At 63.3% G+C, this 56,892-nt stretch carries 53 protein-coding genes (2 of these 53 only partly in view); 20 read left to right on the top strand and 33 right to left on the bottom strand.

Going from position 1 to position 56,892, the window contains the following annotated elements:
* On the top strand, positions 1–514 hold the 3' portion of the coding sequence (locus tag D906_RS21745) for a DUF3182 family protein (protein ID WP_027609689.1). Its footprint begins 602 nt before the window's first position; only the last 514 of its 1,116 coding nucleotides appear in the window; the start codon falls outside the window, past its left edge; the stop codon is at positions 512–514.
* Complete coding sequence (locus D906_RS21740; protein ID WP_025754418.1) at positions 498–1,268, top strand: S9 family peptidase; 771 nt, start codon at positions 498–500, stop codon at positions 1,266–1,268. Before D906_RS21745 ends, D906_RS21740 begins: the two co-directional genes overlap by 17 nt.
* Here the strand turns inward: D906_RS21740 and D906_RS21735 are convergent.
* Together D906_RS21735 and D906_RS21730 are read right to left on the bottom strand one after the other, a co-directional pair.
* Complete coding sequence (locus D906_RS21735; protein WP_025754419.1) at positions 1,247–1,627, bottom strand: antibiotic biosynthesis monooxygenase; 381 nt, start codon at positions 1,625–1,627, stop codon at positions 1,247–1,249. The genes D906_RS21740 and D906_RS21735 overlap by 22 nt on opposite strands.
* Before the next feature lie 54 nt (positions 1,628–1,681).
* Complete coding sequence (locus tag D906_RS21730) at positions 1,682–2,701, bottom strand: GlxA family transcriptional regulator (RefSeq protein ID WP_025754420.1); 1,020 nt, start codon at positions 2,699–2,701, stop codon at positions 1,682–1,684.
* A gap of 82 nt (positions 2,702–2,783) precedes the next feature.
* On the opposite strand from D906_RS21730, the gene D906_RS21725 reads away from it, so the two are divergent.
* A complete protein-coding gene (locus D906_RS21725) occupies positions 2,784–3,332 on the top strand; it encodes a cysteine hydrolase family protein (protein ID WP_019098779.1) in 549 nt (182 codons plus the stop codon).
* Between the two features lie 48 nt (positions 3,333–3,380).
* Here the strand turns inward: D906_RS21725 and D906_RS21720 are convergent, their stop codons facing one another.
* Positions 3,381–3,944, bottom strand: a complete 564-nt coding sequence (locus D906_RS21720) for a helix-turn-helix domain-containing protein (RefSeq protein ID WP_019098778.1) — start codon at positions 3,942–3,944, stop codon at positions 3,381–3,383.
* An 83-nt stretch (positions 3,945–4,027) separates the two neighbouring features.
* On the opposite strand from D906_RS21720, the gene D906_RS21715 reads away from it, so the two are divergent.
* The 7 genes from D906_RS21715 to D906_RS21685 all read left to right on the top strand — a co-directional run bounded on the left by D906_RS21715 (position 4,028) and on the right by D906_RS21685 (position 11,185).
* A complete protein-coding gene (locus D906_RS21715) occupies positions 4,028–4,978 on the top strand; it encodes a DMT family transporter (RefSeq protein WP_019098777.1) in 951 nt (316 codons plus the stop codon).
* Between the two features lie 149 nt (positions 4,979–5,127).
* Positions 5,128–8,043, top strand: coding sequence for a monovalent cation/H+ antiporter subunit A (locus D906_RS21710; RefSeq protein ID WP_019098776.1), 2,916 nt, complete (start codon positions 5,128–5,130; stop codon positions 8,041–8,043).
* Positions 8,043–8,387, top strand: a complete 345-nt coding sequence (locus tag D906_RS21705) for a Na+/H+ antiporter subunit C (RefSeq protein ID WP_019098775.1) — start codon at positions 8,043–8,045, stop codon at positions 8,385–8,387. The genes D906_RS21710 and D906_RS21705 overlap by 1 nt, the downstream gene beginning before the upstream one ends.
* On the top strand, positions 8,384–10,063 hold the full coding sequence (locus tag D906_RS21700; protein WP_019098774.1) for a monovalent cation/H+ antiporter subunit D: 1,680 nt from the start codon (positions 8,384–8,386) through the stop codon (positions 10,061–10,063). The genes D906_RS21705 and D906_RS21700 overlap by 4 nt, the downstream gene beginning before the upstream one ends.
* The gene (locus D906_RS21695) at positions 10,060–10,548 is read left to right on the top strand and encodes a Na+/H+ antiporter subunit E (RefSeq protein WP_019098773.1); all 489 of its coding nucleotides are present in this window, start codon (positions 10,060–10,062) and stop codon (positions 10,546–10,548) included. The genes D906_RS21700 and D906_RS21695 overlap by 4 nt, the downstream gene beginning before the upstream one ends.
* Positions 10,545–10,823 (top strand): K+/H+ antiporter subunit F, encoded by a 279-nt coding sequence (locus D906_RS21690; RefSeq protein WP_003250109.1) that lies wholly within the window; start codon positions 10,545–10,547, stop codon positions 10,821–10,823. The genes D906_RS21695 and D906_RS21690 overlap by 4 nt, the downstream gene beginning before the upstream one ends.
* Positions 10,820–11,185, top strand: a complete 366-nt coding sequence (locus D906_RS21685) for a Na+/H+ antiporter subunit G (protein ID WP_016714985.1) — start codon at positions 10,820–10,822, stop codon at positions 11,183–11,185. The genes D906_RS21690 and D906_RS21685 overlap by 4 nt, the downstream gene beginning before the upstream one ends.
* 10 nt (positions 11,186–11,195) lie before the next feature.
* Here D906_RS21685 and D906_RS21680 read toward each other — a convergent pair whose 3' ends face one another.
* The 13 genes from D906_RS21680 to D906_RS21620 all read right to left on the bottom strand — a co-directional run bounded on the left by D906_RS21680 (position 11,196) and on the right by D906_RS21620 (position 30,021).
* Positions 11,196–11,408, bottom strand: a complete 213-nt coding sequence (locus D906_RS21680; RefSeq protein ID WP_016714984.1) for a hypothetical protein — start codon at positions 11,406–11,408, stop codon at positions 11,196–11,198.
* Positions 11,405–11,875, bottom strand: a complete 471-nt coding sequence (locus tag D906_RS21675) for a hypothetical protein (protein WP_025754423.1) — start codon at positions 11,873–11,875, stop codon at positions 11,405–11,407. Before D906_RS21675 ends, D906_RS21680 begins: the two co-directional genes overlap by 4 nt.
* Before the next feature lie 345 nt (positions 11,876–12,220).
* Positions 12,221–12,415 carry a hypothetical protein gene (locus tag D906_RS21670; RefSeq protein ID WP_012271507.1) on the bottom strand — a complete coding sequence of 65 codons (195 nt, stop codon included), beginning with the start codon at positions 12,413–12,415 and terminating at the stop codon, positions 12,221–12,223.
* A 178-nt stretch (positions 12,416–12,593) separates the two neighbouring features.
* Positions 12,594–12,998: a TraR/DksA family transcriptional regulator gene (locus D906_RS21665; RefSeq protein ID WP_003250099.1), complete on the bottom strand. Its 405-nt coding sequence runs from the start codon at positions 12,996–12,998 to the stop codon at positions 12,594–12,596.
* 284 nt (positions 12,999–13,282) lie between these two features.
* Positions 13,283–14,056 carry an enoyl-CoA hydratase gene (locus tag D906_RS21660; protein WP_003250095.1) on the bottom strand — a complete coding sequence of 258 codons (774 nt, stop codon included), beginning with the start codon at positions 14,054–14,056 and terminating at the stop codon, positions 13,283–13,285.
* 13 nt (positions 14,057–14,069) lie between these two features.
* Positions 14,070–15,197 (bottom strand): acyl-CoA dehydrogenase, encoded by a 1,128-nt coding sequence (locus D906_RS21655; RefSeq protein WP_019098772.1) that lies wholly within the window; start codon positions 15,195–15,197, stop codon positions 14,070–14,072.
* An 8-nt stretch (positions 15,198–15,205) separates the two neighbouring features.
* A complete protein-coding gene (locus D906_RS21650) occupies positions 15,206–16,399 on the bottom strand; it encodes an acetyl-CoA C-acyltransferase (protein ID WP_027615704.1) in 1,194 nt (397 codons plus the stop codon).
* Positions 16,400–16,410: 11 nt separating this feature from the next.
* Complete coding sequence (locus D906_RS21645) at positions 16,411–17,178, bottom strand: SDR family NAD(P)-dependent oxidoreductase (protein ID WP_019097505.1); 768 nt, start codon at positions 17,176–17,178, stop codon at positions 16,411–16,413.
* A 13-nt stretch (positions 17,179–17,191) separates the two neighbouring features.
* Positions 17,192–18,838, bottom strand: coding sequence for an acyl-CoA synthetase (locus D906_RS21640; RefSeq protein WP_027609684.1), 1,647 nt, complete (start codon positions 18,836–18,838; stop codon positions 17,192–17,194).
* A 122-nt stretch (positions 18,839–18,960) separates the two neighbouring features.
* Entirely contained in the window at positions 18,961–23,406 is a 4,446-nt protein-coding gene (locus D906_RS21635) for an NEL-type E3 ubiquitin ligase domain-containing protein (protein ID WP_027615703.1), read from the bottom strand.
* Between the two features lie 83 nt (positions 23,407–23,489).
* Entirely contained in the window at positions 23,490–27,998 is a 4,509-nt protein-coding gene (locus D906_RS21630) for an NEL-type E3 ubiquitin ligase domain-containing protein (RefSeq protein ID WP_027615702.1), read from the bottom strand.
* 79 nt (positions 27,999–28,077) lie between these two features.
* On the bottom strand, positions 28,078–29,100 hold the full coding sequence (locus D906_RS21625) for an AraC family transcriptional regulator (protein WP_019097509.1): 1,023 nt from the start codon (positions 29,098–29,100) through the stop codon (positions 28,078–28,080).
* 57 nt (positions 29,101–29,157) lie between these two features.
* Positions 29,158–30,021, bottom strand: a complete 864-nt coding sequence (locus tag D906_RS21620; RefSeq protein WP_019097510.1) for a LysR substrate-binding domain-containing protein — start codon at positions 30,019–30,021, stop codon at positions 29,158–29,160.
* Between the two features lie 112 nt (positions 30,022–30,133).
* Between D906_RS21620 and D906_RS21615 the strand changes: the two genes are divergently transcribed.
* Together D906_RS21615 and phnX are read left to right on the top strand one after the other, a co-directional pair.
* A complete protein-coding gene (locus tag D906_RS21615) occupies positions 30,134–31,240 on the top strand; it encodes a 2-aminoethylphosphonate--pyruvate transaminase (RefSeq protein ID WP_027609681.1) in 1,107 nt (368 codons plus the stop codon).
* A 34-nt stretch (positions 31,241–31,274) separates the two neighbouring features.
* A complete protein-coding gene (gene phnX / locus D906_RS21610) occupies positions 31,275–32,102 on the top strand; it encodes a phosphonoacetaldehyde hydrolase (protein WP_016714972.1) in 828 nt (275 codons plus the stop codon).
* Between the two features lie 39 nt (positions 32,103–32,141).
* Here phnX and D906_RS21605 read toward each other — a convergent pair whose 3' ends face one another.
* Complete coding sequence (locus tag D906_RS21605; protein ID WP_016714971.1) at positions 32,142–33,206, bottom strand: AI-2E family transporter; 1,065 nt, start codon at positions 33,204–33,206, stop codon at positions 32,142–32,144.
* A 133-nt stretch (positions 33,207–33,339) separates the two neighbouring features.
* Here D906_RS21605 and yegQ point away from each other — a divergent pair, with 133 nt between their 5' ends.
* The 4 genes from yegQ to D906_RS21585 all read left to right on the top strand — a co-directional run bounded on the left by yegQ (position 33,340) and on the right by D906_RS21585 (position 36,691).
* A complete protein-coding gene (gene yegQ, locus D906_RS21600; RefSeq protein ID WP_025754429.1) occupies positions 33,340–34,674 on the top strand; it encodes a tRNA 5-hydroxyuridine modification protein YegQ in 1,335 nt (444 codons plus the stop codon).
* Between the two features lie 77 nt (positions 34,675–34,751).
* A complete protein-coding gene (locus D906_RS21595) occupies positions 34,752–35,180 on the top strand; it encodes a DUF411 domain-containing protein (protein WP_016714969.1) in 429 nt (142 codons plus the stop codon).
* Positions 35,180–35,617: a YqaA family protein gene (locus tag D906_RS21590; protein ID WP_019097512.1), complete on the top strand. Its 438-nt coding sequence runs from the start codon at positions 35,180–35,182 to the stop codon at positions 35,615–35,617. Before D906_RS21595 ends, D906_RS21590 begins: the two co-directional genes overlap by 1 nt.
* A gap of 75 nt (positions 35,618–35,692) precedes the next feature.
* Positions 35,693–36,691 carry an alpha/beta fold hydrolase gene (locus tag D906_RS21585; RefSeq protein WP_019097513.1) on the top strand — a complete coding sequence of 333 codons (999 nt, stop codon included), beginning with the start codon at positions 35,693–35,695 and terminating at the stop codon, positions 36,689–36,691.
* Positions 36,692–36,720: 29 nt separating this feature from the next.
* Here the strand turns inward: D906_RS21585 and zapE are convergent, their stop codons facing one another.
* From zapE to D906_RS21560, 5 genes are all read right to left on the bottom strand, one after another.
* Positions 36,721–37,827: a cell division protein ZapE gene (gene zapE / locus D906_RS21580; RefSeq protein ID WP_027615701.1), complete on the bottom strand. Its 1,107-nt coding sequence runs from the start codon at positions 37,825–37,827 to the stop codon at positions 36,721–36,723.
* Between the two features lie 41 nt (positions 37,828–37,868).
* Entirely contained in the window at positions 37,869–39,014 is a 1,146-nt protein-coding gene (locus tag D906_RS21575; RefSeq protein ID WP_027615700.1) for a PQQ-dependent sugar dehydrogenase, read from the bottom strand.
* A gap of 22 nt (positions 39,015–39,036) precedes the next feature.
* A complete protein-coding gene (locus D906_RS21570) occupies positions 39,037–39,351 on the bottom strand; it encodes a hypothetical protein (RefSeq protein WP_027609680.1) in 315 nt (104 codons plus the stop codon).
* Positions 39,352–39,542: 191 nt separating this feature from the next.
* Positions 39,543–40,508, bottom strand: coding sequence for an agmatinase (gene speB / locus D906_RS21565; RefSeq protein WP_027609679.1), 966 nt, complete (start codon positions 40,506–40,508; stop codon positions 39,543–39,545).
* Positions 40,509–40,533: 25 nt separating this feature from the next.
* Positions 40,534–41,613 (bottom strand): polyamine ABC transporter substrate-binding protein, encoded by a 1,080-nt coding sequence (locus tag D906_RS21560; protein WP_019098748.1) that lies wholly within the window; start codon positions 41,611–41,613, stop codon positions 40,534–40,536.
* A gap of 102 nt (positions 41,614–41,715) precedes the next feature.
* On the opposite strand from D906_RS21560, the gene D906_RS21555 reads away from it, so the two are divergent.
* Positions 41,716–42,606, top strand: coding sequence for a LysR family transcriptional regulator (locus D906_RS21555; RefSeq protein ID WP_016714960.1), 891 nt, complete (start codon positions 41,716–41,718; stop codon positions 42,604–42,606).
* Positions 42,607–42,658: 52 nt separating this feature from the next.
* Here D906_RS21555 and D906_RS21550 read toward each other — a convergent pair whose 3' ends face one another.
* Complete coding sequence (locus D906_RS21550) at positions 42,659–45,085, bottom strand: TonB-dependent receptor (RefSeq protein ID WP_027609678.1); 2,427 nt, start codon at positions 45,083–45,085, stop codon at positions 42,659–42,661.
* 168 nt (positions 45,086–45,253) lie between these two features.
* On the bottom strand, positions 45,254–46,378 hold the full coding sequence (locus D906_RS21545) for a sigma-70 family RNA polymerase sigma factor (RefSeq protein ID WP_027615699.1): 1,125 nt from the start codon (positions 46,376–46,378) through the stop codon (positions 45,254–45,256).
* Positions 46,379–46,512: 134 nt separating this feature from the next.
* Between D906_RS21545 and D906_RS21540 the strand changes: the two genes are divergently transcribed.
* Positions 46,513–46,995: an LEA type 2 family protein gene (locus D906_RS21540; protein WP_027615698.1), complete on the top strand. Its 483-nt coding sequence runs from the start codon at positions 46,513–46,515 to the stop codon at positions 46,993–46,995.
* Positions 46,996–47,012: 17 nt separating this feature from the next.
* On the opposite strand, the gene D906_RS21535 is transcribed toward D906_RS21540, so the two are convergent.
* Positions 47,013–47,276 carry a hypothetical protein gene (locus D906_RS21535; protein ID WP_027615697.1) on the bottom strand — a complete coding sequence of 88 codons (264 nt, stop codon included), beginning with the start codon at positions 47,274–47,276 and terminating at the stop codon, positions 47,013–47,015.
* 129 nt (positions 47,277–47,405) lie between these two features.
* Here D906_RS21535 and D906_RS21530 point away from each other — a divergent pair, with 129 nt between their 5' ends.
* Complete coding sequence (locus D906_RS21530; protein WP_019098743.1) at positions 47,406–47,726, top strand: YqjD family protein; 321 nt, start codon at positions 47,406–47,408, stop codon at positions 47,724–47,726.
* 22 nt (positions 47,727–47,748) lie between these two features.
* Here the strand turns inward: D906_RS21530 and D906_RS21525 are convergent, their stop codons facing one another.
* Positions 47,749–48,366, bottom strand: coding sequence for a tRNA-(ms[2]io[6]A)-hydroxylase (locus D906_RS21525; RefSeq protein ID WP_027615696.1), 618 nt, complete (start codon positions 48,364–48,366; stop codon positions 47,749–47,751).
* Between the two features lie 157 nt (positions 48,367–48,523).
* Here D906_RS21525 and D906_RS21520 point away from each other — a divergent pair, with 157 nt between their 5' ends.
* The gene (locus tag D906_RS21520) at positions 48,524–49,387 is read left to right on the top strand and encodes a universal stress protein (RefSeq protein ID WP_019098742.1); all 864 of its coding nucleotides are present in this window, start codon (positions 48,524–48,526) and stop codon (positions 49,385–49,387) included.
* Between the two features lie 105 nt (positions 49,388–49,492).
* Here the strand turns inward: D906_RS21520 and D906_RS21515 are convergent, their stop codons facing one another.
* The 7 genes from D906_RS21515 to D906_RS21485 all read right to left on the bottom strand — a co-directional run.
* Complete coding sequence (locus D906_RS21515) at positions 49,493–49,696, bottom strand: formate dehydrogenase subunit delta (RefSeq protein ID WP_027615695.1); 204 nt, start codon at positions 49,694–49,696, stop codon at positions 49,493–49,495.
* Complete coding sequence (gene fdhF / locus D906_RS21510; RefSeq protein WP_027615694.1) at positions 49,693–52,575, bottom strand: formate dehydrogenase subunit alpha; 2,883 nt, start codon at positions 52,573–52,575, stop codon at positions 49,693–49,695. Before fdhF ends, D906_RS21515 begins: the two co-directional genes overlap by 4 nt.
* Positions 52,572–54,131 (bottom strand): NADH-quinone oxidoreductase subunit NuoF, encoded by a 1,560-nt coding sequence (locus D906_RS21505; RefSeq protein ID WP_019098739.1) that lies wholly within the window; start codon positions 54,129–54,131, stop codon positions 52,572–52,574. The genes fdhF and D906_RS21505 overlap by 4 nt, the downstream gene beginning before the upstream one ends.
* The gene (locus D906_RS21500) at positions 54,125–54,607 is read right to left on the bottom strand and encodes a formate dehydrogenase subunit gamma (protein ID WP_019098738.1); all 483 of its coding nucleotides are present in this window, start codon (positions 54,605–54,607) and stop codon (positions 54,125–54,127) included. The genes D906_RS21505 and D906_RS21500 overlap by 7 nt, the downstream gene beginning before the upstream one ends.
* A gap of 234 nt (positions 54,608–54,841) precedes the next feature.
* Entirely contained in the window at positions 54,842–55,999 is a 1,158-nt protein-coding gene (locus D906_RS21495; RefSeq protein WP_027615693.1) for a glutathionylspermidine synthase family protein, read from the bottom strand.
* Between the two features lie 2 nt (positions 56,000–56,001).
* Positions 56,002–56,727, bottom strand: a complete 726-nt coding sequence (locus D906_RS21490) for a DUF1190 domain-containing protein (RefSeq protein WP_016714947.1) — start codon at positions 56,725–56,727, stop codon at positions 56,002–56,004.
* 16 nt (positions 56,728–56,743) lie between these two features.
* Positions 56,744–56,892 carry the end of a DUF350 domain-containing protein gene (locus D906_RS21485; RefSeq protein WP_019098736.1) on the bottom strand. The gene runs 277 nt beyond the window's last position, so only the last 149 of its 426 coding nucleotides appear in the window; its start codon lies off the right edge, out of view — the gene reads right to left on this strand; the stop codon is at positions 56,744–56,746.

The following is a 56,892-nucleotide window of genomic DNA, read 5'->3' as shown; positions in this document are numbered from 1 at the left end:
CGGCCAAGTGCGCGTCGCGGGGCTGACATGCAGCTATCACGGTACCCAACAGCTGACCCATGACCACCAGGGCATCGAGGTGTATGGCGGCTCCGACCTTGTGGTGGTACGTGGCGACTATCAGGCGCTGCTGCAACTCCCCCTGGAAGACCACCTGCGTCTGGCGATCAACCAGGCCATCACCTACGAGCAGGCTGCCGAGCAGCACTTCCCTGGCTTCATCGCCTCACGGCGCAACTACGACATCGCTCGCGGCCTGAGCCCTCAAGGGCACCTACGTAGCGGTGTGCTCGAGCAATCCTGGCGCCTGGGCGGTGCCAGCAGTGCCGAGCTGCTGGCCCTGCAGGCATTTGCCGATGACCCGGCATTGCAGCAGGTGCGTGCCTCCACCCACGAAGTGTTCGGCACGCCCGACCTGCCCGCTGATGCCACCCTCTTCTACCAAGGAAACGACAGTGAACTCGGACAATTCAGCAAATTTGCACGGATTCGCGAACATGGCCGTTCAGAGTGAAACCGTTGAACTGCAAGTCGACAACGACAGCATTGTCGGCACCCTGGTCAGCCCCGGCAGCAAGATGCCGGGCATCCTCTTCGTGCACGGTTGGGGCGGAAGCCAGCAGCGTGATCTGGCCCGGGCCCGGCACATCACCGGACTGGGCTGCGTGTGCATGACCTTCGACCTTCGCGGGCACGAAAAGACCGAAAGCCAACGCCTGACAGTCACGCGTGAACAAAACCTGCATGACCTGATGGTGGCCTACGACCGGCTGCTGAGCCATCCAGCCGTGGACAGTAGCGCCATCGCCCTCATCGGCAGCAGTTATGGCGGCTACCTGGCAACGCTGCTGACCCGCGAACGGTCCGTCAAATGGCTGGCCCTGCGGGTACCCGCCATGTATTGGGACGACGAATGGAACACCCCCAAGCAAACCCTCGACCGCCAACGCCTGAACGCCTACCGGCAGCAATCGCTTGGCCCGGCTGACAACCGTGCACTGGCAGCGTGCGCCGAGTTCGGAGGGGACGTCTTGCTGGTAGAGTCCGAACAGGACGACTATGTACCGCACAGCACACTGATGAGCTACCGCTCGGCATTCGTCAGCGCCCATTCGCTCACCCATCGCATCGTCGACGGGGCCGATCACGCGCTGTCCAGCGAAGAGAGCCAGAAAGCCTACAGCTCGATCCTGGCAGCATGGATCAGCGAAATGGTCATCGGTGCCCGACTGGACCGCTACCCGCATTACGCGCCTTGGTATGCCTGAAGCTCGCCCACCTGACAATGCAGGCCGCCATCGGCGCCGCGAACCAGACTGCGCAGCGTCTGGTAGGCTGCAAAGTGCACCCCGCGCGCCTGATGCTGCCCCAGCAGCTCAAGGAAGGGCTCCTCGACGAAGTGCACGGCCGCCACCGACCAGGCCTGGCGTGATTGCCATTGCAGGTATTGCAGCACCCGGCTGCCATCGTCACTGGCCTGGACACTGACCCCCTGCAGCCCTTCACAGCGCGCAGCAAGCTCTTCGCTTCGCGCCACCAAGGCCTGAGCCAATGCTTGCTGGCACATGCTGGGCACTTCGTATTCGATCATCTGGGTGAACCAAAGGGCATTAGGGTTGGCCGACATCGGCGGTCTCCTGGTAACGGACGCATGCAGCGGGATGCCGAGCAGGGTAAAACCTCAAGTAAAGTCAAGGTCAAGGGGTTTATGCGCACCCTGGCCTGATACCGCAAAACGCCGCCGGTAGTCACTTGGGGTCAGGCCGGTAATGCGCTGAAACACCTTGCGAAACGCTCCCGGGTCCTGGTACCCGACACCCCAGGCAATCTGTTCGACGTTGCGCCGTGTGAACTCCAGCAAACGGCAGGCTCGCCCGACCCTCACCTGCTGGCAATACTCGGTCGGGCGCATCCCGGTGGCGGCACGAAAGCGCCGCAGGAACGTACGCGCTTCCAGCCCCGCGCACGCAGCCATCGCCGCAAGGTCAGCCTCCTGCCCGCCATTGCCCTGCAACCAATGTTGCACCTTCAACACGGCCTCGTCGCCGTGGTCCAGGCGCGGACTGAACAGCGCCCCGGGCAAGGGGGCTGTCGTCGGCTCAACGGCCAGGTAGCGAGCGGTCTCTCGCGCCACCGTCGCCCCAAGAAATCGCTCCAGCAGGCGCAAGCCCAGGTCAGTCCAGGCCATCAACCCTGCCGAGGTCACGATATCGCCGTCGTCCAGCAACGGCTGCCGCGCCTCTACCCGCACCTTGGGGAAGCGCTGGGCCAGGGCATGCACATAGTTCCAGTGGGTGCAGGCCGGGCGCCCGTCGAGTAGCCCACTGGCGGCAATGAAAAACACCCCGATGCAAACCGACGCCAGCACCGTACCGCGCCCGTGCAACTGGCACAGGGACGCACGGTGACGGTCAAGCAGCTCGGCTTGCGGGGCCGACTCCAGGCTGGGTGGAATGATCAATACACCCAGGCCCGGAGCAGCCGCCGCGGAGCTATCCGGGGCTGGCAGCAACTGCCCTGCCTCGTCGGCCTGCCAGAAGCTGACACGAATGTGCGGCAGCTCGACAGCCCCCAGTTCGGCTGCAACCCGGTTGGCCACCAGGAACAGGTCGGCCAGGCCATATACGGCCGCGCGCTGCACGCCGGGGTACAGCAGCAGGCCGATGTCCAGGCTGGCGGGGATGTCAGTTTTTGCCCGCATAGTGTCGTTCGCGCCAATCCTCAGGTTCTTGCACACAGCCTATAACTAACGCCTACCAACGACTACTGCCACAGGAGGCAGCATGAGCAAGCAGGCGCTGATCATCATCGACATCCAGAACGACTATTTCCCGGGCGGCAAATGGACCCTCGATGGCGCCGACCAGGCGGCCGACAACGCTGCACGGTTGCTGGCAGCCGCACGCCAGCGCGGCGACCTGGTGGTGCATGTGCGCCATGAGTTCGACAGCGCCGATGCCCCCTTCTTTGCACCGGGCTCGCAGGGTTCGGCGATCCACTCCAAGGTCGAACCGGCAGCAGGCGAACCGGTGGTGCTCAAGCACAAGGTCAACGCCTTCCTCGGTACCGACCTTGAGCACACGCTGGACCGGCATGGCGTCGAGGCCCTGACCATCGTCGGCAGCATGAGCCATATGTGCATCGATGCCGCCACCCGGGCTGCGGCCGACCTGGGTTACGAGGTGACCGTGGCGCACGATGCCTGTGCGACCCTGCCGCTGGCGTTCGACGGCAGGCAGGTAGCGGCGGCGCAGGTTCATGATTCGGCGATGGCGGCGCTGGCATTTGCCTATGCCAAGGTCGTGAGGACCGATGAGTTGCTTCAAGGCTGATCGGCTCGAAAGCTTTGGGGCTATGCATCAGCCCCAAAGCTTGCAGGCTCAAATCACCACATTACGCACGAACCGCACCGCCACCGCCCCATCATTACGGTATGCATACCGGCAGTTGCTGGGAAACACATGGAACTGCCCCACCAGCAGACGATGCTCGACCCCTTCGATGATCAACGTCAGCTGCCCTTCAGCCACATAAATCTGCTCGCTCCAGCCTTCGGCATCGGCCTCGCTGGAATAGCACTCACCCGGCGCCAGGGTCCACGCCCACAGCTCCACCTCGCGCCGCGCCGGGCTGGTGCCAAGCAACACTGCCCGGCTCTGCGGATGCTCCCCCGCCCAGGCCAGCTCTTCGATGCGCCCGGGATCACGCCGATCAGGCGCCTGGATCAAGGTACTGAATGCCACCCCCAAGGCTTCGGCGATCAAATCCAGCGTGGTCAGGCTGACGTTCTTTTCCCCCGCCTCGATCGCCACCAGCATGCGCCGGCTAACCCCGGAGCGCTCGGCCAACGTCGTCTGGCTCATGCCAGCCGCGTTGCGCAGGCGGCGCACATTGAGGCTGACATGTTGAAGCACCGATGCGCGATGCGCGGAATCTTTGTGCACTATATTGCTCACTGGTCGAGATTGCGCAGTATACTGCCCACTTTGCGGCGATTGTGCGCCGCCCCCTCCGAGTGCGCAAGACCATGAGCCAGGCCAGCAACAAACCGACCCCCACCGTTACCTTTCGCCTGAGCAAGGCTGAACTGGTGCTGGTCTTCATCACCATGTTGTGGGGCGGCACCTTCCTGCTGGTGCACAACGTGATGACCGTCAGCGGCCCGATGTTCTTCGTCGGCTTGCGCTTTGCTGCAGCCGCACTGTTCGTGGGCGTGGTCTCGGCGCGGGCATTGCCCGGGCTGACCTTCACCGAGCTCAAGGCCGGCATGCTCATCGGTGTATCGATCATGCTCGGCTATGGCTTGCAAACCATGGGCCTGCAAACCATCAGCAGCAGCCAATCGGCGTTCATCACTGCGCTGTACGTGCCGTTCGTGCCGCTTTTGCAGTGGCTGGTGCTGGGCCGACGGCCTGGCCTGATGCCCAGCATCGGCATTTGCCTGGCATTCATCGGCCTGATGCTGTTGGCCGGGCCGGAAGGCGGCAGCCTGCATTTCAGCGAGGGCGAGGTGGTCACCTTGGTCAGCGCCGTCGCCATCGCCGGCGAAATCATCCTGATCAGCCGCTACGCCGGCCAGGTCGACGTACGCCGGGTTACCGTGGTGCAACTGGCGACCGCATCATTGCTGGCGTTTCTGATGATCGTGCCAACCCAGGAGCGTATCCCCGACTTCTCCTGGCTGCTGCTGGGCAGCGCCGTAGGCCTGGGCGCCATGAGCGCAGTCATCCAGGTGGCGATGAACTGGGCACAGAAGTCGGTTTCGCCTACCCGGGCCACGCTCATCTACGCCGGTGAGCCAGTGTGGGCCGGGATCGTCGGGCGCCTGGCGGGCGAACGCCTGCCGGGCGTGGCACTGCTCGGTGGCCTGCTGATCGTGATCGCGGTGGTGGTGAGCGAGCTCAAAGTGCGCCGACCGCGCGAAACCATTGAGGCACGCGATGTACAGAATGAAGGCGAACGCCAGGCGGAGCTGTGAAGTCGATAACAGCAGCTATGCTTTGTAAACAAATGTTATAAAAAAACAGCTTGTCACAGCCTGTTTGTAGGATTCTGCGACAGCTTGCGTGTTGGTGATCACCCCCTCGGCACGTATGATCTTTGCAAACTTCTCCAGAATAGGCCGCTATGTCATTGATAGTGCTATTGCTTCTGCCGTTCGTGGGCAGTTGCCTGGCAGCCGTGCTGCCGCACAACGCACGTAACGCCGAGTCCATTCTTGCCGGGCTCGTAGCCCTGGTCGGTACCGTCCAGGTAGCACTGCTGTATCCCCAGGTTGCCCATGGCGGTGTGATTCGCGAAGAGTTCCTGTGGCTGCCCAGCCTGGGACTCAACCTGGTACTGCGCATGGACGGCTTCGCCTGGCTGTTCTCGCTGCTGGTACTGGGCATCGGTACGCTGGTGTCGCTGTACGCGCGCTACTACATGTCACCGCAAGACCCGGTACCGCGCTTCTTCGCCTTCTTCCTGGCCTTCATGGGCGCCATGCTTGGCCTGGTGATTTCCGGCAACCTGATTCAGCTGGTGTTCTTCTGGGAACTCACCAGCCTGTTCTCCTTCCTGCTGATCGGCTACTGGCACCACCGCGCAGACGCCCGCCGTGGTGCGTACATGGCGCTGATGGTGACCGGTGCAGGCGGCTTGTGCCTGCTGGTCGGGGCCCTGCTGCTCGGCCATGTGGTCGGCAGCTATGACCTGGACAAGGTCCTGGCTGCCGGCGATACCATCCGCCAGCATGCGCTGTACCCGGTGCTGCTGCCCCTGATTCTCATCGGCGCCCTGAGCAAGAGCGCACAGTTCCCCTTCCAGTTCTGGCTGCCCCACGCCATGGCAGCGCCCACGCCGGTATCGGCCTATTTGCACTCTGCCACCATGGTCAAGGCCGGGGTGTTCCTGCTGGCGCGGCTGTGGCCGGTGCTTTCCGGCAGCGAAGAGTGGTTCTGGATCGTCGGTGGTGCCGGTGCCCTCACCCTGCTGCTCGGCGCGTTCGCCGCCATGTTCCAGAACGACCTCAAGGGCCTGCTGGCCTATTCGACCATCAGCCACCTGGGCCTGATTACCCTGCTGCTGGGCCTGAACAGCCCACTGGCTGCCGTTGCAGCAGTATTCCACATCCTCAACCATGCCACGTTCAAGGCCTCGCTGTTCATGGCAGCCGGCATCATCGACCATGAAAGCGGTACGCGCGACATCCGTCGCCTCAGCGGCCTTATCCGCCTGGTGCCCTACACCGCGACCCTGGCCATGGTAGCCAGCGCCTCGATGGCTGGCGTGCCGCTGATGAACGGCTTCCTGTCCAAGGAAATGTTCTTCGCCGAAACCGTATTCATCAGTTCCACCGCGTGGGTCGAGGCCACCCTGCCCGTGATCGCCACCCTGGCCGGTACTTTCAGCGTGGCCTATGCCCTGCGCTTTACCGTCGATGTGTTCTTCGGGCCGACCGCCCAGGACCTGCCCCACACCCCGCACGAGCCGCCACGCTGGATGCGTGCGCCGGTCGAACTGCTGGTGCTCACCTGCCTGGTGGTGGGGATCTTCCCTGCCCAGTCGGTCGGCCCGCTGCTGGCCGCTGCGGCGCTGCCGGTGGTAGGCGGCACCTTGCCGGAGTACAGCCTGGCGATCTGGCATGGCTGGAACGCACCGCTGATCATGAGCCTGGTGGCCATGAGCGGCGGTATCGTGCTGTACCTGTTGCTGCGCAAGCAGCTGCGCCTGGGCCGCTTTCCCTACCCGCCGGTGATCGAACGCTTCAACGGCAAGCGCCTGTTCGAGCACGGGCAAGTTCACCTGATGGTGCTGGCGCGTCGCGTCGAGCGCCTGTTCACCTCTCGCCGCCTGCAATCGCAGCTGTTCATGCTGGTGGTCGCCGCCTTTCTCGCAGGCCTCACGCCCATGCTCTACAGCGGGCTGAGCTGGGGCGACCGGCCGAAAATTCCGGGCTCGGGCGTGTTCGTCGCACTGTGGCTGATCGCCATTGCCTGCGCCATCGGCGCCGCCTACCAGGCGAAGTACCACCGCCTGGCGGCACTGATCATGGTCAGTGTCTGCGGCCTGATGACCTGCATCACGTTTGTCTGGTTCTCCGCGCCTGACCTGGCCCTGACCCAGCTGGTGGTGGAAGTGGTCACGACTGTGCTGATCCTGCTGGGCCTGCGCTGGCTGCCACGGCGTATCGAAGGCGTGTCGCCACTACCGGGTAGCCTGGAGCGTGCGCGCATGCGCCGCCTGCGCGACCTGCTGCTGGCCGTGCTGGTGGGTGGCGGCATGGCTGTGCTGTCGTACGCCATGCTGACCCGTCCAACGCCCAACGACATCTCGTCGTTCTACCTCAGCCGTGCGCTGCCCCAAGGCGGCGGCACCAACGTGGTCAACGTGATGCTGGTGGACTTCCGCGGCTTCGACACCCTCGGTGAAATCACCGTGCTGGTGGCCGTAGCGCTGACCGTGTTCGCCCTGCTGCGCCGCTTCCGCCCACCCAAAGAGAGCATGCAGCTGCCGGCGCAGCAGCGCCAGCTGGCACCCGACGTGGTCACCGACCTGATCAACCCACGGCATGCCACCGACACCGCCCTGGGCTTCATGATGGTGCCGGCAGTGCTGGTGCGCCTGCTGCTGCCAGTCGCGCTGCTGGTCTCGATGTACCTGTTCATGCGTGGTCACAACCAACCGGGCGGCGGCTTTGTCGCCGGCCTGGTGATGTCGGTGGCGTTCATCCTGCAGTACATGGTGGCCGGTACCCAGTGGGTCGAAGCGCAGATGAGCCTGCGCCCGCTGCGCTGGATGGGCACCGGGCTGCTGTGCGCGACCCTGACCGGGGTCGGCGCCATGCTGCTGGGCTATCCGTTCCTCACTACCCATACTGCCCACCTGCACCTGCCACTGCTGGGTGATGTGCACGTGGCCAGCGCGCTGTTCTTCGATGTCGGCGTATACACCGTGGTGGTCGGCTCGACCCTGCTGATCCTCACGGCCCTGGCGCACCAGTCGGTGCGCGCTTACCGCCCGGGCAACCCGGCGAAAACCAGCCAAGCAGGAGCCGCCTGATGGAAGAAGTGATTGCAGTCGCCATCGGCGTGCTCGCCGCCTCGGGGGTGTGGCTGATCCTGCGCCCCCGTACCTACCAGGTCATCATGGGCCTGTGCCTGCTGTCGTACGGGGTCAACCTGTTCATTTTCAGCATGGGCAGCCTCTTCATCGGCAAAGAGCCAATCATCAAGAACGGCGTCACACAGGACCTGCTGCACTACACCGACCCGCTGCCGCAGGCGCTGGTGCTTACCGCCATCGTCATCAGCTTTGCCATGACCGCGCTGTTTCTGGTGGTGTTGCTGGCCTCACGCGGCCTGACCGGTACCGACCACGTGGATGGCCGGGAGCGTGACGAATGAATGGAATGAGTCAACTGATCGTTGCGCCTATCCTGCTGCCGCTGGTCACTGCCGCAGTCATGTTGCTGCTGGGTGAAAAGCACCGGCAGATCAAGGCCCGCCTGAACCTGCTGTCGACCTTCGCCGGCCTGGCAATTGCCGTCAGCCTGCTGCTGTGGGTGCGTACCCAGGGGCAGGCAGCGTCAATCGGCGTTTACCTGCCGGGCAACTGGCCAGCACCGTTCGGCATCGTGCTGGTCGTGGACCACCTGTCGGCCCTGCTGCTGACCCTGACCGGGGTGATCGGCTTCAGTGCGTTGCTGTTTGCCCGTGCCCGGTGGGACGGTGCCGGGGCCAGTTTCCATGCGCTGTTTCAGATCCAGCTGATGGGCCTGTACGGTGCCTTCCTCACCGCCGACCTGTTCAACCTGTTCGTGTTCTTCGAGGTACTGCTGGCCGCGTCGTATGGCCTGCTGCTGCATGGCTCGGGTCGCGCCCGGGTACGCGCCGGCCTGCACTACATCGCCATCAACCTGTTCGCCTCGTCGCTGTTCCTGATTGGCGCCGCCATGCTGTATGGCGTGACGGGCACCCTGAACATGGCCGACCTGGCCCTGAAGATTCCCTTGGTGCCAGAGGCCGACCGTGGCCTGTTGCATGCCGGCGCGGCGATCCTGGCCATGGCCTTCCTGGTCAAGGCGGGTATCTGGCCGCTGAACTTCTGGCTGGTGCCAGCCTACGCTTCGGCCAGCGCACCCGTGGCTGCGTTGTTCGCCATCATGACCAAAGTCGGCCTGTATGCCGTGCTGCGCCTGTGGACACTGCTGTTCTCCGGGCAGGCGGGGGCCTCGGCGCATTTCGGCGGCGAATGGCTGGTATACGGCGGCTTGGCCACCCTGGCGATGGCTGCGGTATCGATCCTGGCTGCACAGCGCCTGGAGCGCATGGCAGCCCTCAGTATCCTGGTCTCGGCTGGCACCCTGCTCGGCGCGGTTGGCTTTGCCCAGGCGGCGCTGACCGGCGCGGCGTTGTTCTACCTGGTCAACTCTACCCTGGCCCTGTGCGCGCTGTTCCTGCTCGCCGAACTGGTCGAACGCTCACGCTCGGCCAACGAGGCGCCCCTGGACGAAGAAGAAGACGTGATGCCGCCCCCGCTGGAGTCGCTGCACCCGCCCAAGGGTATCAACCTCGACGACGAGCAAAAGGTGGTGATCGGCCAGATCATCCCGTGGACCATGGCCTTCCTGGGCCTGAGCTTCATCGCCTGCGCGCTGCTCATCATCGGCATGCCGCCACTGTCGGGCTTTGTCGGCAAGCTCAACCTTATCAGCGCGCTGTTCAACCCGCACGGCCTGGGCGTGCCGGCCGAACAACCGTTGAGCCCGGCAGGCTGGGGCCTGGTGGCACTGCTGATCCTGTCCGGCATGGCGTCGCTGATCGCCTTTGGCCGCGTGGGCATACAGCGCTTCTGGAAGCCCGAAGAGCGCCCGTCACCCGTGCTACGCCGCTATGAGTGCCTGCCCATCGTCATCCTGCTCGGCCTGTGCATGGTCCTCAGCCTCAAGGCCGAGCCGTTGCTGCGCTACACCCAGGACACCGCCGCCAGCCTGCAGGCGCCGGACGCCTACATCGAAGCCGTGATGGCCGCCCGGCCGATTCCTGGCCCCACCTCGCTCGACGTACAGGTGCAGCCATGAACCGACTGTTCCCCGCCCCGCTGCTATCGGTTTCGCTGTTCGGCCTCTGGCTGTTGCTGAACCTCTCGGTCAGCCCCGGCAACCTGCTGCTGGGCGCCGCACTCGGTGTGCTGGCCCCGCTGCTGATGGCACCGTTGCGTCCGCAGCATGCCCATGTGCGTCGGCCGCTGGTCATTGCCCGGCTGATCGGCCGGGTCGGCATCGATGTGATCGTCTCCAACCTGCTGGTGGCTCGCGGCGTACTGCGTGCCGGCAAGCAGCCGCCACGCTCGGCGTTCGTGCACATACCGCTGGCATTGCGCGACCCGCACGGCCTGGCGGCACTTTCGATGATCACCACGGTGGTGCCCGGCACAGTCTGGTCAGAACTGGCGCTGGACCGCAGCGTCTTGCTGCTGCATGTATTCGACCTGGACGATGAAGCGGCCTTCATCCAGCACTTCAAGGACACCTATGAACGCCCGCTGATGGAGATCTTTCAATGACAGGCCTGCTCGCCAATGCTGTCCTCGCCAGCCTGTTCATCTTCGCCCTGGCCATGGGCCTGGCGCTGATCCGGCTGTTCCGTGGCCCGTCCGCCCAGGACCGTGTGCTGGCGCTGGACTACCTGTATATCCTGGCCATGCTGACCATGCTGGTGCTGGGGATCCGTTACGCCAGTGACACCTACTTCGAAGGTGCCCTGCTGATTGCGCTGTTCGGCTTCGTCGGCTCGTTTGCCTTGGCCAAGTTCCTGCTGCGCGGAGAGGTGATCGAATGACCGAAACCTTGGTACTGCCCTTCTGGCTGGAGGTGGTCACTGCCGTGCTACTGCTGACCGGCAGCCTGTTCGCCCTGGTGGGTGCCATAGGCCTGGTACGCCTGAAAGACTACTTCCAGCGGATGCACCCACCGGCACTGGCCTCGACCATTGGCGCCTGGTGCGTGGCGCTGGCGTCGATCATCTACTTTTCCTGGCTCAAGGACGCGCCTGTGCTGCACGCTTGGCTAATTCCGATCCTGCTGTCGATCACAGTGCCGGTAACCACGCTCTTGCTGGCCCGGGCGGCGCTGTTCCGTAAGCGCATGTCGAAAGAGCCGGTGCCCGAAGAGGTTAGCAGCGGTCGCGACCGCGGTAACTGAAGGTTGCGCCTCACCTTTGGCTGAGGCGCTGCAGCTCCCGCCGGACCATGGCGACATAAGGCGGTGGGCCGAGCCGGTAGAGCTCACCCGCCACCCAGCTCAGCCAGGTGCTTTGCAGTTCTTCACGCCTGGCCAGCAAACGTTCGGCCTCGGCCACAGCATCCGCCTGATGCTGCCGATGAAATTCGGCTCGCGAGGCAGGTGCATCGTCAGCGCCGGTCACTCACTGGCCTTGAAGGTGGTCAGTTCACCCTTGCGCCATTTGGCAACCTTGCCAGTCACCGCCTTGAGCAACTTGCCAAGGCCTTCCTGCACTTGCTGCTGTGCGGCAAACACCAGCATCACGGCCTGGCCCTCACGGAACACGATGCCCTCGCCTTCCGGCACCGAAACGAAGGCGTAATCGCCCACGCCATACACATTCAACTTGATTTCGCGAAAGCGCATTTCCAGCTTGCCACCTTCACGGCTGGGCAACACGGCGGCGCGAAAATGATCGCCTACTTTTAGCTCCAGGCGTTGTTTGTCATCGACCACCAGTGCACTTTCGGTGTCGATTTCGGCCATGTACAGGCCTTCTGGATTCTGTTCGGTGACATAGATGAAGCGGCCCTGGAACAGTTGGGCCAATTTACCGCGCAAGTCGCCCAGGGCGAACAATGCATGGGTATCAAGAGTGCTGACTGCCAATGAAGTAATCCTCAACCGGTTACAACCCGCCCTCACCCAAGCTCGGGGAGGCACGGCCATTTCTTATCGATAGGCGAAAAGAGTAATAAAGCGATATGCGAAATGTCTGTGCCCGCTGACGATGCAGCGCGCAGGAATCTTTACTCTGGTTTGCCAGATTCGCCCTCAACCGAAGGCGTGTGGCTCATTCCCGGCGTGGGAAGCGTGATGCCTGAGATCACTCGCCAGAAAGCGCAACCAAGGAAGCGGGCCTGCAAGAACACAAGGCCTGGCATCCCGATGCGCATTACTGTAGGACAAATATGCCCGAAAACACCGAAACCCGTCGAGAGGCAATAAACATTTTCAGGCTGCCAGCCCTTTCTTCAGTTGTTGCTGCCAGGCGGCCTGGCATTCCAACGCCTCTTCACGGGTGGCAAATGCAGTGCCACGGCGCTCGCCATTGACCAGCACCACCCAGCAAATGCGTTTGCCCAGCGCTTGCAGGGTGGCCGGCACCCCCGAACCAATCATCACAGCTACATCGACTCGGCTATTCATCATTCCCTCCGGAACTTAATTAGCACCCTAACGATATAGCCATGATACGCCTGCTCGTGGCGAGGAAACAGCGCATGCCGGTACAGCAGTGTTACGCACGGGGCAACAAAAACGGCGCCAGCGAGAAACGCAAAAAGCCCCAAGGATTGCTCCGTGGGGCTTGGCACCGCGCGCGGGGTTATACCTGGCGCTGGTGGCGATCGAGCTGCTCGTGGCGCTCCTGGGCTTCGATGCAGTACTTGGTGGTCGGGCTGATCAGCAGGCGCTTCAGGCCAATCGGCTCACCGCTGTCATCGCACCAGCCGAAGCTTTCGTCGGCAATACGGTCCAGGGCCATTTCCAGCTGTGGCAGCAGGCGCTGGTCGCGGTCGATGGCATTGACCAGCCAGCTACGCTCTTCTTCGACCGAAGCCACGTCGGCAGGGTCCGACGGAGTGTCCAGGCCTTCGATGGTGGTGCGGCTGAGCTCGATGCGCTCATGGGTTTCGACTTTCATCGCCTGCAGCAGCTCAGTGAAGAAGGCCAGCTGGTCGGCGTTCATGTAGTCATCGGCCGACATGGCCAGCAACTGTTCCTTGGTCATCGATTTCTCTATGAAAAAATGTGCATTTGGGCGATTCATGTGCCGCCGACGCCTTGGCATCGGCAGCGGAATTCTTCAAGCGCCAACCGGCACTCTTTTACAGGGGGCGGCAGTCTAAGGCGCCACGTCGCGTGGAGCAACTGCAAATGGGGCTGAATTTGCTTCAGGTGCTTACAATCCGCTGGTCGGTGCCAGGGAGGTAGCATTGGGGACGGCCGGGCTGGGCTGGCGCCGGGCGTCTCGAGGTATGCACCTGGAGGCCCGGCTAAAATCCCCTGCCAGCATCAACGGTCCTTGAACTGCGCCTCGCGCTTGGCGATGAACGCGGCCATGCCTTCTTTCTGGTCTTCGGTGGAAAACGCCGCATGGAACACTCGACGTTCAAAGCGCACGCCCTCGCTAAGGGTAACTTCAAACGCCCGGTTGACGCTTTCCTTGACCATCATGCTCACCGGGATCGATTTGCTGGCAATGGTCGCCGCCACCTTCAGCGCCTCTTCCACCAACTCCGCCTGCGGCACAATCCGCGCCACCAGGCCAGCCCGCTCGGCCTCTTCGGCGCCCATCAGGCGGCCAGTCAGGCACAGCTCCATGGCCTTGGCCTTGCCCACCGCACGGGTCAGGCGCTGGGTACCACCCATACCTGGCAACACGCCGAGGTTGATTTCCGGCTGGCCGAATTTGGCGTTGTCGGCGGCCAGGATAAAATCACACATCATCGCCAGCTCGCAGCCACCGCCCAAGGCAAAGCCAGACACCGCAGCAATGATCGGCTTGCGGCGGTTGGCAATGCGGTCGGCATCGCTGAACAGGTCGTCAACGTAGATCTGCGGGTATTGCAGCTCGGCCATTTCCTTGATGTCGGCGCCAGCGGCAAAGGCCTTGGCCGAACCTGTCAGCACCACGCAGCCGATGTTCGGGTCACGCTCAAGCTGGTCCAGGGCCTGGTTGATTTCGCCGACAATCTGCGCGTTCAGCGCATTGAGCGCCTGCGGGCGGTTGAGGGTGATCAGGCCGACCTTGCCGTGGATGTCCAACAGGATGGTTTCGAATGCCATGCAGTCTGCTCCTTCAAAGATTGCGCGCAATGACCATGCGCTGAATGTCGCTGGTGCCTTCGTAGATCTGGCATACCCGAACGTCTCGGTAAATCCGCTCCAGCGGGAAGTCACTCAGATAGCCATAACCGCCCAGGGTCTGCAAGGCATCCGAACAGACCTTTTCGGCCATTTCCGAGGCAAACAGCTTGGCCATCGACGCTTCCACCAACGCTGGGCGCCCGGCATCACGCAGCGCGGCGGCGTGCAGCACCATCTGCCTGGCGACGGCAATTTTCGTGGCCATGTCGGCCAGGCGGAATGCCACGGCCTGGTGCTCGATCAGCGCCTTGCCGAAGCTTTGCCGTTCGTTGGCATAGTCGCGGGCCACTTCGAACGCGGCGCGGGCCATACCCACTGCCTGCGAAGCAATACCGATGCGACCACCCTCAAGGTTGGCCAGGGCGATCTTGTAGCCTTCGCCCTCCGCGCCCAGGCGGTTGGCCACGGGCACACGCACATTGTCGAAAACGATCTGGCAAGTGTCGGAGGCATGCTGGCCGAGTTTGTCCTCGATCCGCGCCACCTGGTAACCCGGCGAATCGGTCGGCACGATGAAGGCGCTGATGCCACGCTTGCCGGCGTCCGGGTCGGTCACGGCAAACACGATCACTACCCCGGCGTTTTGCCCAGAGGTGATGAACTGCTTGCTGCCGTTGAGCACGTAGTGGTCGCCATCAAGCTTTGCACGGGTTTTCAGGCTGCTGGCATCAGAGCCTGCCTGCGGTTCGGTCAGGGCGAAGGCACCGAGCATCGCCCCCGTGGCCAGCGGGGTGAGAAACTGCTCTTTTTGCTGCTCGCTGCCAAAACGCAGAATCGGCACGCAACCTACCGAATTGTGCACGCTCATGATGGTCGAGCAGGCGCCATCACCCGCAGCGATCTCTTCCAGGGCCATGGCATAGGCCACATAACCGGTATCGCTGCCACCCCACTGCTCCGGCACCAGCATGCCGAACAGGCCAAGCTCGGCCATCTCGTCGATGGCCTCTTTCGGAAAACGGTGTTCCTTGTCCCATTGTTCGGCAAACGGTTTCAGGCGCTCCTGGGCGAAAGCGCGCACGGCGTCGGCGATCTGTTGTTGCTCGTCAGTTACCAGCATGGTTCACCTCAGTACAGGCATTCGACGGCCATGGCCGTCGCTTCGCCGCCGCCAATGCAGATGGCCGCCACGCCGCGGCGCAGGTTGTTCTGGCGCAGGGCTGACAGCAGGGTGACCAGAATGCGAGCGCCAGAGGCACCGATCGGGTGACCCAGGGCGCAGGCGCCGCCGTGAATGTTGACCTTGTCGTGGGGCAGGTCGAGGTGCTTCATGGCCGCCAGGGTGACCACCGCGAAGGCCTCGTTGATTTCGAACAGGTCGACCTCGGCCAGGTTCCAGCCGGTGCGTTTCATCAGTTTGTCGATGGCACCGATCGGCGCGGTCGGGAACAGCGCCGGGGTGTCGGCGAATGCGGCGTGGCCATGGATCACCGCCAGCGGCTTGAGGCCACGCTTCTCGACTTCGGAGCGGCGCATCAGCACCAGCGCGGCAGCACCATCGGAAATCGAGCTGGCGTTGGCTGCGGTCACCGTTCCGCCTTCGCGGAAGGCAGGCTTGAGCTGCGGAATCTTGTCCAGGCGCGCCTTCGGCGGCTGCTCGTCGTCCTTGATGACGCGTTTTTCCTTACCCTCGGTGACTTCTACCGGCACGATCTCGGCGGCAAAGCGGCCGCTCCTGATCGCGTCCTGGGCACGGGTCAGCGAGGCGATGGCGAACTGGTCCTGGGCTTCGCGGCTGAAGGCATTGGCCTGGGCGCAATCCTCGGCGAAGGTGCCCATCAGGCGGCCTTTGTCGTAGGCGTCTTCAAGGCCGTCCATGAACATGTGGTCGATGATCTTGCCGTGGCCCATGCGGTAACCGCCACGGGCCTTGTCCAGCAGGTAGGGGGCGTTGGTCATGCTTTCCATGCCGCCGGCAACCACCACGTCAGCCGTACCGGCCAGCAGCAGGTCATGGGCCATGATCGCGGCTTGCATGCCCGAGCCACACATCTTGTTCAGGGTGGTGCAGGTGGTGTGCTTGTCCAGCCCGGCACCCAGCGCCGCCTGGCGCGCCGGTGCCTGGCCCTGGCCGGCCGGCAGCACGCAGCCGAACAGCACCTGCTCGACGCTGGCAGCGTCGATGCCGGCGCGCTCCACGGCGCCGCGAATGGCCGCGCTGCCCAGTTGTGGCGCGGTCAGGCTTTTGAGGTCGCCCTGCAGGCCGCCCATGGGCGTGCGCACGGCGCTGACGATTACGATCGGGTCATTGGCGAGGGTCATGTTCGCTCTCCTTACTTGGCTGCCATGCGCAGTGCGCCGTCGAGGCGGATCACCTCGCCGTTGAGCATGCTGTTCTCGATGATGTGACGGGCCAGTGCAGCGTATTCCTGTGGACGGCCCAGACGCGGCGGGAATGGCACACCGGCAGCCAGGGAAGCACGCACTTCTTCGGTCATGCCGGCCATCATCGGTGTTTCGAAAATGCCCGGGGCAATGGTCATCACGCGGATGCCAAAGCGCGCCAGCTCACGAGCGGCCGGCAAGGTCAGGCTGGCGATGGCGCCCTTGGATGCGGCGTAGGCGGCCTGGCCAATCTGCCCGTCATAGGCGGCAATCGACGCCGTGTTGATGATCACGCCACGCTCTCCACCTTCATCGGCACCCCCTTCGGCCATGGCCGCCGCAGCCAGACGCAGCAGGTTGAAGCTCCCTAGCAGGTTGACATTGATGACTTTGGCGAAGCTGGCCAGGCCATGCGGGCCCTGTTTGCCCAGCACTTTCTCGGCACCGACGATGCCAGCGCAGTTGACCAGCCCATGCAGGCTGCCAAAGCTGCTGACAGCCGCATCGACAGCCGCTTGGGCCGCTTGCTCGTCACTGATGTCAGCCACGGCGAAGCGGGCGTTGTCACCCAGCTCGCGGGCCTTGGCCTCGACAGCGTGGGCATTGAGGTCGACCAGCATGACTTTGGCGCCGGCTTCGACCAGCATCTGCGCAGTCGCAGCACCCAGCCCGGAGGCGGCGCCGCTGACGATGAAGTGTTTGTTGGCTATCTGCATGATCGGTTTCCTTTCAAGCGCTGGCAGGGGTGGCCTGTTGCGCGTTTTGTTTGGCGACTTCCTGGTTACGCAGGATGAAGCGTTGCAGCTTGCCACTCGGGGTTTTGGGCAGCTCGCTGACGAATTCGATTTCTCTGGGGTAGGCATGCGCGTACAGCCGCTGGCGTACGTGCTGACGCAAGGTTTCCTCCAGCTCGGCACTGCCGTTGTAGCCACGGGCCAATACCACGAACGCTTTGATCAGCTCGGTGCGCTCCGGGTCGGGCTTGCCGATCACCGCCGCCTCGATCACCGCCGGGTGCTCGATCAGCGCGCTTTCCACATCGAACGGGCCAACCCGATACCCGGAGGTGGTGATCACATCATCGCTGCGGCCGACGAAGCTGATGCTGCCGTCCTGGTTCAGCTCGACGGTGTCGCCGCTGAGGTAATACTTGCCAACGAAGGACTTGGTCGGCAGGCCCTGGTAGCCACCGAACCAGCACAACGGTGATTGCTCACGGTCGACAGCAAGGATGCCCGGCTGGCCGGCCGGCAGTTCGTTACCCTGCTCGTCCACCACCACGATGCGGTGGCCAGGGATGGCAAAGCCGGCCGAACCCAGGTGCACCGGGTGCCTCAAACCATGGTGGTTGCACAGCACCATGCCCAGTTCGGTCTGGCCGTAGTGATCGTGAATGGTCACGCCCAGTTCGTCGGAGAACCAGCGGATCACTTCCGGGTTAAGCGGTTCGCCAGCACTGCTGACCACCCGCAGGCGGCCCTTGATCGGCGCCGAGAATTCATTGCCCGCAGCAATCAGCAAACGGTACGCGGTGGGCGAGCCAGCCAGGTTGGTGATGCCCAGCTTGTCGATCACCCGGGCGCAGCTTTCAACACTGAACGGGCCATCGTAGAAGGTGGTGGCGTGCCCTAGCGACAACGGGCCGGTAACGGCGTAATACAGGCCATACGCCCAACCCGGGTCGGCCAGGTTCCAGAAGTTGTCCTCGGGAAGCAGTTCGATGGCATCGCGCATGTAACCCTGGAACGCGACAATCGCCCGCAGTGGCACTTCCAATGGTTTTGCCGGGCCGGTGGTTCCAGAGGTGAACATCAGCAGGAACGGATCGTTGCCTGAGCGCATCACCGGCTCGCATGCATCCGCTGCGCGTTCCAGGCATTGCTGGAAGTCCAGCTCACCGCTGCGGGCCCTGACGGTGATGATGGTCGGACAGGCCTGCACATCGTCCAGCTTGGCGCGGTTCTGGCTGTCGGTGACGACCACTCGGGCATGGGATTGTTCAAGCCGGTGCTCGATGGCCTTGGGGCCGAACGCCGTGAACAACGGCTGGTAAACCGCCCCCAGGCGCCAGGTGGCGAGGATGGTGACCAGCAGTTCGGGCGTACGCGGCATCAACCCCGCCACACGGTCTCCGGCCTCCACCCCCTGCGCCTTGAGCACATTGGCAAACCGGGCAGCCTGCGCCTTGAGCTGATCGAAGCTGTAGCGCGCGCTGTTGCCATCGCGGTCTTCGTAAATCAGCGCCAGCTTGCCGCTTCCGGCATGCCGATCACAACATTCGACACAGGCATTGAGGGCTTCGAGGTTGCCATGCAATGCCGCCGTAACAGCATTGGCATGGTCGAACGCACGGGCGGCCTCGGCGTAATCGCGCATCGTCAGACTCCTGGTTTCTTGTTTTTGGAGTTAAACCATCGGTCCAACGATGTTCGCGCCGCTCAAGCGCGGCGGCAATGGCCAAAGCTGTCAATCTGGATGACCGGTTTGGCCGCCTCTCGTTACCCCTGCCCGCGCTCTGCGGCGCGCAGGTAGGACTGGGTGAGCGCCGCGACCAGGCGCTCGATATCGACGCCCTGTTGCTCCCGTAGTCGAGTTTGCTGCTGCTCAAGGGCCATCGCCGACAACGCAGGCCGCTGAGCCTGCAGCCGAAGCATGCGCTGCGAGTAGTCTGCACGGATGGCATCAAACATGCGGCCATGCTGCTGGCGCAGGTAACGGTTCCAGAACGCCCGCTGACTCAGGCTATCGGTCAAGTTCTCGATGGTCTGCGCGTGGTTAACCCGCCGAAATGCATCCTCTATCCGGGCCTGTGCAAGCGTGACAGCATCGGGATAGCGCATGGCGTACGGCTGACCAGGCAGCTGCAAACGGCTGCGAAGTCGTATCCTGTAGGCAAGTCCCAATGCCAACTCATCAACGGGCTCACCGGCGGCCAGACGCTGCCGGTAATCCTGGCGGGCAATCCCCTCCACCTGATCCAGCCGGAACAGTTGCCGGCCCAGTTCCAGCAGCTGATTGCTGCTTTCAGGATTGACCGCGTTTGCTTCAGCCTGCGCCTGCCTGACCTGCACCTGCAATTCACTGAACCGGCTGGCGACAGCATCCGAACACGACAGCGGCGCGTCAGCCCATTCGAAAATTCGCCGGCAGAGCACGGGGTCGTTGTCCAGTGCGGCCAGCAATGCCCATACTCCGTCAACCAGCGCAACCCGTCCTTCGCCAGCGCCCGTGTAGTCAGCCGTCATTTCCAGGCGAGCCAACAACCTGAAGAACCCACTGCTATTCGCTTGCGCCAGCAAACGCTGCCACACGGCCTCTCGCGTCGCCCGAACCGCCGCATCCTCATGCTCGGCCAAAAGCGTGCGAGTCCGGGCCAGGTCAAATGTCCATGACTGCTCAGGCGAGTGCCGATGCTCCTCGATCACATCGAGCGCGTAAAATCTACGGAGTTGCATGGGCGACAAGGGGTTGCGCTCTATCAGAATGGCACGCCGAAACGCATGCGGCATCTGCTGGATTTCCGCCGGCACCTCACGCAGTTGGTTGTCGCGCAGGTCAGCACACTCAAGCAGGCCACACAGCTCCAAGCGTCGCGGCCAGGCGCCGAGACGGCAATGGCGCAGGTTCAGACTTCTCAGTCGGGAGAGATGATGGAAGCTCATGTCCAACGCTTCCAGCCGGTTGTAGCTGAGGTCAAGATGCGTAAGGTTTGGCAGGCCATGCAGAATGCCGATTGCCTGAGCATCGAGCCTTATCTGATTATGCGCCAATCGGAGCACTTGAATATGTGGCAGATGTGCAACACCCACTGGTATGCGCATCAAGCCGTTGCTGTTGAGATTGAGGTCCGTCAAGGCAGTGAAGGGACGTAGGAAATCGACCGGAATGTCTGTAACCAAGCTGTCGTTCACGCTTAGCGCGGTGATGCGATGGAAGTCGATTTGCGGGGGTAGTGCCGGCAGCGTGCGTAAATGCAAACCCCTCAACGACAAGCGCTGCCCCTGGGTTTGCCCTGAGCCGGTCGAGACAGGCTCGCCCTGCAGTCGCCAGGCTCGCAATATGCTATCGGCCGTCAACCTGCGTGCGGCTTGCCGCCCCTCCTGTAGCTCGGCACTGACCCAGCGGTTCAGGTATTGCGTTAGCTGATCATGGTGATCCTGCAACACCACCAGGCGCTCCAGCACGGGCTGCGAGCCTGCTTGCAAACGCGCCAGTTCCACCTCCAGCGCGGCCTCATCCAGGCCAGGATAAAGCGATCGTAACTGGTTACGATCGATTGCCCGCTCATCGCGGGGGGCAGCTGAAGAGCGGCCACTGAGCGTGTAGCCCACCCGCCCGTCCTCCAGGCGACGCCCTGGATTGAACCAGGCACCCTGCTCCGGCCAACCGAGCATGCGTGCGATACCCCAATGGGATCCGGGTAACCGCTCCAGAAGCTGCGCACGCAGTTGGCCTGCCGAAGCACTGCCCGCCAACTGCATCGCCGTCCGCTGTTCAGACGTGAGGGCGGCAACGAGTGCCTCGAAGATACAGCCAGGTTCGCCGGGCGGAACCGCTTGTTGCTCGCCCAACCCGTTGTAGATCTGAAACCTGCCCTCATGGCGGACCAGTACCCTTTCCGCCTCGCTCTGCCCGCCGCTACCAAGGTGCTTGACAGACCGCCCATCAATCGCGCTGTCACGCAAGTCGATGTCGAGCTGGTCAAGCTCGAAGGTATCCAGCAACGCAAGGGCCAGCTCGCCGGTGACGTCGCTATAGGCCGTGCTCAGATACAACCCGGCCAGCCCCCGGTTCAACCGCGCCAGGCGCAGGAGCGAACGGGCGTGCTTCGCACACGACAAAGGCAGGCGCTGCTCGACCCGCGCCATTTCGTGCTCAAGCTCACCTGCCTGGCCGGCCAGCTCGTTTATGTAGGCGGCCGGCAGGCCAGGGAAGTCCCGTTTGACCAACAAGCTCAAGGGACCTTGCACAAGCGGCTGCTCTGTCAGGTGGGCAAACAGCTGCGGGCGCAACTCGGCCTCGTGCGCCAGTAACTGCTCCAGCCCTACCCCAACGTCTGGCCGGCCTTCACTCCAGGTCAACAGCTCACTGTCGGATGGCATCAATGCCTTCAGCCGAACGCGCTCGAAAAATGTCTGAATACGTGCATGTGCCTGGAAGGCGCGCAGAGTTTGCCCGAGGTTCACGGGAGCCGGTCGGTCCTCCACCAGCACCCCGCGCAACTCATCTTCATCCATATCGGCGACCCGCAGTATCTGCTCGGCCTGATGCGCATCGACAGCGGGATGCTGTGGCCACAAAGCATCCAGCATGTGTGCAGGGTCCTGCCAGCCATGCGGTTGCTCGCGCATCAGGCGCCAGCCACGCTCACCGTTGTGCAACACCACCGGCCCGTAGCCACCCTCACCCGCTGCATGACGCAAGCGATAGGGGCCGCCAGTGATCGGCTGGTGCACTTCGTGATAGCGCCCGTCGATACGGACCCAGCGACGTTCATCCTCACCATACCTTCCCTCTTCCAGCAGACCGATAGAGCCCGGCATGGAGCGATAATTCGCGGGATCGAAATGCCATAGCCGACCGCGCCCATTCCCAAGGCTTACCGGCTCCAGGCGCGCGACAAACGCACTGCGCACAAAACTGACCGCCGCCACTGTCGCAGCCGTGGCCGCCAAGGTCTCGGCCACCCCTAGCAAATGCTCCAGCGCTTCATGTTGGTGCCCGCTCGACCAGTCCCTTATCCCTTCGAACACTTCCGAGCAGGTCTGGGCAACCAACTGACCCAACAACAAGGCGCCCACGACGGGAATGAACAATCCGGCGAGGTTTATCAGGTCCAGACCCGCAGCCTTCCATTGCGCGTGTCTGGCGCTTATGGCCTGGCTATCAGCGTCGGCGGTTGGTACCAGCAACAAGCGGGCATCATTCTTGACCCTTTGCACTTGCCGGGTCGCCAATTCCGTGAAAATCCCGCCGCCCGGTGCCGTGCCTTCAAGCGCCAGGTCCGGTAGTGCGTCCTTCAGGCGCTTGCCAAGGGTGCTGACGAACGCTGCACGGTGCTCGATGCTGATCAGCTGCGTGAAGTACTGCCAGTACGATGGCTCCTTCAACAGCGATGCCAGCATGCTGTTCATGGCGAGCGCATCGTCGAAGAAACGCAGCGCTTGCCGAGGATCACTCGCCAGGTAAAGGACGATGCCCCGTTCATTCCCTGCCTTGTCACGCAGGTGAATCAGCAACCCGTCGGCCACAGGTTGCCCTAGCGCCTTCAGCAGCATCGGGTCACCCGTCAACCCTTGCTGTCGGTGCGGCTCACCGTGGTCCACCACCTCACGCAAGGCGATCTGTACATCGGCGCTTATGTTTCCCTGCAAAGCTGCAATTTCGGTGGCCAGTTTCAACCCCGAACGTTTGTCTGCAGCCAGCATCGCTTGAGTAGCCGGATGAAAGATCCTTTCCAGCTCGTCCTGATATTTCTGGCCAACGTCCAGATCGCGACAAGCCGCAATCAATGCGTCCAGCGATGCATTCAAGGGCTTATCGCTGCCGGGCAGAACCAGCCCGGTACCTATGTAATAGCTTGTATTCGCAGCGAAGTTGCGCATCAGCCGCAGCAACCCGTTTTCACGTGTTTGGCTGTACGCGTACGTCTGCTGCAATGTGCCTGGCAGAGTGCCGAACCGCGGAGCAACCCTCAGCCATTCGAGCTGGGCAAACGCCTGCCCATCAGGCAACGGTGCATCCAGCAGTGCCAGCAGGTGTTTCTCGGCAAACGGCTGGAGCGGCAGTAGCTCGACGGTGAGCCCACGCAGGCGCGCCTGGCTGGCATGATGCGCGTTCAGGCTGGTACGCAAGGTATTGATCTGGCCCTTTGAAGCACGTTTGAGCCACTCAGGTAATCTGGCAGCCATGAATTGATCGTGGCCAGTCGCGTTGGTGGTCATGGTTGGTTCCCCAGCTATTGGACGAAGCCAACCATGTTGCTCAACTGCCTGACCAGGATGCAGAGGGAACGGGTGCGGGCAGATCAGACGCCCTGGCGCGGGCGGTCCTGCAACGGCATGTTCAGTTCCTGCTCGGTCAGCTGCAGGGCAAGTGCATCGAACGCCTGTTCCCTTTCCCGCTTCAGCTGCTCACAGCGTTTCACATAGTCACTACTGCTCAGGGCTTCCTTCTCCTGATCCAGGGTATCCATCCGCGTGTCGAAATCGTCGGAGATCCGCGCATACGCCTCGGGATACCTGACACGCAGGTACGGCGCCCAGAAGTCTCGCTGACTGATATAGCGAACCCGCTCTACACCCGTTTCAGCACGCAGCACGGTCGCATATGCCTGATCGAGGTGTGCCTGCGTAACCCCGGCAATGGCACGGAACTGCAGGGTCCGCGGTTGCCCTATCAGGTTCAGGCGGCTCGCCAAACCCGTGCGATACGCCAGGCTGACCTCGACCTCATCCACAGCGTGCCCTTCGGCCAACCGATCAAGGCAGTCGGCACGGGCGATACGTTCCACCTCATCAAGCCGGAACATGCGCTGAGCCAACAACAGGCGGGCATCACGCGTGGCAATCGGGTCGCCCCCGAATGTCACTTGCAGCACTCTCATGCGGACTTCGAGCTGGCTGAAGCAATGCGCCACACTATCAACGCATGTACGCGGGTCCGCTGCGCGGTCAAAAAGCTCTTCACGGATCCGGGTATCGTGCGAGGCGGACTCCACCATACCCCACACTCTTCGCGAAAGGTCTTCACGTGCAAGCCGAAAATCGGCGCTGTCAATCAGCTCTGCCAGTAGCAGGAAGAACTGCGTGTTGCCTGGTTCCTGTCTCAACGCGTCCCACTGCCCAGACCTGTTTAACTGATCATGCTCATCCAGAGTCGCCAGCCAGGCCGTCCTGGCATGCAGAATGTCCGCCTCCTCCCCTTGCAAGTGCCCCGGTCCCGGCTGTACCGCGTACAAACGTTCGCGATCGGCCACCGACAGCGCGTTACCCTCTACAAGCAGCCGCTGGCGCAGCGCCAGCGGAGCATCGATCAATGCCTGGGGCAAACTGGAAATCTGGTTATTTCGCAGGTCGGCATGCTCAAGCAGGCCACACCATTCAAGGCCATCCGGCACCACCTGCAGACCCGTGCGATACAGATGCAGCTCGCGCAACCGGGAAAGTTGGTTGAAACGCAAGCTGATCGCACCCAACGGGTTGCCACTCAGGTCCAACGTGCGCAGGTTGACGAGCTGCGCCAAGGCCCCCGCATGGGGCGCCGTCATCCGAATCCGGTTGCTGGCCAGGTGCAAATAGCGCAACCGGGGCAACATTTCGAGCCCTTGCGGAAGCGCAAGCAAGGCATTTCTGCTCAGGTCCAGGCGCCGCAAGCCAGGGAAAAAGTTCAGAAAACCTGCCGGCAAAGCTTGTAGCCGCAACCCCACCAGCGCAAGGTCCGTGATGTGGCCAAAGTCAGTACCTACTGGTAGGACAGGCAAACCGCCGGCCGGCACATTGAGAACACCAAGTCTCAATCCACTTTGCGCATCATCGGGAAAATGAACCCGATCACCCTCCAGGCGCCACGCGTGGCGAAACGCGCTTGCTACCAGCTGCCGCTGCCCACGTTGAGGCCCGGATACAGCATCGGTCCAGCGAACAAGGCTCTCATCAAGCCTGCGGTACTGTTGCTCCTGATGCAGCAGATTGGCGTAAGCCGAGTGCGAGCTCCTCAAGAGCATCTGCAAGAAGCGTTCGACGGCATCGTCATCGAACGAAGGGTACAGGCTACGAATCCGACGCAGCAGCACCTGCCTTTGAGTCGCTGACGAAGTGCCCCGGCCGCTGAGCAAATAGCCAACCCGCCCATCGGGCAAACGGTGCAAGGGAGAAGCAACGGGCCTGGCTTCACGCCACCCTAGCAAACGGATCAACTCAAGGCGGTCACGCGGTAGCCAGCCTTGCATCGACACACGGATGCGCGCTGCAGCACCTTCGCCAGCCCACCCTTCACGCTGCAGGAAAGTGGACGGCAGGCAGGCGGCCAGCACTTCGAATAGCCCGTGGGGCTGCGCCACCGCTATCTCGTTTTCCTGGCCCATCCCGTCGTAGAGATCAAAGCTGCCGTCACGCCACACCATCACCGTGCCCTGATCTGTCCCGCCTTGCTCAGGGAACAGTTTTTCCAGTGCAGGGCCAAAGGCTGACCCCTCGCGCAATATCAGGTTGATGCTTCCAGGCGCCAAGCTCCGGCGACGCAGCAAGGCGAATACCAAGGTCACCCAGTCGGCGTTGTAACCATTACGCAAGAACAAAGCCTCGCGTACCCGTGTAAGGCGGGCCTGCTGCAGCATCGCGCGCGCCTGCTCGGCCAACGCCATCGGCACGCGAGACTCACTCACCATGCGTTGGCGTAGCTCAACACTGGCGTTTTTGAGCAAATCCAGCGCATAGGCGTCAGGCAGCCCCGCAAAACTGCCCTTCAGCGTGGCCAACAGCGGATCATCAACCAGGTAGGCTTTGGCAAAATGCTCCAGCATCGGGGCCCGCAGGTTTTGCGCAGAGGCCTGAATCGCCTGGATCTGTTCCGACAGTTGTAGCCCTTGCAGCCCCAATCTGTCATTGCACCACTGCAAGGCTTCGGCATCGTGGCCTTGCGCCCCTAGTTCGGCAAAGAACACCTCGATCCTGTCATCGACGGCAAAACGCTCCAAGGTATCGCGCAGCGCTACGGGCAGGTGCCGTCCTTCTACCAGCAAACCGCGCAAATGCGCCTCATCGACATCCGCGACTGTAAGGATTTGCGAGATCCGCTCCGGGCTCAATCCAGCTGCGCCAGGCCATAGACGCATGAGTAGTCGCTCACTGCCCTGCCACTCCAGCGGCCGCTCGTACCTGAGCCGCCAGGCACGCTCACCGTTACTCTCCAGAGAAGGGCCAAACACGCCCGCGCCGTCACGGTGCAATAATCGCCAGGTGCCCGCTGTATCCCGGCGCACCCGGTACAGCACACCCTCGCACCGCCACCAGTGGGCCTGGCCATCGCTAAGCAGCCCGTTATCCAGTTCAGTCAAGGTTGGCACGGTCGCGTGTGCCTGGTAAGGACGTAGGTCGTAATGCCATAGACGTTGCTTGTCCGCCTCGGTGAGGACCGGCTCCAACTGCTCGACAAACGTACTGCGCGCTATCTGCACGCCCGTGGCGACCGCAGCGCCGGCAGCCACTGTAGTGGCCACCTGAAGCAGGTGCTCCAGTGCTTCGTGCTGGTGCCCCTGAGCCCAGTCACGCGCACCTTCGAATACTTCACCCAGCACCTGCCGGGCCAGATCCGCCAAGAGCAGTGCGCCAACGGCCGGCACGAAAAACCCGACCAGGTTCAGCAGTACCAGCCCCGCAGTCTCCAGCTTTCGCAATCGTTCTGACGCAGCCCTGGTGTTCGCCTGCGCCGTCGGCACGGCCAGGAAAGCCGCATCATCCTTGATGCGCTGCACATGCCCGACGGCCAGGTCGATGAACGCTTCGTTTCCTGCAGCAACGGAGCAGGGTTCCAGGTCCGGTTGGTCATCCAGCAGGCGCTTGCCCAGCGTCTGCTGATAATCCGCCTGCCCGCCAAGTGCAATCCGACGTGCAATCGACTGGCGGAACCGGGCATTGCCCATGGCAGCCACCAGGCCTCGGTTAGCCGAACGCCAGTCATCGTAACGGCGCAGCGGCTGAACGGGGTCGTCTGGCAGATAAAGCAGCACGCTCAGCAGACGTCTGGGGTTGAAGACCAGACCGGGGAACCCGCTTGGTGTTCCCACCAGCTGGAACACAATGGCGCCTTCTACCCGGTGCCCCAGGATCTGCAACGTACTCATGTTGAGCTCATGGTCCGAAAACAGCTCTGGACGCTTGCCTTGCCCGACTTCACGCAGCATTCGCAGGTCACTACCTGCAAGTTGCCCTTTGAGGGCCGCAATCTCGATTGCAACCGCTAACTCAAGGCGCCTGTCGATGGCCAGCTGGCGCTTGAAACTGGCCGTCAGTACTTGATCGAGATGGTCTTGATAGGCCTGACCGACATCTGCGCTACGGCACAGCTGCACCACATCGTCGACGCGCTGCGTGATGACACGCACTGGCTCGCCAGGCGCAGTGGTTGCATCGATCAGCGCCGTGTCGGTAAAGAACGACTCACCTTCCATGAAGTTCTGCAACAACTTCTGCAAGGCCGGCACGGTCACGAAATAAGCCTCGAACGCCTGAAGCTGGCCTTGGCTGACCTTCAAGCGCCGTCGCTCTTCACGCCAGTTGACGTTGGTCAGATCCATTTCCAGCTTCAGTTGCGACTTCATCGCCTGCTCGAAGTGCAGAGCGGCAAACCGCTCAAGCGGTTGCAGCTGCTGCGAGGCCGCCGCCATGCGTTTCTGGCTCTGCAAATGTGCCGTCATGCAGGCCCGCAGCAACGCCAGTGGTTTTGGTCCGGCCCTCCTCAGCCAGGTGGGCAACTGCTCGGCGATGAAGTCGTTGGCCGGGTGCAGCAGTTTCGGGTGAATCGTCGGTTGGGGCATGGTCAGGATCCTCAGGCATGATTCGACCTGCCACCTTGCCCTTACCGTTTGCGGCGCCACAGCCGGAAGCGTTGGTCCCTCAGTGCCCAGCCCCGCGGGCCTGAATCAATGCCCGATAATGCCCAGGGTTACAGCCAAACCATTTGCGAAACGCCTTGTAGAACGAACTGTTGTCGGCAAACCCCAACTGCTCGGCAAGCTCGCCCATGGCCACGTCTTCCCGGCTTAACCAGGCGATCGCCAACTCTCTGCGTACACTGTCCTTCAACCCTTGGTAATTCTGCCCCTCTTCGGCCAGGCGCCGGCGCAGGGTCGAAGGCGACAGGCACAACTGCCGTGCCAGGCTGTCAGCATCTGGCCAATGTTCAGGGGCCAGGCCCAGCAGGTCGGTTCGTATGCGTCGCCCGAGGCTGGCCGGGTCACGGTACTTGACCAGGATATTGCCCGGCGCTTCGGCAAGAAATCGCTGCAGTTCCTCCTCGTTGCGCTTCAACGGCAGGTCAAGGCACGCCGAGGCAACGATCATGCGTGTGCGCGGGCGCTCAAAATGCAGGTTTTCCGAGAACATCACCCGATAGTCGTCACAAAAGGGTGGCTCGGCACAACGCAGGTCAATGCTCAGAATCGGGATACGCCGCCCGGCCAGCCAGCACGCCACCCCATGCACGATCATCCAGAACGTGAAATAGGTGAACGCGCGGCGCGGTTCGTCACGCGGCTCATTGATGACAATCTCGGCCAAACCTTCCTGGCGCACCAGGCTGGGCTGCATGTCCTGGAGCATCAGCGAAAGGAATGCCAGCGCGGTTTCCAGGCCAGCGCCCAAGGTCGGCTGGCCCATGCTGGCACGGCACATGAACGCCAGGCTGCCACTGCGCAGGCCGCGTGGGTCCATGGCGAAGAACTCGTCGTTGCAGCGGCGTGCCAGCAGGCGCCACAACCGGGCATAGGACTCTGCACTGACACGCGCCTCTGGCAAGTGCAAGTGTTCAACGGCGATGCCCGCCCGGGCCAGCAAGCTGCTATCGGGCTCACCGGCGGGGCAGGTTTGCAACAGCGCTTCACGCACCAGCTGCATGGAAATAGTGTCTTTGTCGCTCATCGACGGTCCTGTCGGCGTGTTGCCGGCCATCTTAGGCCGCCTTGCTGAAAACAGCCATCACAGCCCCACCGCCAGGCCCAGGAACGCCTGGATCAGGCGCAATTCGCGACGGCGCTCCAGGCAACCGATCAGGTGTTGGTTGACCAGGCCGTCGCCAGACAATGGCCGTGCCACCACCCGCGGATCATTGGCCACTTCTGTAGAAGAAACCACACCAATACCCAGCTCCGAAGCCACCGCCTCGGTTACCGCCTCACGGCTGTCCAGCTCCAGCAGTACACGCGGCTGCACGCCCGCCCTGACGCAGGCTTTGTCGAAGGTACGCCGCGTGGTGGAGCTGGGTTCGCGCAGCACCATGATCTGCTGGTGCAGTTCGGCCAGGGGCAAATCGCCGTCGTCGTGGGCCCAGCCATGCCCCGCAGGCAACAACGCACACAGGCGTGATTCGCAGAGGTTCTGCAGGTACAGGCCCTTGCGCGGCTCGATCTCGGTCAGCACCGCCACGTCGGCGTGTTCGGACAACAGCGCAGCCAGCGTTTCCTGGGCATTGCCCAGCCGCAAGTTGACCGTGATGCCGGGGTAGCGCTCGCGCAGTTGCGCCAGCATGGGCATGACCCGATGCGGGCCATCGGCCGCCACCTCCAGGCGCCCGGTCAGCAACTGCCGGTTGGCCTCAAGCATGGCCTGTGCCTCTTCGGCCAGGCCGAACATGGCGCGGGTGATGGCTGCCAGGCGAGTGCCCTCCTCGGTCAACTCCACCCGCCGTGCGGTACGCCGCAGCAGGGTGATCTGGTAGTGCTCCTCAAGCGCCTTGACGTGCCCGGTCACGGCCGGCTGGCTGATGAACAGCCGCTCGGCGGCACGGGTAAAGCTGCCCTCACGGGCTACGGCGTCAAAGGCGCGCAGCTGGAACAGGTTCATTTCTATCGGCCTGACTTATAGCTGAGATAACAACAAACAATTTGATTGATGACAGCGTGAATTGCAACCTAGGCCCCGTCGTTTCAGCCCACCGCTTGTGAGGAATAACGGAATGAGCAACGCCCCGATTCTGCTGACCCCAGGTCCCCTGACCACATCAATCCGCACCCGCCAAGCCATGCTGGTGGACTGGGGCTCCTGGGACCGCGATTTCAACCAACTGACGGCCAGCGTGTGCGAGCAACTGCTGGCGATCATCGACGGCAGCGCCAGCCACCACTGCGTGCCCCTGCAAGGCAGCGGCACATTCGCCGTGGAAGCGGCCATCGGCACCCTGGTGCCACGCGATGGCAAGGTTCTGGTGCTGATCAACGGCGCTTACGGCCAGCGTCTGGCGAAAATCTGCAAAGTGCTGGGCCGCACGTACAGCACCTTCGAAACCGCCGAAGACCAGCCAACTACCGCCGCGGATGTCGACCGCCTGCTGGCTGCCGACCCGGCCGTGACCCACGTCGCATTGATCCACTGCGAAACCAGCACAGGCATCCTCAACCCGCTGCCCGAGATCGCCCAGGTCATCAAACGCCACGGTAAACGCCTGATCATCGATGCCATGAGCTCGTTCGGCGCCTTGCCAATCGACGCCCGCGAAATCCCCTTCGAAGCACTTATCGCCGCCTCCGGCAAGTGCCTGGAAGGCGTACCCGGCATGGGCTTCGTCTTCGCCGAAAAAGCAGCCTTGGCCGCCGCCGAAGGCAATGCCCACTCGCTGGCCATGGACCTTCACGACCAGCATGCCTACATGGCCAAGACCGGCCAGTGGCGCTTCACACCCCCCACCCACGTGGTCGCGGCCCTGCATGAAGCACTGCAGCAATACAATGAGGAAGGCGGCCTGCCGGCCCGCTACCAGCGCTACGCCAACAACTGCAAGACCCTGCTCGACGGCATGGCGGCCATCGGCCTGCGCAGCTTCCTGCCGGCCGAGATCCAGGCGCCGATCATTGTCACGTTCCATGCACCCAACGATGCCCGCTACCAGTTCAAAGACTTCTACGAGCGGGTCAAGGCCAAGGGTTTCATCCTTTACCCGGGCAAGCTGACCCAGGTCGAAACCTTCCGCGTCGGTTGCATCGGCGTGGTCGGAGCCGACGGCATGCAAGCCGCCGTGAATGCCGTGGCCCAAGTGCTGCGGGAAATGGAAGTGCTGGACATCTGACCCTTTGCCCACCCGACTTCAGGAATTAGCGCACATGAACTACAGCAACCCTACCCAGCTGCAAGCCGCCATCCTCGACTGGGCCGGCACCGTGGTCGATTTTGGCTCCTTCGCGCCGACCCAGATCTTCGTCGAGGCGTTCGCCGAATTCGACGTGCAAGTGACCATCGAGGAAGCCCGAGGCCCGATGGGCATGGGCAAATGGGACCACATCCGCACCCTGTGCGACGTACCGGAAATTGCCGAGCGCTACCGCAAGGTGTTCGGCCGCACCCCCACCGACGATGATGTCACCGCCATCTACAACCGCTTCATGCCACTGCAGATCGAGAAGATCGCCGTGCACTCGGCACTGATCCCCGGTGCCCTGGAAACCTTGACCGGCCTGCGCCAGAACGGCCTGAAGATCGGCTCCTGCTCGGGTTACCCGAAAGTGGTGATGGACAAGGTGGTGGAGCTGGCCGCGCAGAATGGCTACGTGGCCGACCATGTGGTAGCCACCGATGAAACCCCGAACGGTCGCCCCTGGCCAGCCCAGGCCTTGGCCAACGTGATTGCCCTTGGCATCGACGACGTAGCGGCCTGCGTGAAGGTGGATGACACCGTGCCGGGCATTCTCGAAGGCCGACGCGCCGGCATGTGGACCGTGGCCCTGGTGTGTTCGGGCAATGCCCTGGGGCTGACCTGGGAAGGCTACCGTGCACTGAGCGCCGAGAAGCTGGAAAGCGAGCGCACGCGCATTCACACGCTGTTCGCAGGCTCCCGCCCGCACTACCTGATCGACACCATCAACGAGCTGCCCGAAGTGATCGCCGACATCAACCGGCGCCTGGCCAAGGGCGAGATGCCGCAGGCCTCCTGAGCCGGCAAGTGGGGCCGCTTTGCGGCCCCCGTGCACGGTCTACTGCGGCAACTGCACTTGCGGCTTGGTCGAGGCAAAGATTGCCCAGCTGGACACGAACAGTGCTGCGATCAATGGCCCGATTACGAAACCGTTGAGCCCAAAGACCGCCAGCCCACCCAACGTCGACACCAGGATCAGATAGTCCGGCATGCGCGTGTCCTTGCCCACCAGGATCGGCCGCAGCAGGTTGTCCACCAGGCCGATCACCAGCACCCCGAACGCGGTCAGGATCACCCCCGGCAATATGGCCCCGGTCAGCAGGAAATACGCGGCCACCGGCGCCCAGACGATGCCAGCGCCCACTGCCGGCAGCAGCGACAGGAACGCCATCAGCACCGCCCACACCAACGCACTGGGGATATCCAGCACCCAGAAGATGAACCCGCCCAGCGCCCCTTGGGTAATGGCCACCAGCACGTTACCTTTCACCGTCGCCCGCACCACCCGGTTGAATTTCAGCTGCAAACGGCGCTTCTGGGGTTCGGGCAGTGGCACGGCCAGGCGCACACGACGAGCCACCTCGGCGCCTTCTCTCAGGAAGAAGAACAGCAGGTACATCATGATGCCAAAGCTGATCACGAACTCGAACGTACCCTGACCGAAGCTGAACGCCTGGCTGGCCAATACCTGGCTACCCTGGGTTGCCCACTTGGTGATTTTTTCGCGCAACGCGTCGAGGTTGCCCATACCCATGTTGTCCAGGCCATGCTGGGCGAACGCCGGGAGCATGTCCTTGCCGCGCTCGACGTAACCGGCGATGTCCAGCTGCCCGCTTTCGATACGCTGGTACAGCGTGGCCCCCTCCTGCACCAACAGTGCACTGGTGATGATCACTGGCAGGATCGCCACCAGCAGGCACACCAGCATCGTGGTGGCAGCGGCCAGGTTGCGCCTGCGCCCAAAGCGGATCAGCAGGTGCCGCTGCAGCGGGGCAAACAGAATGCCCAGTATCACCGCCCAGAAAATCGCACCGTAGTAAGGCAGCAATATCCAGAAAAAGGCGATGGTCACCAGCGCCAAAAGTACGGCCAGGGCTTTGTTCTGTAGCGCAGCTTCGTTCATCGCAGGTCCTCGAATGGCTTCTGGAATATTAGTGCGCGCCGCGTGGGTAAAAGTGCCACCACTCCTTTGATGCAAATCAATACGCGTTTTTTGCGCCAGCCCTAGCATCCGCGCCTTTTGCCCCGGTACGCACATGAACCCGACTGCCAAGCCCGAACTGCTGGCCCCCGCCGGCACCCTCAAGACCATGCGCTATGCCTTTGCCTACGGTGCCGACGCGGTCTATGCAGGCCAGCCGCGCTACAGCTTGCGGGTGCGTAACAATGAGTTCGACCATGCCAACCTCGCGCTGGGCATCCAGGAGGCGCATGCGTTGGGCAAGCGCTTTTACGTGGTGGTCAACATTGCTCCGCACAACGCCAAGCTCAAGACCTTCCTCAAAGACCTGGCGCCAGTGATCGACATGGCGCCGGATGCGCTGATCATGTCCGACCCCGGCCTGATCATGCTGGTGCGCCAGCACTTCCCGCAGATGCCGGTTCACCTGTCGGTGCAGGCCAATACGGTGAACTGGGCCAGCGTACAGTTCTGGCAGCAACTGGGCTTGAGCCGGGTCATCCTTTCACGCGAGCTGTCGCTCGAAGAAATCGAGGAAATCCGCCAGCAGGTGCCTGGCATGGAGCTGGAGGTGTTCGTCCACGGCGCCCTGTGCATGGCCTACTCCGGCCGTTGCCTGCTGTCGGGCTACCTCAACAAGCGTGACGCCAACCAGGGCACCTGCACCAACGCCTGCCGCTGGAAGTACGACGCCACGCCGGCCACCGAGAACGCCACCGGCGACATCGTGCGCGAAGTGCAGCCCACCCTTGGCCTGGGCGCCCCGACCGAGCAGGTGTTCCTGCTGCAGGAAAGCAACCGCCCCGGCACTGAAATGCCAGCCTTCGAGGATGAACACGGCACCTACATCATGAACGCCAAGGACCTGCGTGCCATCCAGCACGTCGAGCGCCTGGCCACCATGGGCGTGCATTCGCTGAAGATCGAAGGGCGCACCAAGTCGCACTTCTACTGTGCCCGCGCGGTGCAGTCATATCGCCAGGCCATTGACGACGCCGTGGCCGGGCGGCCGTTCGACCGCACCTTGATGGGCAACCTGGAGTCCCTTGCGCAACGAGGCTACACCGAAGGGTTCCTGCGCCGTCACGTACACGATGAGTACCAGAACTACCAGCGAGGTAATTCGGTCTCGGAGCGCCAGCAGTTCGTTGGCGAGTTGACCGGCGTGCGTGTCGATGGCCTGGCCGAGGTCAAGGTGAAGAACCGCTTCGCCGTGGGTGACCACCTGGAACTGATGACCCCGCGCGGCAACTACCACTTCGACCTGCACCGCCTGTGCAACAGCCAGCAGCAGGCCATCGAGGTGGCACCGGGCGATGGCCATGTGGTGTACCTGCCCATTCCGGAGCAGGTCGCGCTCGAGCATGCCCTGCTGATGCGCGACCTCGGTGTCGACGAGGCAGCAAGCTGACAGTACTGTAACGTGCAACTCAGTGGCCAGCCGCTTACGCTATGCTGCTGAACCAATGCTGGAAGGAGTGCTTTACCATGCTGCGCAAACACCTGCTGACCGTGGGGCTGCTGGCGATCACCGGCCTGGCCCAGGCCGCCGAGACCATCGATGTCTACCGTGACCCCAACTGCGGCTGCTGCAAGGCCTGGATCAGCCACCTGCGTGACAACGGTTTCACCGTCAATGACCACGTCGAGCCGAACATGAGCGCGGTGAAACAACGCCTGGGCGTGGCACCACGCCTGGCGTCGTGTCACACGGGGGTGATCGACGGCAAGTTCGTCGAAGGCCACGTACCGGCCGAGCAGGTGCGCCTGCTGGCCAAACGCAATGACCTCAAGGGCCTGGCCGTACCGGGCATGCCCATGGGTTCGCCAGGCATGGAAATGGGTGACCACAAGGACGCCTACCAGGTTATAGGCGTGACCCAGGATGGCCAGGACACCGTGGTCGCCACCTACTGATGCTGAGCCTGTGGGCGCTGTTTCTCAGCGCCTTTGGCGCCGCCACCCTGCTGCCGCTGCAATCGGAGGCCGTGCTGGTCGGCCTGTTGCTGCGCCAGCCCGAGGCTTGGGCGACCCTGCTGCTGGTGGCCACATTGGGCAACGTGCTGGGTTCGGTGGTGAACTGGCTGTTGGGCCGGGCCATCGAGCACCTGCGCGACAAGCGCTGGTTCCCGTTCAGCACAGCCCAGCTGGCGCGTGCGCAGCAGCGCTACCAGCGCTGGGGCCAGTGGTCGCTGCTGCTCAGCTGGATGCCAGTGATCGGTGACCCGCTGACGCTGATCGCCGGGATCATGCGCGAGCCGTTCTGGCGCTTTCTGCTGCTGGTCACCCTGGCCAAGGCTGGCCGTTATGCGGTGCTGGCAATGATCACCCTGGGCTGGTTTCACGCCTGGTAACACCTTTCACGTTCCCGACATGCGCCTGGCTGCTAAAGTCGCCTATTCCTACATGGCCCTACATGGAGTGCCCCCATGCTGCGCGCAACCGCCCTGGCCCTGGCCTGCCTTGTCGGCAGCCCGGCCATCGCCGCCGAGTCACCCACCTACGGCCCTCAGCTCGAAGGCTTCAGCTACCCACACCCGCTCAAGCATTTTGACTTCAAGTCCCAGGGCCAGGCCCTGCAGATGGGCTATATGGACGTCCCCGCGCAAGGCCAGGCCAACGGCCACAGCGTAGTGCTGATGCACGGCAAGAACTTCTGCGCCGCCACCTGGGAAACCACCATCGACGCCCTGAGCAAGGCCGGCTACCGTGTGATCGCGCCCGACCAGATCGGTTTCTGTACCTCCAGCAAACCGGCGTATTACCAGTACACGTTCCAGCAACTGGCGAACAATACCCATGCCTTGCTTGAACAACTGGGCGTGAAGCAGGCCATCGTGCTCGGCCATTCCACGGGCGGCATGCTCGCCACACGCTATGCGCTGATGTACCCGCAGCAGGTGGAACGCCTCGCCATGGTCAACCCGATTGGCCTGGAAGACTGGAAAGCCCTCGGCGTGCCCTACCGCACCGTGGACCAGTGGTATGCCCGCGAGCTCAAGCTGGATGCCAATGGTGTGCGCGAATATGAGCGCAAGACTTACTACGCCGGGCGCTGGAAGCCGGAGTACGAACGCTGGGTGCAGATGCTGGTGGGCCTGAACAAAGGGCCGGGGCATGAAGCGGTGGCTTGGAACTCGGCGTTGATCTACGACATGATCTTTACCCAGCCGGTGTACCACGAGTTCAAGGACCTGCAGATGCCGACGCTGCTACTGATCGGCGACAAGGACACCACCGCCATCGGCAGTGATATTGCGCCGCCAGACGTGAAGGCGAAGCTGGGCAAGTATGAAGTGCTGGGGCCACAGGTGGCCAAGCTGATTCCCAAAGCTGAACTGATCACCTTTGAAGGCATGGGGCATGCGCCACAGATCGAAGAGCCCGTGCGGTTCAATCGCACGCTGGTGGAGTGGCTGGGCAAATGAAACGGGGGCGCTTAGCGCCCCTGCACCTTTCAGCCAAACCGCTGGAGTTGCATCTCCCGCAACCGGCTCAAGGTCCGCTGATACGGGAACGCCAGATACCCCTGCGTGTAGAGCCTTTCAAGCGGCACCTCTGCCTCCAGGTACAACGCCACCCGGCGGTCGTAGCATTCGTCAACCAAGGCGATGAAGCGGCGTACCGCATTGTCCTTGGGTGACAGTGCTGGCAACTCACGGTCGCCCGCCACCACTCGCGCTGCGCCGTCTTCGGTGCCACGGGCAATGCGACCGGCTTGCTGCTCACCGCCCAATGCCGGAATACCCGACACCAGAATGGCCGGAAAACGGTCGCAAAGCGCCATGAACTCCATGGCCGCCAGGGGTTGTTCGCACAGGTCGGTGAAGCGGCACCAGATAGCCTGCTCGCTGCGCCGCACGACCTGCACCTGTCTAGACCCGACGGCCAACGGCTGGTCACTGCCTGCAGCGTCCGGGCTGAGCTGGCGAAACACCTCCCCCAGCTGGCTCACCTGTCCCGCTTCTGCCACCCAATAGCGTTGCCGCGCTGCGCCGGGGTGCAGGCGATGGTCCTGCTCGCCCGCCACCGACAATACTTGCATATGCCGCTGGATCGCGCCGATGGCCGGTAGGAACCGCTCACGGTTGAAGCCGTCGCGGTAGAGCTGCTCAGGGGGCTGGTTGGATGTGGCGACAATGACTACGCCCTGATCGAACAGCACCTGAAACAGGCGGCCGAGGATGATCGCATCGCCGATATCGTTGACGAACAGTTCGTCGAAGCAGAGCACGCGGATCTGCCCGGCCAACTCCCGGGCCAGCGCCAACAATGGGTCGGCAGTGCCGTTGAGCTGGAACAGGCGCTGATGCACCCAAGCCATGAAGTGGTGGAAGTGCTGGCGTCGGCTGGGGATGCGCAGGCAGCGGTGAAACTGGTCCATCAACCAGGTCTTGCCACGGCCAACCGGGCCCCAAAGGTAGATGCCCTGGGTAGAGCGGCTGTGTTCGACTGCCTGGAAACAGGCTTGCAAGGCATCGACGGCACGGGCCTGTGCAGGGTCGACGACGTAGCCCTGAGTAGTCAAGGCTTTCTGGTACAGGGATTGGGGGTCAATGGCCATAACGAATTCTACACGGCAGATGCTATTCGTGTAGGACCGCGTCAGTCGACCAGGCCTACCTTGAGCAATGCACCGTCCTTGTCATCGGTCAGCACATACAGGTATCCATCCGGCCCTACCCGCACATCGCGGATTCGGGCGTTCAGGTCCCCCAGCAGGCGCTCTTCATGCACCACCTTGTCGCCGTCCAGCTGCAAGCGAATCAGCTCCTGCGTTGCCAGTGCACCAATGAACAGGTTGTGGTCCCAGGCCTTGAACGTCGGGCTGTCGTAGAACGCCATGCCGCTGATGCCAGGCGACTTCTCCCACACATGGTGTGGGCCGACCATGCCATCGACATGCTTGCCCTTGGCCTCGGGGATCGGCAGTAGCGAATAATTGATGCCATGAGTCGCAATCGGCCAGCCGTAGTTCTTCCCGGGCTCGGGGATGTTGATTTCGTCACCACCTCGCGGGCCGTGCTCGTGGGTCCACAGCTTGCCGGTCCATGGGTTGAGCGCGGCGCCTTGCTGGTTGCGGTGGCCGAACGACCAGATTTCCGGTCGCACGTTGTCCTTGCCTACAAAGGGGTTGTCCTTGGGCACTTCACCATCGGGAAGGATGCGCACGATCTTGCCTTGCAGCTTGTCCAGGTCCTGGGCAGTGGCGCGCTGGTTGTTCTCGCCCAGGGCGATGAACAGGTAGCCGTTGCGGTCGAACACCAGCCGCGAGCCGAAGTGGTTACCCACCGACAGCTTGGGCTGCTGGCGGAAGATCACGGTGAAGTTTTCCAGCCGGGCCCGGTCTTCGGACAGCTGGCCACGGCCGACTGCGGTGCCGGCCTTACCGTCACTGCCCTCCTCGGCGAAGGACAGGTACACGGTGCGGTCCTTGTCGAATGCGGGCGACAGCACCACATCCAGCAGGCCACCCTGCCCCTCGGCCCAGACCTTGGGCACACCGCTGATGGGCGGGCCGACCTTGCCTTCGGCGTTGACCAGCCGCAAATTGCCGGCACGCTCGGTCACCAGCAGATCCTTGCCGCCCGGCAAAAATGCCAATGCCCAGGGGTTGCGCAGGCCGTCAGCCAGGGTACTGACTGTCAAGGTGCCTTCTTCACTGCGAAACTGTTGCTCGGCCGCCGCCTGTGCCAACAAGGGCATGAGTGCGGCGGCGGTCACGCTGACCAGCCAGGTTGCTCTGGGCATGCAGGATTCCTTTCGTATGGGCTTATGGCGCACGCGTGCTGTCGCGCGGTGGCCGGGTGGGTTCCAGATTCGGGGTTTGCTGCTGGCGGCGCAGGTTGTCGCCATTGCCAATGCCCCGGTTGTCCAGGCTGGGCGTGCGTTGGTACGGCTCGGTGGACGGGCCACGCACGGGCGGCGTGACAGGCATGCTGCCTTGGCGGCTGTTGGGGTTGGCGCGCTGGATCGGGCTGTTGTAGGGGTTGTTGTTGCCGGCAGCGAGCTGCAGTGGCTGCGGAGCAGCGTGCGCGGACAGGCACAAGGCCAGGCCAAGCGCCAGGATGGGCAATGACGGGTTCATGCTTCACCTCCTGTACGAAAATGCCGCGCCTGGGGGTTTTGATAGCCTAAGGCGCGAAGGGTTCGCGGCAAAAGTGTGAATGCGGGTGGAGTTGATTCCTGATGTTTCAGTATGGACCTTAGGGCTGCCATGCAGCCCTTTTGCGACACAAGGCCGCTTGTGTCGCGAAAAGGCCGCAAAGCGGCCCCCGATTACTGGGCTTTGTCTACCTTGTGCCGCGCCGCATACAAGCACAGCATCTCCATCGCCAACGTCGCCCCGGCCAATGCGGTGATGTCGGCATGGTCATAGGCCGGCGCTACTTCCACCAGGTCCATGCCCACCAGGTTGATGCCGCGCAGCCCGCCCAGAATCTCCAGCGCCTGCACCGTGCTCAGCCCGCCACACACCGGCGTACCCGTGCCAGGCGCATAAGCCGGGTCGAGGCAGTCGATATCGAACGTCAGGTACACCGGCCGGTCGCCCACCCGCTGACGAATCGCCGCAATGATCGCCTCGGTGCCCTGGCGGTGTACCTGCCGGGCATCCAGGATGGCAAAACCCTGGCTGTCGTCGTTGGTGGTGCGCAGGCCGATCTGCACCGAGCTGCCCGGGTCGACCAGGCCTTCACGGGCCGCATGCCAGAACATGGTGCCATGGTCGATTCGCTTGCCCTCGTCGTCCGGCCAGGTATCGCTGTGGGCATCGAAGTGAATCAGCGCCAGCGGGCCATGCCGGCGAGCGTGAGCCTTGAGCAGCGGGTAGCTGATGAAGTGGTCGCCGCCCAAGGTGAGCATGGCGCACCCCGCCTGCAGGATATGCTCGGCATGGGCCTCGATGCTGTCCGGCACCGACTGCGGCGTGCCACTGTCGAAGGCGCAGTCGCCGTAGTCGATCACTGCCAGGTGATCGAACGGGTCGAACGCCCACGGCCAGTGCCGGGCCCAGGCCTGCTGCACCGAGGCGGCGCGGATCGCTCGCGGGCCAAAGCGTGCGCCAGGGCGGTTGCTGGTGGCGGTATCGAACGGCACACCGCTGACGACCACATCCACACCACGCAGGTCGCGGCTGTAGCGGCGGCGGGAGAAACTGGTAATGCCGGCGTAGGTACTTTCTGCGGCAGTGCCGTACAGGCTGTCGCGGGTCATCGCCTGGTCGTTGCTTGCGGCTTGGTCCACGGTCGAGCTCCTGGGTTGTTATGGGTTATTGCCGGGTGCGGAAGGCCGTCCACAAGCGGTTACGCTGGCGCAGGTCGGCCAGGGCCATGCTGCGGTCGGCGAACAGGCGCTGGCGCACTTCAGCTGGCGGGTAGATGTCGGGGTCGTTGCGCACTGCTTCGTCCACCAGCGGCGTGGCCGCCTGGTTGGCGTTGGCAAAGAACAGCGTGTTGGTCAGCGCAGCCACCGACTCTGGCTTGAGCATGAAGGCGATGAAGGCCCGAGCTGCCTCGGGGTGCGGGGCGTCTTTGGGGATGACCAGGTTGTCCTGCCACACCAGCGTGCCCTCGCGGGGGATACGGTAGATCAGCTCGAACGGCTTGCCGGCACGGCGCGCCTGGTCGGCGGCCATCGCCGCATCGCCGTTGTAGGTCAGCGCCAGGCACACGCTGCCATTGGCCAGGTCGCTGATCTGCCGGCCATTGGCGACGTAGCTGATCGAGGGTTGCAGTTGGCTCAGCAGGCGCTGCGCAGCCGCCAGATCATCCTTGTTCTGGCTGTACGGGTCCTTGCCCAGGTAGTTGAGGGCCACGCCAATCACCTCCTGCGGTGAATCGGGCATGGCAATGCCGCAATCCTTCAGGCGGCTAGCGTATTCGGGCTTGAACAGCAGGTCGAGGCTGTCCAGCGGCACATCACCCAGGCGCTGGCGCACCGCTTCCACGTTCACACCCAGGCCCAAGGTGCCCCAGGTGTACGGCACAGCATGGCGGTTCCCGGGGTCGGCCTCGGCGAGCTTGGCCAGCAGGTCCTTGTCGAGGTTGCTGTAGCCGGGCATGGCCTGAGGGTCGAGCGGTTGCAGGGCGTTGGCTTTCAGCGCCCGTGCCAGTACGGTCGACGATGGCACCACTACGTCGTAGCCACTGCCACCGGTCAGCAGCTTGGTTTCCAGTACTTCGGTGGTGTCGAAGGTGTCGTAGCGCACCTTGTAGCCGGTTTCCTGCTCGAAGCGCTCGAGGGTTTGCGGGGCAACGTAGTCGGCCCAACTGTAGAGATTGACGACCTTTTCTTCGGCTTGCAGCGGCAAGGCCAGAACCAGGGACAACAGGCACAACGATCGACGCATGGCGGACACCTCGGCAAATGGGTGGATGCCGCGAGCATGCCAGCCGGGTTACATTGCAGGAATGGCAAGTTTGTAAAGCTGACATTCAAAAGGAGCAATGTAATGCTCGGACAAGTGCACGACCCCGACCTGCACCTGCTGCGGCTGTTCGTCACTGTAGTCGAGGCCGGCGGCTTCAGCGCCGCACAAGGCGTGCTGGGCCTGAGCCAGCCCACCATCAGCCAGCGCATGGCACAGCTGGAAGCCCGCCTGGGTTATCGCCTGTGCAGCCGGGGCAAAGGCGGCTTTCACCTGACGGAGAAAGGCGCGTTGCTGCTGGAGGCGGCACGCGGGCTGCTGCTGAACATCGAACAGTTTCGCCAGCAGGCCAATGGGGTGGCCGGGCGGTTGCTGGGGACCGTGCGCATCGGCATGGCGGAGAATCAGGACAAGGCGGTGAGCCTGAAGCTGGCGGCAGCCATTTCGGCATTTCGCACGCGTGAAGAAGCGGTACAACTGGAACTGATCAGTGCGCCACCAGCGGAGCTGGAACGGCTGTTGCTGGAGCAGCGGCTGGACTATGCCATCAGCTACTTCTCTGGCAACCAGGCGGCCTTTGACTACCAGCCGCTGTTCGAGGAGCGGCAACGCTTGTACTGCGGCAAAGGCCATGAGCTGTTCGGCGAGGCGGAAGTTGCGCTTGAGCGGTTGCTGGAGACCGACCAGGTGCGCCACCCGTACCGGTTTCTCAAAGGCGGTGAGCCATTCCAGAGCCGGCGCAGCATGGCGGTGGCAGAGCAGATCGAGAGCGTACTGACGTTCATTTTGTCGGGGCGGCATATTGGCTATCTGCCGCGCCATTGTGCGCAGGAGTGGGAGGCCGGGGGGGCGTTGTGGGCGCTGGACCCGGGGCTGGATTTTGTGGTGCCGTTTACTTTGGCCAGGCACCGGGCACAGGGGGTTGGCGAGGCACAGCAGGCGTTTGCGCAGGATTTGCTGGCAGCGTTTGCCTGAACTGGCCTCTTCGCGGGCTTGCCCGCGAAGAGGCCAGTTCAGGCGAAAACCATCAGTAAGCCATGCTCCAGGTCAAGGTGTAGGTACGCCCGCGCCCCTGGTAGTCATACAGATACGCCGGCCCGTAGGTCGGCGAATAGAACAACGTCGCACGCTGCCCCCAGACCGTGCTGTACTGCTTGTCCAGCAGGTTCTGGATGCCGGCACTGAAGGTGCCGAAGCCGGTGTCCTGGCTGCCCAGCAGGTCGAAGGTGGTGTAGCCGTCGATCTCGTGGTCGGCATCGTCCTTCAGGCTGAAGGCATGGTTGGCCTGCAGCCGCGCACTGCGACCATCGCCCTTCCAGCCGACAAATGCAGTGGCCTTGGACAACGAGGCATAACGGGCATCACGCTTGATCCAGCCACCGTCGGCAGCCTCTTCCTCGGAGCGGGTCAGGTGCAAGGTCCCGCCTGCCTCCCAGCCGGTCTGGAAATGCCGGGTCAGCGCACCTTCAAAGCCGAAGTCGCGGCTCTTCTGCTCTTCCACGTTGATGGTCAGCGTTTGCGAATCGACGTTGATGATCTTGTCCGACCAGATGTAGTACAGCGCCGCCTGGGCATCCCAGTCCAAATCGGCATAGCGCCAGCCCAGTTCCACCTGGCGGCTCTTGATGCCGGCCAGCGGGTTGTCGGCCACACTCAGGCCCGGCTTGCCGTAGTACTTGGCCGGGTCCGGCAGGTCGAAGCCTTCGCCGTAGTTGGTCCACACCTGATGGCCGTTCTTGAAGTCGTAAATGGCACCAACGTTGAACAGGTTGACCTGGTAATCGTTGCTGCCGCCCGGCACGCCCTTGAAGTCGCTGACGTCCACGTCCATCTGCTGGCGGCGGGCGCCACCGGAGAGGGTCAGGTTGTCGGTGGCATGCCAGTCGAGCTGGGCGTACACCGACACACCATCGACACGGTAGCTGGGATAGCGCGGGGCCTTGCTGTCCTTTTCCAGTTCCAGGCCGCCCGACTCGGACGAAGTCAGGGCATTGAACGTGGTCTGCTCGGCGTTGAAACGCTCACGGTCCAGGTCGATGCCGTAGGTCAGTTTCAACGTGTCCCACTGCTTGGCGAACAGCCCTTTGAGGCTGGTGACCTCGAAATTTTGCTGCGAGGCGGCGAAGTACACCCCGCGCGACCCCGTGGGCGTGGCACGGTTGTAGTACGGGAACGGGTAGAAGTTGTCGTCTTCCTTGCGGTACGAGGCTTGCAGGTAGAAGTCCTGGCCCAGCACATCGGTGTGGTGGTAGTTGGCGTTGAGCAGCAGGCGCCGGGTACGCGGCTCCAGGCCGGACGAGTAGCCGCTGCGCAGTTCGGCATCTTCCAGGTCGGACGGTGCGTTGTAGTTGAGGTTGGGGAAGTAGATACCCGTGCTGCCGTGGTTGCCCGAGTCGTAGTACTGGGCCAGCAGGTCGAGGCTCTGCTGGTCGTTCAATTGCAGGCCCAAGGTACCGAGCACATCGAGGGTGCGGTTGTACTGCAGGTCGGTCTGGGTGTTGTCGATGAAAATCTGGTCGCCAGCACCGTCGTAGAAGGCTTCGTTCTGCTCACCGGAGATACCCAGGCGGGCATTGACCCGCTCGTTGCCGCCGCTGATCGACTGGGCGAAGCGGGTGGCCAGGTCATCGCTGTTGTTGAAACCGCTGCTGGCACCCAGCTGTGTTTCGAAGCGCGCCGGGCCGGGCTCGCCCTTCTTGGTGACGATGTTGATGATGCCGCCGGTGGCACCGCCGCCGTAGATGGCGCTGGCGCCGGACAATACTTCGACACGCTCGACGTTGAACGGCGAGATGCTGTCGAACTGGCGCGACAGGCCACGCGAGCTGTTCTGGCTGACCCCGTCGATCATCACCAGCACGTTGCGTCCGCGCATGTTCTGGCCGTAGTTGGTGCGCCCTTCCGGCGCCAGGTCGAGCCCGGGTACCAGCTTGCCGATGGCTTCCTTCAGGCTGACGCCGCTGTCGATCTGTTCGCGCAATTGCTGCTGGTCGACCACCCAGACGGTGCCGGGGATTTCGCTGATTGCAGTGCTGGTACGCGAGGCCACGCTGACTTCGATCGGCTTGAGGTTGACCGCCTGCGGCGCAGCCTCGGCCTTGCGCAGGGTGACAGTGCGGGCATCGCTGAACTGCCAGCCCATGCCGCTGCCGGCCAGCAACTGCTGCAGGGCCTGCTCGACGTTGTAGCTGCCGTGCAACGCAGGGCTGGCCAGGCCTGCAACATCGCCCGTGGTGTACAACAGGTGCAGGCCGGCCTGGTCGGCGAAGGCAGTCAGGGCCTGGTCCAGCGGCTGGGCTGGCAGGTCGAGCTGAACCTGACGGGCCTGGACCTGGGCCTGGTCGGCAGCGGTAGACGCCCATGCCGACAGCGGGCCGGCCAGCACGGCCAGGGCGCTGCAGGACATCAGGGCATGGTGAAGTGAACCGCGACGGCGGTGCAGGGGCTTGAGCATCAGAGGCACGAATGAGCTTCCTGACAAGTCGTAAATGAGAATGGGTTGCTGATCAGTCCCACTACGACGATCTGGCTTGCAGGAACTTGCAGTGGCAAATGGAAAATATTTTTATTTCTGTACCGGCCTCTTCGCGGGCTTGCCCGCGAAGAGGCCGGCACTGCCGGCTCAGTGAACCACGGCCAACCACGGCAGGTAGGTCACCTTCAGGCCATACCGCTGCTCCAGCGTGCGCAACAGCGCCTCAGGCTCGTCAAGGTCAAACACCCCGCTCACCTCCATGGCTGCCAGCTTGCTGTCCGACAGCACAATCCGCCCATGCCGGTAACGTTCAAGTTCCGCCAGCACCTGCCCCAGCGGCTTGCCGTTGAAGATCAGCTTGCCGCGCTGCCAGGCCATCTGTGTTCCGGCATCGGCCGCTACCGCCAATGGACGTTCGCCAACCGTGGCTTCACCACGTGCCAATACCACGCGACCATCACGGCGCACGCTGAACGTGGCTGCACCACCCTGCACACGCTCACCCGCCGTCTCGACCACAAACGGCCGCGCCTCATCAGCGGTCTCGAACAGGGCCTCACCAGCATCCAGCACCACCCGGCGTTCGTGCTCGTTGAACACCACGCTCAGCGCACTGGCGCTGTTCAATGTCACCCGAGTGCCATCTGCCAGGGTGATCACCTGCCGCTCGCCCACTGCGGTGTGGTAATCCGCCAGCAGCATCGGCGCCTGTTGCCAAGCAGCCGTAGCGGCGACCAGCAACACCACGCAGGCCGCCACACCCGCCTGTTTGAGCCAATCGCGGCAATGGCGCAGGGCCTGGCCGATGTACTTGGCCACCATGCTCTCGGAAACCCCCAGCCGCTGTGCAATCTGCGCCTGGGTCAGGCCTTCGACGCGGTTCAGCAACAACGCCTGGCGGGCATTGTCGGGCAGTTTCAGCAGCGCATCGTCAAGGATTTGCAAGCGCTCCCAGGCCAACAACATCGCCTCGGGTGCTGGCGCCGGGCAGGCCAGTTCCCCTGCCCCGTCACAGTCGTCATGGCTGGCCGCCAAGCGCTGTTCGCGGCGCAAGGCATCGATTGCCAGGTTGCCGGCCACGCGGAAGATGAAGCTGCGCGCATGCAGCACCGGCAGCGCCTGCTCATCGATCTTGACGAGCTTCAGGTAGGTTTCCTGCGCCACGTCGGCGGCGCGCTGGCGGTCGCTCATGCGCCGGGTCAGAAACTGCAGCAGGTCGTCGTAGTGCTCCTGGAAACTCGCCAGCAGCCCCGACACGGGTGACGTCAGCATGGGTTTGGGAACAGCCAGTAGGAGGAGTTATCGGGCGTTAATGAGAAACAGTATCTTTCATCCAGTGGGACACTTTCAACGCCCACTTGCATTTGCCACACTGACACTTCGCTCACTCTGGCAAGGTCGCCCTCATGACTGCCCGCCTGTACCGCTTTACCCGGTTAATGCTCGTGCTACTGATGGCCTATGGCCTGAACGCTTGCGCACTGTTCCAGCCACGTGACCCGGTCACCATCAGCGTGATCGGCATCGAACCGCTGCCCGGCCAGGAACTGGAACTGCGCATGGCCGTGAAAATGCGGGTGCAAAACCCCAACGAATCACCCATCGACTACAACGGCATTGCCCTCAACCTGGAAGTGAACGGCCAGCCGCTGGCCGCCGGGGTCAGCGACCAGCAGGGGCACATTGGCCGTTATGACGAGGCAGTGATCGTGGTGCCGGTTAGCATCACGGCATTTTCCTTCCTGCGCCAGGCCTATGGGCTGGGCAAGGTGGACTCGCTACAGGGCCTGCCCTACAAGCTGCGCGGCAAGCTGGCCGGTGGGCCGCTGGGGACTGTGCGCTTTACCGACGAGGGCAAGCTGGACCTGCCCAAAGGCGCCTACTGGTAAGCACCTGGGGAGTGTGTTCAGCGGCTGGCGCTGGCGGCGGCCATCAGCTTGTTGACTTCGCTGCGCACCATGCTGGCGTATTCGGGGGGCGTCATGCCGTCCAGCTCGGCGCGTACCCATTCGGCCCACTTGCCCTTGCGACGCGTTTTTTCGGCAATCAGCCGGGCCGCTTCGCCCTTGGCCTTGCCCAGGTTGTTTTGCCACAGCTCGAACAACCGCGCCTTCTCTGCCTCGATCTGCGCCCGTTCCTCGAAGCTCTTGTTGGCCAGATTGAAACTCATGAAGGTACCTGCAGGTTTGAAAATGGCCGCTATCTTACACCCAGGCAACGCAACATCGGTAAGCCGGCGCAACTTTCCCGACGCGGCGGCATCCATTGTTCAAACCACCCCATCGACGAGGAAGAGTTCATGGCCCGGAAAAACGCCGCACTGGCAGACAGCGATCAGATCAAGGACCAGGTATTCAGCGAACTGCAATCGCTGATCGAAGAATCGGAAAAGCTGCTGAACGACAGCGCCGCCCTGGTGGGCGAAGAAGCCGAAACGTTACGCGCGCAGGTCACCCTGAAGCTGCGCCAGGCCCGCCAGGCGGCCAGCAATATGCGCAGCAAGGCGCAACCGGTGGTGGACGCCACCCAGGACTATATTGGTGGCCATCCATGGCAGACCGTGGCCATTTCCGCAGGCCTTGGCCTGGTGGTGGGCCTGCTGCTGGGCCGGCGCAACTGACGGCTGGGCCGTCTGGTGCGAATCAGGCGGCCAGCGCTTGCGGGATGCCGCTGTGGAAGCGCAGTTCCTGGTCCGGTGACTGGATCAACTCGACTTCAGCGGCACGCACCAGCTCCACACGACGAGCGATGTCTGCCTCATCACCGTAGTTGTGCGCCAGTTTCAGGTAGCCCTGGTAGTGGCGTGCTTCGCTTTTCAGCAGGCCGTGATAGAAGCGGCCCAGCTCCTCATCCAGGTGCGGCACCAGCGCGGCAAAGCGCTCACAGCTGCGTGCCTCGATAAATGCCCCCACCACCAGCGTATCCACCAGCTTGACCGGCTCGTGGGCGCGCACCAGGCGGCGCAGCCGCGACGCATAGCGCCCCGCCGACACAGGGCGCAGTGGCACGCCACGGCGCTTCATCAGCCGCAGCACCTGTTCATGGTGCACCAGCTCTTCACGGGCCAGGCGCGACATCATGTTGATCAGGTCGAGGTGGGTGTTGTACTTGGCCATCAGGCTCAAGGCCGTGCTGGCGGCCTTGAATTCGCAGTTCTTGTGGTCGATCAGCAGGGTTTCCTGGTCGGCCAGCGCCGCTTCGATCCAGGCATCTGGCGTCGGGCAGCCAAGAAAGGCGTCGATTTCGGGGATCAGGGACATAAGCGTGCAACCACACAGAACAGGCAGGGCCGGCGATTATAGCGGCGGCGGCGGGCGGCGTCAGTGACTATGCTTCTTGATGTACATCAAGCGCCAGCGGGGGGCGCGCCGTCTATAGTCAGGCATTGGTCGCCACCTTTGAAGGGAGCTAACGCCCATGCAAGCCGTCCGCAGCATCCTTGTCGTCCTCGACCCCGAGCACGCCCACAGCCGGGCGCTGACCCGGGCCAAGCTGATTGCCGGCGTGACCGGCGCACGCCTGCACCTGCTGATGTGCGACAAGCGGCATGACCACCATGCGCTGCTGAGCCTGTTGAGTAGTCAATTGCACGATGACGGCTACGACAATGTCACCCATGAAGAGGCCTGGCGCGGCAACCTGCACGACACCATCATCTACGTGCAGCAGGCCGAGGGTTGCGAGCTGGTGATCAAGGAACACCGCCCGGACAACCCGCTGAAAAAAGCCCTGCTCACCCCCAGCGACTGGAAGCTGCTGCGCCAGTGCCCGTGTGCGGTGCTGATGGTCAAGAGTGAAAGGCCCTGGACCGGGGGCGTGATCCTGGCCGCAGTGGATGTGGGCAATCAGGACGAAGACCACCGCCGCTTGCATGCCAGCATCATTGACCATGGCTTCGAGATTGCCAAACTGGCCAAGGGCGAACTGCATGTCATCAGCGCCCATCCGTCACCGATGCTGTCGGCGTCGGACCCGGCTTACCAGTTGAGCGAAACCATCGAAAAGCGTTACCGCGAGGCGTGCAAAGCGTTCCAGGCCGAGTACGACATTAGCGAAGAGCGTTTGCATGTGGCGGAAGGACCAGCGGATGTGCTGATCCCGCATACCGAGCAGAAGCTGGGCGCCGTGGTGACAGTGATCGGGACAGTGTGCCGCACCGGGATTACCGGGGCGTTGATTGGAAATACTTCGGAGGTGGTGCTGGATGCTCTGGAAGGCGATGTATTGGTGCTGAAAAGCGAAGAAGCCATCGCCCACCAAGCCGAGTTGGCCCGCGGCTGAAGCAAACGCGATCTGTGTGGGAGCGGGTTTATCCGCGAAAGCGTCGGTAAGTCGAATGACGCATTCGCGGGTAAACCGCACAGGGCTTGTCTTCTGCCCCGAAATTTACGCCAACGCCTCCCGCACCTTGGGGTCCAGGCCCTCCCCCGCATTGGCCTTGTTCCACTCCGCCAGTTGCCGGCGCATCGCCGGTGTCCAGAAGCTCTGCAAATGCTGCCGCACCCCTTGTACCGCCAAGTCCCGGTCCGGCTCGCTGTCGAAGTAATGGGCAATCTGGTTGGCCATCTTGACCAAGTTTTCGCTGCTCATCGGCGCACCTCGGCTTTATCCTCTGTGCGGCGTTCCTTCAGCAAACGCCGCTGTTCGTCACTGAAGTCCTGATAGCGCTTCTGCCACTGCGACGGCTGGAACACTTTCACCACTTCCACCGCCGTTACCTTGTATTCCGGACAGTTGGTCGCCCAGTCGGAGTTGTCGGTGGTGATCACGTTGGCCCCCGACTCGGGGAAATGGAAGGTGGTGTACACCACCCCCGGCGCCACCCGCGCACTGACCTTGGCCCGCAGTACAGTCTGCCCGGCGCGGCTGCCAATACCCACCCAGTCACCGTCCTGAATGCCACGGCTTTCGGCATCGGTCGGGTGAATTTCCAGGCGGTCGGCGTCATGCCAGGCCACGTTGCCGGTACGCCGGGTCTGGGCGCCGACGTTGTACTGGCTGAGGATGCGCCCGGTGGTCAGCAGCAGCGGGTAGCGGTTGCTGACCTTCTCGTCGGTGGGCACGTAACCGGTAAGCATGAAGCGCCCCTTGCCCCGCACGAACTGGTCGATGTGCATGGTCGGCGTGCCATCGGGTGCGGCGTCGTTGCACGGCCACTGCAAGCTGCCGTGACGGTCGATTTCGGCATAGCTGACGCGGCGGAAGGTCGGCGTCAGGCGGGCGATCTCGTCCATGATCTCGGACGGGTGACGGTAGTTCATCGGGTAGCCCAAGGCGTTGGCCAAGGCCACGGTCGCCTCCCAGTCCGCCTTGCCTGCCAACGGTTCCATCACCTTGCGCACCCGCGAAATGCGCCGTTCGGCATTGGTGAAGGTGCCGTCCTTTTCCAGGAACGAGCTGCCTGGCAGGAACACATGGGCAAACTTGGCCGTTTCGTTGAGGAAAATATCCTGCACCACCACACATTCCATGGCGTGCAAGGCCGCCGTGACATGCTGGGTGTTGGGGTCGCTCTGGGCGATGTCCTCGCCTTGGCAGTACAACGCCTTGAAGCTGCCGTCCAGCGCGGCTTCGAACATGTTGGGAATGCGCAGGCCAGGGTCGGGCTGCAACGTCACGCCCCAGGCGCGCTCGAATTCGGCACGCACGCCTTCGTTGGAAATGTGCCGGTAGCCAGGCAGTTCATGGGGGAACGAGCCCATGTCGCAAGAGCCCTGCACGTTGTTCTGCCCGCGCAGCGGGTTCACCCCTACCCCTTCACGGCCAATGTTGCCGGTGGCCATGGCCAGGTTGGCGATGCCCATCACTGCGGTGCTGCCCTGGCTGTGCTCGGTCACGCCCAGGCCGTAGTAGATTGCCGCGTTGCCGCCTGTGGCATACAGCCGGGCAGCGGCACGGATCTGTTCGGCGGGCACGCCGCAGACCGGGCCGAGCACTTCAGGGGCGTTGTCTGCCAGGCTGACGAAGTCACGCCAGCGGGCAAAGTCTTCTGTTTCGCAGCGCGCATCGATGAAGCGCTGGGCCAGCAGGCCCTCGGTGACGATCACATGAGCCAGGGCGTTGAGCATGGCCACGTTGGTGCCTGGGCGCAGTTGCAGGTGCAGCTCGGCGCGGGCATGGGGCGAGTCGACCAGGTCGATGCGCCGCGGGTCGATCACGATCAGCCGCGCGCCCTGGCGCAGGCGGCGCTTGAGCTGCGAGCCGAACACCGGGTGGGCATCGGTGGGGTTGGCCCCTATCACCAGCACCACGTCGGCCTGCATCACCGAATCGAAGCTTTGTGTGCCGGCCGATTCACCCAGGGTCTGCTTCAGGCCATAGCCGGTGGGTGAATGGCACACCCGCGCGCAGGTATCGACGTTGTTGTTGCCGAACGCCGTGCGCACCAGCTTTTGCACCAGATAGGCTTCTTCGTTGGTGCAGCGGCTGGAGGTGATACCGCCAATCGAGTCACGCCCGTACTTGAGCTGGATACGGCGGAACTCGCTGGCGGCATACGTCACCGCCTCGTCCCAGCTCACTTCCTGCCACGGGTCTTCCAGGCGCTTGCGGATCATCGGTTTGGTGATGCGGTCCGGGTGGGTGGCGTAACCCCAGGCGAAACGGCCCTTGACGCAGGCGTGGCCGTGGTTGGCGCCACCGTTCTTGTCCGGGACCATGCGCACCAGTTGGTCGCCTTTCATTTCGGCGCGGAACGAACAACCGACACCGCAATAGGCGCAGGTGGTGATGACCGAGCGCTCAGGTTGGCCAAGCTGCACCAGGCTTTTTTCCGTAAGGGTTGCAGTCGGGCAGGCCTGCACGCAGGCACCGCAGGAGACGCACTCGGAGGCCAGGAAGTTGTCTCCGCCCGCCGCTGCCACCCGCGACTCGAAACCGCGCCCGGTAATGGTCAGGGCGAAGGTACCCTGGATGTCCTCGCAGGCGCGCACGCAGCGGCTGCACACAATGCACTTGCTGGGCTCGTAGTCGAAATACGGGTTGGAAACATCCTTTTTCTCGGCCAGGTGGTTGGCGCCGTCGTAGCCGTAGCGCACCTGGCGCAAGCCTACCTGCCCAGCCACGGTCTGCAGCTCGCAGTTGCCGTTGGCCGAACAGGTCAGGCAGTCCAGCGGGTGGTCGGAGATGTACAGCTCCATCACGTTGCGGCGCAGGCCGGCCAGGCGTGGGGTTTCCGTGCGTACCACCATACCTTCGCTGACGGGTGTGGTGCAGGACGCCGGGTAGCCGCGCATGCCTTCGATTTCCACCATGCACATGCGGCACGAGCCGAAGGCTTCGAGGCTGTCGGTGGCGCAGAGCTTGGGGATGCTGGTGCCGAGCATGGCGGCAGCACGCATGACGGAAGTGCCGGCGGGCACGCTGATGGCACGGCCATCGATGCTCAGGCTGACCTGCACGTCGCTGTCACGGGCCGGGGTGCCCAGGTCGCTGCTTTTATCAGAAGCGGGGTCGAAGAAATTGATCACTGCGCGGCCTCCGTGGTGGTCAGCCCGAAATCGGCGGGGAAGTACTTGAGGGCACTGGCCACCGGGTAGGCGGTCATGCCGCCCATGGCGCACAGCGAGCCGTACTGCATCGTGTCGCACAGGTCGCGCAGCAACAGGGCCTGGTCGTGGCGTTCAGTGAAATCCTGGGTCGCAATCAACCGGTCGACCACTTCCATGCCACGGGTAGAGCCGATGCGGCACGGGGTGCATTTGCCGCAGGACTCTTCAGCGCAGAACTGCAGGGCAAAGCGCGCCATGCTGGCCATGTTCAGTGTGTCGTCGGCCACCACTACACCGCCATGGCCAAGCATCGCGCCCATGGCGGCGAAGGCTTCGTAATCCAGCGGGGTGTCGAAGTGGCTGGGCGGTACCCAGGCGCCGAGCGGGCCACCGACCTGCGCAGCTTTCAGCGGCCGGCCACTGGCGGTGCCGCCGCCATAGCCGTCGACCAGTTCGCGAAGGGTCAGGCCGAATGCGCGTTCCACCAAACCGCCCTGGCGGATATTACCGGCCAGCTGGAACGGCATGGTGCCCAGCGAGCGACCCATGCCGAAGTTGCGGTAAAACGCCGCTCCCTTGGCCAGAATGATGGGCACCGAAGCCAAAGTGAGCACGTTATGTACGAGCGTCGGCAGGCCGAACAAGCCTTGCAATGCGGGCAGTGGAGGCTTGGCGCGGACGATGCCCCGCTTGCCTTCGATGGATTCGAGCAACGCGGTTTCTTCGCCGCAGATATAGGCGCCGGCGCCAACCCGCACTTCCAGGTCGAAGGACTGGCCGCTGCCGGCCACGTCAGTGCCGAGATAGCCGGCATCGCGGGCGATGGCCAAGGCCTGGTCAAGCACGCGAATGGCATCGGGGTATTCCGAACGCACGTAGATGTAGCCTTTGTCGGCGCCCACAGCGAGGCCGGCAATGCTCATGCCTTCGATCAGCAGGAACGGGTCGCCTTCCATCAGCATGCGGTCGGCGAAGGTACCGGAGTCGCCTTCATCGGCGTTGCACACCACATACTTTTGCCCGCCCCCGGCGTCGCGCACGGTGCGCCACTTGATGCCAGCGGGAAACGCCGCGCCGCCACGGCCACGCAGGCCGGAATCGAGCACGGCAGCGACCACATCGGCGCCGTCCATTGCCACGGCAGCTTCCAGGCCAGCGAAACCACCCTGGGCGCGATAGTCGTCCAACGACAACGGGCGGGTGATGCCGGCGCGGGCGAACAGCAGGCGCTGCTGGGTTTTCAGGTAGGGGATGTCTTCGACCGGCCCCAGCGCCAGCGAGTGGCCACCGGGTTCACCAGCCAGGGCATCGAGCAGCGAAGGCACCTCCTGCGGGGTGACCGGGCCAAAACCCAGGCGCCCTTGTGCGCTGTCGCACTCGACCAACGGCTCCAGCCAGTAAAGCCCGCGTGAACTGGTGCGCTGGATATCCAGCGGTAGCTGGCGACGCTCGGCCTCGCGTTGCAAGGCATCAGCCACCTGGTCGGCCCCGACGGCACGGGCCACCGAGTCGCAGGGGATATAGAGCTTCAGCATGCTGCGTCCTCCCGGCAACCGTTGACCAATGCGCGCAGGCGCTCAGGGGTGAGCCGCGCATGCACCTGGCCGTCCAGTTCCAGCGCCGGCGAACAGGCGCAGGCACCCAGGCAGTACACCGGGCGCAGGCTGATGGCGCCGTCGGCGCTGGTCCCGTGGTCGTCCAGTGCCAGCTGTTCGCGCAACTGCGCGGCCAGGGCCTCGGCGCCACGACTCTGGCACGACTCGGCGCGGCACAGGCGCAAGGTGTGGCGCGCAGGCGGCGTGGTGCGGAAGTCGTGATAGAAGCTGATCACCCCGCGCACCTCGGCCAGACTGAGGTTCAGGGCATGGGCGATTTCGGGAACAGCCGCATCGGGGATATAGCCGATGTCATGCTGGATGGCATGCAGGATCGGCAACAGCGCGCCTGGGGTAGCCTTGTCACGGGCCAGAATGCGCTGGATAACGGGCAGGTGAAGCAATTCATCAGGCATACAGCGGACCTCGGCATCACGGACCCTGCCTGAATTATTGTGGGGCAGGTGTCCGGCGTGTTCTGCTGCGGCGCGCCGGCCACGTCACGGTTGCGCGGTCTGGCGGCCTCCTTGCCGACGGCCGTGCATCTGCGTGCACTGGTCCGAAGGCATCCTGCAAGCATGGCACTTGTGGCGCCAGAGGGATGCATGCGAACGACCAGGCGCGTCCTGAAACCGACCTGCGGTGATGGCTTAGCCAAGCACGACATGCGGCAAGAACCGCGAGCTGTCCTTGGTAATCAGCGAGTCATCCTCACGAATGCCGATCCCCGCCGCGCGGTCGCCCACCACCCACGAACCGATCAGGGTGTAGCTCTCGGCAAACCTGGGCAACGGTGCGAAGGCCTGGAGGATGTACGGCGCATCGTTGTACGGGCCGTCCTCGAATACCCGCCGGCCATCGGCAGTATGGATATCGACATTCGCCCCTTCTCGCGAAAAGTAAGGTTTGCGCACCCAGCCCCTGGGCACCGGGCCAGCCGGGGCGTCATCCACGAACGCCGGCAACAGGTTGAGGTGCCCGGCATGCCACTCCCACAGCAACGGCAAGATGCCTTTGTTGGAGATCAAAGCCTTCCACGGCGGCTCGAAAAACTGCGTGTTGCAGCCGGGGATGGCCTGGCCGAATTGCTCACGGAAAATGTGCTCCCAGGCATGCAACTTGAACAACCGTGATATCGGCCTGCCGGCCAGGTCGACAAAACGCCCGTCGCCGTCCAGGCCGATGTCTTCCAGGTCAATGTGCCGGGTAGGAATGCCGGCGTGCCCGGCCATCTTGCGCAGGAAGTCCGTGGTGCCGCGGTCCTCCACCGAACCTGCGATGGTGGAAAAGTAAAACGTGCCCTGCCCCGGCAGCGCGATGAACGCTTGCACCAGGTCTTCGGCCAGGGTGTTGAACTGGCTGGCATGGCCTGGCAGCACACCCCGTTCGATCTGCTCCTCCAGCCAGATCAGCTGGAAGGCTGCCGTTTCGTACAGCGAGGTGGGCGTGTCATAGTTGGCCTCGATCAGCTTGGCCGGCCCTTGGCCGTCGTAGCTGAAATCGAAGCGCCCATAAAGGTGCGGCTGCCGCGCCTTCCACGAACGGCGCACCAGGTCAAAGAACGCAGGCGGGATCGCCAGCCGCGTCATCAGTGCCTCGCTGTCGACGATGCGATCAACGGCGTCCAGGCACATGGCGTGCAGTTCTTCTGTCGGGGCCTGCAAGTCACGCACGACCTGGGTTTCGGAAAACCGGTAGTAACTGCGCTCGTCCCAGTAACGCTCCCCCTCGATGGTATGGAAGGCAAACCCTTCGCGCAGGGCAGTGGCACGCCAGCCTGGGCGTTCATCCAGCTCGACCTTGTGCATGTTCAGCCCCCGAAGAAACTGCCGGAGCGGCCGCCCCAACCACTGCGCGCAGTGGCTTGGCCGCCGAAGCCACCACGGGTGATCGACGCCGACTGCGCCGAGCGAGGTTCGTTGCGCCCCCAGGCGCCGGAACCCCCGCCGCCGCCACCCGACGTCGTGCCACTTTCCTCTTCCCTGGCAACGCCACGGATACCACCGGCCGAACCATAACGCCGCCCGAGCAGGCCCATGCGCTGGCCCGTACCCTCACGGTAGGCATACAGCGGCTGGGCGCTATAACGGCGACCGGCGCTGCTGGCCATCTGTCCCAGCAACATGCCGGCCACCGCAGCCGACGCGACATGGCCATAGCCACCGCCTTGGGCATATCCCGCATCGAGCTGCGACTGGGTCACTTCACCGCTGGTTTGCAATTCGAAACCGCTCATGCGCGGCATGTACCGGCCATCACGCGCTGGTTGGCAGCCGTCCGGGCTGAAGTCTGCCTCGCACGCCGTTTTGAAGGCATAGCTCGGCGCGCTGCGGCGATATTCAACCAAGGCCTGCTGGTAGGCATCAGCACACGCCTGGGCAGGCACCTTGTCACTGACACAGGCTTCGACACTGTCGTAATTGACCTGCTGGCTGACCGTGTACAAATCTTCGTGCGGACCGCAGGCAGACAAGGCCAGCGGCAGCGAGCCGGCCAGCACCAGCTTGACGGAGCTTCTTCGCATAGGGGTGTTCATCAAGGCTCCTGGCGCGTCAGGCCGATGGGGTCATGCAGGCCGAGTTGAGAAAGCCCACGCTGATTGCCACGCTGGCCGCGTAGATGGCCGCCGCCAGTTCACCCTGGACGATGCGTCTGGACAAGTCGCGCAGCACCAGGCTGGTGATGCCGAAGGCCAGCAGTT

Source organism: Pseudomonas sp. LAIL14HWK12:I1, assembly GCF_003202095.1.
Lineage (GTDB): Bacteria > Pseudomonadota > Gammaproteobacteria > Pseudomonadales > Pseudomonadaceae > Aquipseudomonas > Aquipseudomonas monteilii.
Note: the sequence above shows the minus strand (reverse complement) of the source record. Positions and strands in the feature narration are given on the sequence as shown.

Coding starts and splice junctions, on each gene's coding strand:
- D906_RS21740 (WP_025754418.1), top strand. CDS start 498: ATGGCCGTTCAGAGTGAAACCGTTGAACTGCAAGTCGACAACGACAGC.
- D906_RS21735 (WP_025754419.1), bottom strand. CDS start 1,627: ATGTCGGCCAACCCTAATGCCCTTTGGTTCACCCAGATGATCGAATAC.
- D906_RS21730 (WP_025754420.1), bottom strand. CDS start 2,701: ATGCGGGCAAAAACTGACATCCCCGCCAGCCTGGACATCGGCCTGCTG.
- D906_RS21725 (WP_019098779.1), top strand. CDS start 2,784: ATGAGCAAGCAGGCGCTGATCATCATCGACATCCAGAACGACTATTTC.
- D906_RS21715 (WP_019098777.1), top strand. CDS start 4,028: ATGAGCCAGGCCAGCAACAAACCGACCCCCACCGTTACCTTTCGCCTG.
- D906_RS21710 (WP_019098776.1), top strand. CDS start 5,128: ATGTCATTGATAGTGCTATTGCTTCTGCCGTTCGTGGGCAGTTGCCTG.
- D906_RS21705 (WP_019098775.1), top strand. CDS start 8,043: ATGGAAGAAGTGATTGCAGTCGCCATCGGCGTGCTCGCCGCCTCGGGG.
- D906_RS21700 (WP_019098774.1), top strand. CDS start 8,384: ATGAATGGAATGAGTCAACTGATCGTTGCGCCTATCCTGCTGCCGCTG.
- D906_RS21695 (WP_019098773.1), top strand. CDS start 10,060: ATGAACCGACTGTTCCCCGCCCCGCTGCTATCGGTTTCGCTGTTCGGC.
- D906_RS21690 (WP_003250109.1), top strand. CDS start 10,545: ATGACAGGCCTGCTCGCCAATGCTGTCCTCGCCAGCCTGTTCATCTTC.
- D906_RS21685 (WP_016714985.1), top strand. CDS start 10,820: ATGACCGAAACCTTGGTACTGCCCTTCTGGCTGGAGGTGGTCACTGCC.
- D906_RS21670 (WP_012271507.1), bottom strand. CDS start 12,415: ATGAATAGCCGAGTCGATGTAGCTGTGATGATTGGTTCGGGGGTGCCG.
- D906_RS21665 (WP_003250099.1), bottom strand. CDS start 12,998: ATGACCAAGGAACAGTTGCTGGCCATGTCGGCCGATGACTACATGAAC.
- D906_RS21660 (WP_003250095.1), bottom strand. CDS start 14,056: ATGGCATTCGAAACCATCCTGTTGGACATCCACGGCAAGGTCGGCCTG.
- D906_RS21655 (WP_019098772.1), bottom strand. CDS start 15,197: ATGCTGGTAACTGACGAGCAACAACAGATCGCCGACGCCGTGCGCGCT.
- D906_RS21650 (WP_027615704.1), bottom strand. CDS start 16,399: ATGACCCTCGCCAATGACCCGATCGTAATCGTCAGCGCCGTGCGCACG.
- D906_RS21645 (WP_019097505.1), bottom strand. CDS start 17,178: ATGCAGATAGCCAACAAACACTTCATCGTCAGCGGCGCCGCCTCCGGG.
- D906_RS21640 (WP_027609684.1), bottom strand. CDS start 18,838: ATGCGCGATTACGCCGAGGCCGCCCGTGCGTTCGACCATGCCAATGCT.
- D906_RS21635 (WP_027615703.1), bottom strand. CDS start 23,406: ATGACCACCAACGCGACTGGCCACGATCAATTCATGGCTGCCAGATTA.
- D906_RS21630 (WP_027615702.1), bottom strand. CDS start 27,998: ATGCCCCAACCGACGATTCACCCGAAACTGCTGCACCCGGCCAACGAC.
- D906_RS21625 (WP_019097509.1), bottom strand. CDS start 29,100: ATGAGCGACAAAGACACTATTTCCATGCAGCTGGTGCGTGAAGCGCTG.
- D906_RS21620 (WP_019097510.1), bottom strand. CDS start 30,021: ATGAACCTGTTCCAGCTGCGCGCCTTTGACGCCGTAGCCCGTGAGGGC.
- D906_RS21615 (WP_027609681.1), top strand. CDS start 30,134: ATGAGCAACGCCCCGATTCTGCTGACCCCAGGTCCCCTGACCACATCA.
- phnX (WP_016714972.1), top strand. CDS start 31,275: ATGAACTACAGCAACCCTACCCAGCTGCAAGCCGCCATCCTCGACTGG.
- D906_RS21605 (WP_016714971.1), bottom strand. CDS start 33,206: ATGAACGAAGCTGCGCTACAGAACAAAGCCCTGGCCGTACTTTTGGCG.
- yegQ (WP_025754429.1), top strand. CDS start 33,340: ATGAACCCGACTGCCAAGCCCGAACTGCTGGCCCCCGCCGGCACCCTC.
- D906_RS21595 (WP_016714969.1), top strand. CDS start 34,752: ATGCTGCGCAAACACCTGCTGACCGTGGGGCTGCTGGCGATCACCGGC.
- D906_RS21590 (WP_019097512.1), top strand. CDS start 35,180: ATGCTGAGCCTGTGGGCGCTGTTTCTCAGCGCCTTTGGCGCCGCCACC.
- D906_RS21585 (WP_019097513.1), top strand. CDS start 35,693: ATGCTGCGCGCAACCGCCCTGGCCCTGGCCTGCCTTGTCGGCAGCCCG.
- zapE (WP_027615701.1), bottom strand. CDS start 37,827: ATGGCCATTGACCCCCAATCCCTGTACCAGAAAGCCTTGACTACTCAG.
- D906_RS21575 (WP_027615700.1), bottom strand. CDS start 39,014: ATGCCCAGAGCAACCTGGCTGGTCAGCGTGACCGCCGCCGCACTCATG.
- D906_RS21570 (WP_027609680.1), bottom strand. CDS start 39,351: ATGAACCCGTCATTGCCCATCCTGGCGCTTGGCCTGGCCTTGTGCCTG.
- D906_RS21560 (WP_019098748.1), bottom strand. CDS start 41,613: ATGCGTCGATCGTTGTGCCTGTTGTCCCTGGTTCTGGCCTTGCCGCTG.
- D906_RS21555 (WP_016714960.1), top strand. CDS start 41,716: ATGCTCGGACAAGTGCACGACCCCGACCTGCACCTGCTGCGGCTGTTC.
- D906_RS21550 (WP_027609678.1), bottom strand. CDS start 45,085: ATGCTCAAGCCCCTGCACCGCCGTCGCGGTTCACTTCACCATGCCCTG.
- D906_RS21545 (WP_027615699.1), bottom strand. CDS start 46,378: ATGCTGACGTCACCCGTGTCGGGGCTGCTGGCGAGTTTCCAGGAGCAC.
- D906_RS21540 (WP_027615698.1), top strand. CDS start 46,513: ATGACTGCCCGCCTGTACCGCTTTACCCGGTTAATGCTCGTGCTACTG.
- D906_RS21535 (WP_027615697.1), bottom strand. CDS start 47,276: ATGAGTTTCAATCTGGCCAACAAGAGCTTCGAGGAACGGGCGCAGATC.
- D906_RS21530 (WP_019098743.1), top strand. CDS start 47,406: ATGGCCCGGAAAAACGCCGCACTGGCAGACAGCGATCAGATCAAGGAC.
- D906_RS21525 (WP_027615696.1), bottom strand. CDS start 48,366: ATGTCCCTGATCCCCGAAATCGACGCCTTTCTTGGCTGCCCGACGCCA.
- D906_RS21520 (WP_019098742.1), top strand. CDS start 48,524: ATGCAAGCCGTCCGCAGCATCCTTGTCGTCCTCGACCCCGAGCACGCC.
- D906_RS21515 (WP_027615695.1), bottom strand. CDS start 49,696: ATGAGCAGCGAAAACTTGGTCAAGATGGCCAACCAGATTGCCCATTAC.
- D906_RS21505 (WP_019098739.1), bottom strand. CDS start 54,131: ATGCTGAAGCTCTATATCCCCTGCGACTCGGTGGCCCGTGCCGTCGGG.
- D906_RS21500 (WP_019098738.1), bottom strand. CDS start 54,607: ATGCCTGATGAATTGCTTCACCTGCCCGTTATCCAGCGCATTCTGGCC.
- D906_RS21495 (WP_027615693.1), bottom strand. CDS start 55,999: ATGCACAAGGTCGAGCTGGATGAACGCCCAGGCTGGCGTGCCACTGCC.
- D906_RS21490 (WP_016714947.1), bottom strand. CDS start 56,727: ATGAACACCCCTATGCGAAGAAGCTCCGTCAAGCTGGTGCTGGCCGGC.